This is a genomic window from Streptomyces sulfonofaciens (genome assembly GCF_014656295.1).
Lineage (GTDB): Bacteria > Actinomycetota > Actinomycetes > Streptomycetales > Streptomycetaceae > Streptomyces > Streptomyces sulfonofaciens.
Map to the genome: position 1 here is coordinate 115,343 of NZ_BNCD01000009.1, position 57,294 is coordinate 172,636.

48 protein-coding genes and 1 tRNA gene (2 of these 49 only partly in view) are annotated in these 57,294 nt (G+C 73.4%); 24 read left to right on the top strand and 25 right to left on the bottom strand.

Features of this window, described 5'->3' with window-relative positions; translation table 11 throughout:
* Positions 1 to 407, bottom strand: the beginning of a protein-coding gene (locus IE313_RS16595; RefSeq protein ID WP_189932848.1) for an SUKH-4 family immunity protein. Its footprint begins 2,563 nt before the window's first position; the window shows 407 of its 2,970 coding nt (coding positions 1–407); it begins with the start codon at positions 405 to 407; its stop codon lies beyond the left edge, outside the window.
* Positions 408 to 414: 7 nt separating this feature from the next.
* Positions 415 to 1,419, bottom strand: coding sequence for an SMI1/KNR4 family protein (locus IE313_RS16600; protein ID WP_189932850.1), 1,005 nt, complete (start codon positions 1,417 to 1,419; stop codon positions 415 to 417).
* Positions 1,420 to 1,812: 393 nt separating this feature from the next.
* Here IE313_RS16600 and IE313_RS16605 point away from each other — a divergent pair, with 393 nt between their 5' ends.
* Together IE313_RS16605 and IE313_RS16610 are read left to right on the top strand one after the other, a co-directional pair.
* Positions 1,813 to 2,409, top strand: a complete 597-nt coding sequence (locus tag IE313_RS16605; protein ID WP_189932852.1) for a YwqJ-related putative deaminase — start codon at positions 1,813 to 1,815, stop codon at positions 2,407 to 2,409.
* 178 nt (positions 2,410 to 2,587) lie between these two features.
* The gene (locus IE313_RS16610) at positions 2,588 to 3,103 is read left to right on the top strand and encodes an SUKH-3 domain-containing protein (protein WP_189932854.1); all 516 of its coding nucleotides are present in this window, start codon (positions 2,588 to 2,590) and stop codon (positions 3,101 to 3,103) included.
* A gap of 328 nt (positions 3,104 to 3,431) precedes the next feature.
* Here the strand turns inward: IE313_RS16610 and IE313_RS16615 are convergent, their stop codons facing one another.
* On the bottom strand, positions 3,432 to 4,748 hold the full coding sequence (locus tag IE313_RS16615; protein WP_189932856.1) for a sensor histidine kinase: 1,317 nt from the start codon (positions 4,746 to 4,748) through the stop codon (positions 3,432 to 3,434).
* Between the two features lie 585 nt (positions 4,749 to 5,333).
* Here IE313_RS16615 and IE313_RS16620 point away from each other — a divergent pair.
* The 6 genes from IE313_RS16620 to IE313_RS16645 all read left to right on the top strand — a co-directional run bounded on the left by IE313_RS16620 (position 5,334) and on the right by IE313_RS16645 (position 10,556).
* Positions 5,334 to 5,408: transfer RNA gene (locus tag IE313_RS16620), tRNA-Gln, on the top strand.
* A 140-nt stretch (positions 5,409 to 5,548) separates the two neighbouring features.
* Complete coding sequence (glmU, locus tag IE313_RS16625; protein WP_308439184.1) at positions 5,549 to 7,168, top strand: bifunctional UDP-N-acetylglucosamine diphosphorylase/glucosamine-1-phosphate N-acetyltransferase GlmU; 1,620 nt, start codon at positions 5,549 to 5,551, stop codon at positions 7,166 to 7,168.
* A 271-nt stretch (positions 7,169 to 7,439) separates the two neighbouring features.
* Entirely contained in the window at positions 7,440 to 8,414 is a 975-nt protein-coding gene (locus IE313_RS16630; protein ID WP_189932859.1) for a ribose-phosphate diphosphokinase, read from the top strand.
* Positions 8,415 to 8,665: 251 nt separating this feature from the next.
* On the top strand, positions 8,666 to 9,250 hold the full coding sequence (locus tag IE313_RS16635; RefSeq protein ID WP_189932861.1) for a 50S ribosomal protein L25/general stress protein Ctc: 585 nt from the start codon (positions 8,666 to 8,668) through the stop codon (positions 9,248 to 9,250).
* 72 nt (positions 9,251 to 9,322) lie between these two features.
* Positions 9,323 to 9,916, top strand: coding sequence for an aminoacyl-tRNA hydrolase (gene pth, locus IE313_RS16640; protein WP_189932863.1), 594 nt, complete (start codon positions 9,323 to 9,325; stop codon positions 9,914 to 9,916).
* Positions 9,917 to 10,031: 115 nt separating this feature from the next.
* Positions 10,032 to 10,556 carry a hypothetical protein gene (locus IE313_RS16645; RefSeq protein WP_229924687.1) on the top strand — a complete coding sequence of 175 codons (525 nt, stop codon included), beginning with the start codon at positions 10,032 to 10,034 and terminating at the stop codon, positions 10,554 to 10,556.
* Between the two features lie 724 nt (positions 10,557 to 11,280).
* Here IE313_RS16645 and ppc read toward each other — a convergent pair.
* Positions 11,281 to 14,037: a phosphoenolpyruvate carboxylase gene (gene ppc / locus IE313_RS16650; RefSeq protein WP_373317005.1), complete on the bottom strand. Its 2,757-nt coding sequence runs from the start codon at positions 14,035 to 14,037 to the stop codon at positions 11,281 to 11,283.
* Between the two features lie 332 nt (positions 14,038 to 14,369).
* On the opposite strand from ppc, the gene IE313_RS16655 reads away from it, so the two are divergent.
* The 3 genes from IE313_RS16655 (at position 14,370) to IE313_RS16665 (ending at position 17,047) form a co-directional block, all read left to right on the top strand.
* Positions 14,370 to 15,374: an acyl-CoA desaturase gene (locus tag IE313_RS16655; protein ID WP_189932865.1), complete on the top strand. Its 1,005-nt coding sequence runs from the start codon at positions 14,370 to 14,372 to the stop codon at positions 15,372 to 15,374.
* Positions 15,371 to 16,045, top strand: coding sequence for a TetR/AcrR family transcriptional regulator (locus tag IE313_RS16660; protein WP_189932867.1), 675 nt, complete (start codon positions 15,371 to 15,373; stop codon positions 16,043 to 16,045). Before IE313_RS16655 ends, IE313_RS16660 begins: the two co-directional genes overlap by 4 nt.
* 399 nt (positions 16,046 to 16,444) lie before the next feature.
* Positions 16,445 to 17,047, top strand: coding sequence for a Uma2 family endonuclease (locus tag IE313_RS16665; protein WP_189933124.1), 603 nt, complete (start codon positions 16,445 to 16,447; stop codon positions 17,045 to 17,047).
* On the opposite strand, the gene IE313_RS16670 is transcribed toward IE313_RS16665, so the two are convergent.
* Together IE313_RS16670 and IE313_RS16675 are read right to left on the bottom strand one after the other, a co-directional pair.
* Positions 17,034 to 17,402: a VOC family protein gene (locus IE313_RS16670; protein WP_189932869.1), complete on the bottom strand. Its 369-nt coding sequence runs from the start codon at positions 17,400 to 17,402 to the stop codon at positions 17,034 to 17,036. The genes IE313_RS16665 and IE313_RS16670 overlap by 14 nt on opposite strands.
* Positions 17,402 to 18,310 (bottom strand): trans-aconitate 2-methyltransferase, encoded by a 909-nt coding sequence (locus IE313_RS16675; RefSeq protein ID WP_189932871.1) that lies wholly within the window; start codon positions 18,308 to 18,310, stop codon positions 17,402 to 17,404. The genes IE313_RS16670 and IE313_RS16675 overlap by 1 nt, the downstream gene beginning before the upstream one ends.
* A gap of 236 nt (positions 18,311 to 18,546) precedes the next feature.
* On the opposite strand from IE313_RS16675, the gene IE313_RS16680 reads away from it, so the two are divergent.
* Entirely contained in the window at positions 18,547 to 19,044 is a 498-nt protein-coding gene (locus tag IE313_RS16680) for a MarR family winged helix-turn-helix transcriptional regulator (protein ID WP_189932873.1), read from the top strand.
* A 308-nt stretch (positions 19,045 to 19,352) separates the two neighbouring features.
* On the opposite strand, the gene IE313_RS16685 is transcribed toward IE313_RS16680, so the two are convergent.
* Complete coding sequence (locus IE313_RS16685; protein ID WP_189932874.1) at positions 19,353 to 20,156, bottom strand: response regulator transcription factor; 804 nt, start codon at positions 20,154 to 20,156, stop codon at positions 19,353 to 19,355.
* A gap of 326 nt (positions 20,157 to 20,482) precedes the next feature.
* Here IE313_RS16685 and IE313_RS16690 point away from each other — a divergent pair, with 326 nt between their 5' ends.
* Entirely contained in the window at positions 20,483 to 20,944 is a 462-nt protein-coding gene (locus tag IE313_RS16690; protein ID WP_189932876.1) for a GNAT family N-acetyltransferase, read from the top strand.
* Between the two features lie 73 nt (positions 20,945 to 21,017).
* Here the strand turns inward: IE313_RS16690 and galK are convergent, their stop codons facing one another.
* The 3 genes from galK to galT form a co-directional block, all read right to left on the bottom strand.
* Complete coding sequence (gene galK, locus IE313_RS16695) at positions 21,018 to 22,208, bottom strand: galactokinase (protein WP_189932878.1); 1,191 nt, start codon at positions 22,206 to 22,208, stop codon at positions 21,018 to 21,020.
* A gap of 87 nt (positions 22,209 to 22,295) precedes the next feature.
* Complete coding sequence (gene galE, locus IE313_RS16700) at positions 22,296 to 23,294, bottom strand: UDP-glucose 4-epimerase GalE (RefSeq protein ID WP_189932880.1); 999 nt, start codon at positions 23,292 to 23,294, stop codon at positions 22,296 to 22,298.
* Positions 23,291 to 24,406, bottom strand: a complete 1,116-nt coding sequence (gene galT / locus IE313_RS16705) for a galactose-1-phosphate uridylyltransferase (protein ID WP_189932882.1) — start codon at positions 24,404 to 24,406, stop codon at positions 23,291 to 23,293. Before galT ends, galE begins: the two co-directional genes overlap by 4 nt.
* A 262-nt stretch (positions 24,407 to 24,668) precedes the next feature.
* Between galT and IE313_RS16710 the strand changes: the two genes are divergently transcribed.
* Both IE313_RS16710 and IE313_RS16715 read left to right on the top strand, forming a co-directional pair.
* A complete protein-coding gene (locus IE313_RS16710; protein WP_189932884.1) occupies positions 24,669 to 26,339 on the top strand; it encodes a sodium:solute symporter family protein in 1,671 nt (556 codons plus the stop codon).
* Between the two features lie 21 nt (positions 26,340 to 26,360).
* Positions 26,361 to 26,696, top strand: coding sequence for a hypothetical protein (locus tag IE313_RS16715; protein ID WP_189932886.1), 336 nt, complete (start codon positions 26,361 to 26,363; stop codon positions 26,694 to 26,696).
* Between the two features lie 152 nt (positions 26,697 to 26,848).
* On the opposite strand, the gene IE313_RS16720 is transcribed toward IE313_RS16715, so the two are convergent.
* The 10 genes from IE313_RS16720 to rsmI form a co-directional block, all read right to left on the bottom strand.
* Positions 26,849 to 27,532 carry a response regulator transcription factor gene (locus IE313_RS16720; RefSeq protein WP_189932888.1) on the bottom strand — a complete coding sequence of 228 codons (684 nt, stop codon included), beginning with the start codon at positions 27,530 to 27,532 and terminating at the stop codon, positions 26,849 to 26,851.
* Between the two features lie 355 nt (positions 27,533 to 27,887).
* The gene (locus IE313_RS16725) at positions 27,888 to 29,735 is read right to left on the bottom strand and encodes an outer membrane protein assembly factor BamB family protein (protein WP_189932890.1); all 1,848 of its coding nucleotides are present in this window, start codon (positions 29,733 to 29,735) and stop codon (positions 27,888 to 27,890) included.
* Between the two features lie 50 nt (positions 29,736 to 29,785).
* Positions 29,786 to 31,666, bottom strand: a complete 1,881-nt coding sequence (locus tag IE313_RS16730; protein WP_189932892.1) for an outer membrane protein assembly factor BamB family protein — start codon at positions 31,664 to 31,666, stop codon at positions 29,786 to 29,788.
* 249 nt (positions 31,667 to 31,915) lie between these two features.
* Entirely contained in the window at positions 31,916 to 33,727 is a 1,812-nt protein-coding gene (locus IE313_RS16735) for an ABC-F family ATP-binding cassette domain-containing protein (RefSeq protein ID WP_189932894.1), read from the bottom strand.
* An 80-nt stretch (positions 33,728 to 33,807) separates the two neighbouring features.
* The gene (locus IE313_RS16740; RefSeq protein WP_189932896.1) at positions 33,808 to 34,710 is read right to left on the bottom strand and encodes a 4-(cytidine 5'-diphospho)-2-C-methyl-D-erythritol kinase; all 903 of its coding nucleotides are present in this window, start codon (positions 34,708 to 34,710) and stop codon (positions 33,808 to 33,810) included.
* Complete coding sequence (gene rsmA / locus IE313_RS16745) at positions 34,707 to 35,624, bottom strand: 16S rRNA (adenine(1518)-N(6)/adenine(1519)-N(6))-dimethyltransferase RsmA (protein WP_229924688.1); 918 nt, start codon at positions 35,622 to 35,624, stop codon at positions 34,707 to 34,709. The genes IE313_RS16740 and rsmA overlap by 4 nt, the downstream gene beginning before the upstream one ends.
* Positions 35,625 to 36,021: 397 nt before the next feature.
* Positions 36,022 to 37,494 (bottom strand): resuscitation-promoting factor, encoded by a 1,473-nt coding sequence (locus IE313_RS16750; protein ID WP_189932900.1) that lies wholly within the window; start codon positions 37,492 to 37,494, stop codon positions 36,022 to 36,024.
* Positions 37,495 to 37,633: 139 nt separating this feature from the next.
* Entirely contained in the window at positions 37,634 to 38,581 is a 948-nt protein-coding gene (locus tag IE313_RS16755) for a TatD family hydrolase (protein ID WP_189932902.1), read from the bottom strand.
* 250 nt (positions 38,582 to 38,831) lie between these two features.
* The gene (locus tag IE313_RS16760) at positions 38,832 to 39,299 is read right to left on the bottom strand and encodes a hypothetical protein (RefSeq protein ID WP_189932904.1); all 468 of its coding nucleotides are present in this window, start codon (positions 39,297 to 39,299) and stop codon (positions 38,832 to 38,834) included.
* Positions 39,300 to 39,514: 215 nt separating this feature from the next.
* Complete coding sequence (rsmI, locus tag IE313_RS16765; RefSeq protein ID WP_189933127.1) at positions 39,515 to 40,387, bottom strand: 16S rRNA (cytidine(1402)-2'-O)-methyltransferase; 873 nt, start codon at positions 40,385 to 40,387, stop codon at positions 39,515 to 39,517.
* Between the two features lie 167 nt (positions 40,388 to 40,554).
* Here rsmI and IE313_RS16770 point away from each other — a divergent pair, with 167 nt between their 5' ends.
* The gene (locus tag IE313_RS16770) at positions 40,555 to 42,357 is read left to right on the top strand and encodes a dolichyl-phosphate-mannose--protein mannosyltransferase (protein WP_189932906.1); all 1,803 of its coding nucleotides are present in this window, start codon (positions 40,555 to 40,557) and stop codon (positions 42,355 to 42,357) included.
* Between the two features lie 57 nt (positions 42,358 to 42,414).
* Here the strand turns inward: IE313_RS16770 and IE313_RS16775 are convergent, their stop codons facing one another.
* A complete protein-coding gene (locus IE313_RS16775) occupies positions 42,415 to 43,035 on the bottom strand; it encodes a dihydrofolate reductase family protein (protein ID WP_189932908.1) in 621 nt (206 codons plus the stop codon).
* Between the two features lie 240 nt (positions 43,036 to 43,275).
* Here IE313_RS16775 and IE313_RS16780 point away from each other — a divergent pair, with 240 nt between their 5' ends.
* Positions 43,276 to 44,907 (top strand): penicillin-binding transpeptidase domain-containing protein, encoded by a 1,632-nt coding sequence (locus IE313_RS16780; protein WP_189932910.1) that lies wholly within the window; start codon positions 43,276 to 43,278, stop codon positions 44,905 to 44,907.
* A 346-nt stretch (positions 44,908 to 45,253) separates the two neighbouring features.
* Here the strand turns inward: IE313_RS16780 and IE313_RS16785 are convergent, their stop codons facing one another.
* Positions 45,254 to 45,904, bottom strand: a complete 651-nt coding sequence (locus tag IE313_RS16785) for a class I SAM-dependent methyltransferase (RefSeq protein ID WP_189932912.1) — start codon at positions 45,902 to 45,904, stop codon at positions 45,254 to 45,256.
* 238 nt (positions 45,905 to 46,142) lie between these two features.
* Between IE313_RS16785 and IE313_RS16790 the strand changes: the two genes are divergently transcribed.
* The 7 genes from IE313_RS16790 (at position 46,143) to IE313_RS16820 (ending at position 54,418) form a co-directional block, all read left to right on the top strand.
* A complete protein-coding gene (locus tag IE313_RS16790) occupies positions 46,143 to 47,069 on the top strand; it encodes an SDR family oxidoreductase (RefSeq protein ID WP_189932914.1) in 927 nt (308 codons plus the stop codon).
* A 780-nt stretch (positions 47,070 to 47,849) separates the two neighbouring features.
* On the top strand, positions 47,850 to 48,482 hold the full coding sequence (locus IE313_RS16795) for a TetR/AcrR family transcriptional regulator (RefSeq protein ID WP_229924690.1): 633 nt from the start codon (positions 47,850 to 47,852) through the stop codon (positions 48,480 to 48,482).
* Between the two features lie 198 nt (positions 48,483 to 48,680).
* Complete coding sequence (locus IE313_RS16800) at positions 48,681 to 48,938, top strand: hypothetical protein (protein ID WP_189932917.1); 258 nt, start codon at positions 48,681 to 48,683, stop codon at positions 48,936 to 48,938.
* Positions 48,935 to 49,786: an EamA family transporter gene (locus IE313_RS16805; protein ID WP_189932919.1), complete on the top strand. Its 852-nt coding sequence runs from the start codon at positions 48,935 to 48,937 to the stop codon at positions 49,784 to 49,786. Before IE313_RS16800 ends, IE313_RS16805 begins: the two co-directional genes overlap by 4 nt.
* A 283-nt stretch (positions 49,787 to 50,069) precedes the next feature.
* Positions 50,070 to 50,435 carry an SsgA family sporulation/cell division regulator gene (locus tag IE313_RS16810; protein ID WP_189932921.1) on the top strand — a complete coding sequence of 122 codons (366 nt, stop codon included), beginning with the start codon at positions 50,070 to 50,072 and terminating at the stop codon, positions 50,433 to 50,435.
* A 226-nt stretch (positions 50,436 to 50,661) separates the two neighbouring features.
* The gene (locus tag IE313_RS16815) at positions 50,662 to 54,129 is read left to right on the top strand and encodes a S41 family peptidase (protein ID WP_189933131.1); all 3,468 of its coding nucleotides are present in this window, start codon (positions 50,662 to 50,664) and stop codon (positions 54,127 to 54,129) included.
* Positions 54,130 to 54,151: 22 nt separating this feature from the next.
* Positions 54,152 to 54,418 (top strand): hypothetical protein, encoded by a 267-nt coding sequence (locus IE313_RS16820; RefSeq protein ID WP_189932923.1) that lies wholly within the window; start codon positions 54,152 to 54,154, stop codon positions 54,416 to 54,418.
* 367 nt (positions 54,419 to 54,785) lie between these two features.
* Here the strand turns inward: IE313_RS16820 and IE313_RS16825 are convergent, their stop codons facing one another.
* The 3 genes in view from IE313_RS16825 to IE313_RS16835 are tightly spaced (at most 47 nt apart) and all read right to left on the bottom strand, a layout consistent with a single transcriptional unit that may run on beyond the window.
* Positions 54,786 to 55,712, bottom strand: coding sequence for an SDR family oxidoreductase (locus IE313_RS16825; RefSeq protein WP_189932925.1), 927 nt, complete (start codon positions 55,710 to 55,712; stop codon positions 54,786 to 54,788).
* A complete protein-coding gene (locus IE313_RS16830) occupies positions 55,709 to 56,623 on the bottom strand; it encodes an alpha/beta fold hydrolase (RefSeq protein WP_189932927.1) in 915 nt (304 codons plus the stop codon). The genes IE313_RS16825 and IE313_RS16830 overlap by 4 nt, the downstream gene beginning before the upstream one ends.
* 47 nt (positions 56,624 to 56,670) lie before the next feature.
* Positions 56,671 to 57,294, bottom strand: partial view of a flavin-containing monooxygenase gene (locus IE313_RS16835; RefSeq protein ID WP_189932929.1) — the end only. 897 nt of this gene lie beyond the right edge of the window; only the last 624 of its 1,521 coding nucleotides appear in the window; its start codon lies off the right edge, out of view — the gene reads right to left on this strand; its stop codon occupies positions 56,671 to 56,673.

Consider the following 57,294-nt stretch of genomic DNA (forward strand, 5'->3'; position numbering starts at 1 on the left):
GAGCGGGACGCGCCCGAGCGCCGGTCCGGGACGCCCAGCCTGTCCGCCGCCTCCTGGAGCCACTCCGGCGGACTCAGCAGGAACGACGTCTGATTGAGGTCGACACGCTCCGCGGCGGCAGCGGGGGCGGGCCGCGCCGGATCGTCCGGGGCCCCGTACTCCTCCTCGTACCGCCGGATCACCTCGCCGACCGGCAGTCCCGGCCACAGCGTCGCCGCCCCGCCGTTCCGCGGGATCACCAGCCGCTGCGCGCCGCCCTCCGAGCGGGGCCGGTCGGCACGGTCCTCGGCCCAGACGACGAAGCCCAGCTCGAACTCCCGCACCCGCACCTCGCGGTGCTCGTACGCGGGCACTCCGGCGTTGATCCACTCCTCGGCACGGTCCTGCGCCTGAGCGAACGTCACCATCGGCTCCTCACTCCCCCACCGGAACGGCGCGCGCGAAGCCGCCGTCCACCATCAGGTCGGCCACGGTCCGAAGCTCCGGCGGGTTCCCCGCGAGACGGGCCAGAAAGGTGTCGAAGTCGTCGCCGCACGGCAGCAGCAGCCGGGCCACCCGGTCGGCCACCGCCCAGCCGTCCTGGTCGCGCGCGTCGTCGTACGCGCAGAACCACACCGAGCCCCGCCCCTCGCCCTTGACCTTCAGCGCGAGCAGACCGCCCTGCACGAAGGCGACACCGAGGTAGTCCTTGGTCAGGTGGTCGCGCAGGCACTTGTTCACGTACACCAGGTCGTCGACCGCCGCCTCGCCGCGCACCGTGAAGAACGGCTGGTCCACCAGCAGCCCCAGTTGGGCGTCGAGCGCCGCGCCCATCGGCGCGCAGCCCCCCGCGGCCTTCAGGAACGAGCGGTACGCCCCGGGCAGCCGGTACCCCAGGTCCTCCTCGATGCCCTGCACCTGCCGCTCCGGGACCGCGGTCCCGCGCTCCGGCAGCCCGAAGTGCGCGGGGCGGGAGTCCTGGAGCGGACGCGTGCCGCGCTTGTTCTGATCCACCGCGGCCGTCGCGAGGCCGCCGTGGTGCCGCAGCAGGGCCTTCACCTCGACGGGCACCAGCTCGAGGCGGCGCGAGGACGGCACGTGGTGCCAGGTCCAGCCGTGCGGGGTCGCCACCGGGGACCTGCCGGTCCACAGGTCATGGCCGCGCGCCGCGAGCGCGGCGTTCGCCGACACGTAGTCCGTCAGCCGCAGCTCGTCCACGCCGAAGCCCTCGGGGGGCTCCGCTATCTCGGCCGCGGCGCACGCGTAGGGCGAGAAGTCGGGATAACCCCGCTCGTCCACCCGAACACCCCTGGGGTGCCGGGCGGCCCGCACCGGATCCGGGAAGTGCACAACCTGCCCGGCGTACGCCGCATTAGGCGGTGCGGCGTGTCCCCCGGCCCGGGCGCCAGGCGCCCCAAGACCGAGCCGACCTGTCGTCATGGCGGTAGCCCCCTGCTGCGTCCTGCTGTGTCAGTGCCTGCTGCTGTGTCAGTGCCTGCTGCGCCCAGCGCGTGCCAGGTCCCTGGTCTGCCGTCCACGCCGACCTCGCGTCCGCGCGGACCCTCCTCGTGTCCGCGCCCGCCGGTTACGCGGCCTCCCACGGATGACGACAGCCTAAGCCGTAGGGCCGCACCGGTCACCGGCCCTCCGTTTCGGTGACCTCCAGTCACCCGATGATGACGGTGGGCCCCCTCATCAGCGTGTCGCAGGGGCTCAGCTTCCACACCGGCCGTCCCATTTGGCAGGCTGTCCCCGCAACTCGGGGGCGTGACACCTGCGGCGACTGCCGGAGTCACGGGGTCCACTGCCGGGGGCCGGGAGGGAAGCACCACCATGCACACCGCACAAACGAATACGGGAACGGACCGGGGATCGGGACTCAGCCGCCCCCGCGCCCACGTCCACCTGCCCGGCCAGGCCGCCGCAGGCTCCCGGCCCGGCGCTCCGGGCACCCCGGCAGCCCCCCAGGCCGGCCGGCGCGGCACCGCTTTCCACGCGCCCGTGCTCCGCCACCGCCGTGACGGCATCCTGCCCACGGTGGCCGCGGCGCTGTCCGTACGCGGCACCACGCTCACCGGCACGGCCGCCCGCGGCGACCAGTCGCCCGTCCTGCACCCGCTCGTCCAGTCGTTCCTGGACGCCCTGCCGAGCGACCAGCGGGACCGTTTCACCGGGCGCTGCGCCGAGACGCTGCTCATCTCCCGCCGGCTCGGCACCGCGGACGCCGAGCGCAGCAAGCGCGCCCGCCGCAAGCCGATGTCCCCCTCCGAGGCACGCAAGGCGCTCAAGAACGCCAAGCTCACGGCCCGGCACATCCGCGAGGACGGCGACCCGCTGCACGGCAGCTTCGCCCACCCCTGCCGTGCCTGCACCGCACTCGCCGAGCACCTGGGGATCCGCGTCGTCGACCCCGCCGCACCGGAGGGCTGACGCCACCGCCCCCCGAACCCACGCCCGAGTGCGCCCGCCACGGGCGGCCGCCGCACGGCCGACCACAGCCCGCGCGCGCCGCGCGGCCAGTCCCGCCCGAGGGCCGGGGCCGCGGCCCGACCGCCGCAGCAGCCCCGCAGGCCCCACCGCCACGACGTCCGGAACGAAACAGCAACCGATGCACCCCGATCGCTCCTCCACCACCCGCTTTCCCGTGCCCGTCGACGCCGCCCTGCGCGCAGCCGGCTGGCAGCCCGGGCGCTGGGACATCAAGCAGGCCGAGTACTGGGCCGACACCCTGCGCGCGCACAGCTCGCCCGCGGGCCACCAGCACGCGATCTTCCCGGCCGCGGTCGAGGCCTGGGCCGAGTTCGGCGGCCTCCACATCAGCCCGACGGGCCCCGGCAGCCGGGTCGCCCCCGCCGTGCTGCACCTGGACCCCCTGCACGGCCTCCACATGGCCCGCACCCTCGGCGACCTCGGGCGCGCGCTGGACACGGAGGTCTGCCCGCTCGGCCAGGAGGTCTCGGGCGCCGAGGACACCGGCGAGCCACAGGCCCTGCTGGCCATCGACAGCACGGGGCGCGTCTACAGCCTCGACCACAGTGGCGACTGGTACCTCGGCCCGGACCTCGACCACGCGCTCGCCACCCTCATCTCGGGCACCGAGCCCCAGCGGCTCACCACCGGGTGAGCCACGGGCCGGGCCCACCGGGTGCACCGGGCGAGCTGCGGTCCAGGCGCGACGAGACGTACGGCGCCGCCGGCCGCGTGGGGCGTACGGCATCCCGTCGGCCTCTTGACGGGCACTGGCGCGACCGCATCCTGACGGGGCCCGGCGCAAACCGCTGCCCCGGGGGGCCCGGTGCGCCCCGCCTCCTCCGAGGCCGGTACACCCCGCCTCCCCCGGAACCGGCACGGGTCGCGCCCCGCGGGAGCGGTACCCGGACCAAGCCCCCAGTCCTCATAGCCCCAGTCCCCAGCCCCCAGCTCAGCTCCCAGCCCCCAAGCCTGCCAGCCCCCTACGAGGCCGGTATCACCGCGGACACCCGGAACCCGCCCGCGTCCGTCGGCCCGGACACGAAGACGCCGCCCAGGGCCGACACCCGCTCCTTCATGCCCACCAGGCCGTTGCCCCCGCTCGGCAGCCGCGCGCTCTCGCCCTCGCCGTCCGGGACCGACTCGTTCTCCACCTGCATCGCGATCTCCGACCTGCGGCGCGCCAGCCGCACGTAGGTCTTCGCGCCCGCCGCGTGCTTGTGGACGTTCGTCAGCGCCTCCTGCACGACCCGGTACGCCGTCTGCTCCACCGCCGCCGGGTACCCGCGCTCCACGCCCTCCACCGACAGCTCCACCACCATGCCCGCGACCCGGGACTGGTCCACCAGTTCGTCCAGCTCGGCGAGTGTCGGCCCGTCCTGCGCGGCGTCCGCCGACCGGTCGCCCACCGCACGGGAGGCCGCGGCTGCCGCCGCCGCGCCCACCGCGGCCAGCGGGACCGGCTCGTGGTGCGCGAGGCTCTCCCCCGCGCGCAGCACGCCCAGCATCGACCGCAGCTCCGTCAGCGCCTGGCGGCCCATGTCCCCGACGATCGCGGCGTTCTTCACCGCCTTCTCGGGGTCCTTGCGCGCCACCGCCTGCAACGCCGCGGCGTGCACCACCATCAGGCTCACCCGGTGCGCCACGACGTCGTGCATCTCACGGGCGATCCGGGTCCGCTCCTCGCCCCGCGCCCACTCCGCGCGCTCCTCCGCACGCTCCGCGAGCAACTGGAGCTCCCGCTCCAGCGAGTCCGCGCGCTCCCGCAGGCTCTCCATCAGCCGCCTGCGCGCCCCCACATACAGGCCGAGCAGCACCGGAGGCGCGGTGACCCCGAGCGATGTGGTGATGGCGAGGAAGGGGACGAACCAGTCGCCGATGGTCAGATGCCCGTGCCCCACGTCCTGCCGGGCCCGCACAAAGGTCACGATCATGGTGCCCGCGAGCGACATGCCCGCCAGCGCACCGATGATGCGCCGCGGCAGTTCGCAGGCCGCGAGCGTGTAGAGCCCCACGAGGCCCATCACGAAGCCCATCTGGGCCGGCGTCACCGCGATCGACACCAGCACGACCGCGATCGGCCAGCGCCGCCGCACCACGAGTACCGAGCCCGCGAGGAGGCCGAAAACCACCCCTACAGGAACCGGTAGTCCCGCATCCCCCGAGAAGTCGATCCCCTCGGCCCCGCACTCCAGGGCCGACACCAGCCCCAGCCCCACGTCCAGTACCGCACTGCGCCGACGCGCCCACCACCACGGCCCTCCCCGGGCCGTGGCGCGGTTTTCCCCCGTCGTGGTCATGCCCCCAGCGTACGGGCGCGGGGGGCTGCTTCTTCGAGGGGTTTTCCCCGGCGTGGCGGTGTGCGCCCGGACACGGACGCACACACGAGGCATGCGATCTCGCCACGGCGAGGACGCGTTCGACGAGTCCGGGCCCGCGCCCAACCGCCCCGCCCCCACCACCAGGCACCCCCACCACCAGGCACCCCCGCGCCCGGCACCCGGCACCCGGCACCCGGCAACACCCCCGCAGCGCCCGGCCCCGCAAACCGACGGCACCCGCCCAGCGGCGCACGCCACCCAGCCGCATGCCGCCTCCCGCACGACACGGACACACCCCGCACCGCACCGCGACACGGACGCACCACGCACCGCACCACGACACGGACACACCCCGACCGCCCCATCCACCCGGCCACCCCGGCCGCCCCACCCACCCCATGACCACGCACACCGCGCCCCGCAACCGCCCGCACCACCACACGGCGGCCCCCACCCCCACACAAGGAGGCCACGTGCACCGTCGCACGGAGGGCATCCGGTACGGCATAGTGGTGGAAGCTCGACTCGACAACCCGGCCCAATGTCCGGTTTAGTGGAGTCTGATCCCCTGTGGTGTAATTGGCAGCACTGCGGTTTTTGGTGCCGTATGTCCAGGTTCAAGTCCTGGCGGGGGAGCCATGCGGTCCGGGTCCCGGCCTTCCAGGTCGGGACCCGCTTCCGTTTCCGGCCCCCTTCGCCCCGGTATCCTGCGGATGTCCCCAGCCGAAACACCTGGACGTCCCCCGCACCCCCAGTCGAAGGGCAGTCTTGTGAGCGCCATCGATCCCCGAGTTCCTGGCTCCGCTCGAACAGGGGAGACCCCGCCGGCAGCCGTCGTCGTCCTCGCCGCCGGCGAGGGCACCCGCATGAGGTCGGCGACTCCGAAGGTCCTGCACGACATCTGCGGCCGCTCGCTGGTCGGGCACGTGCTCGCGGCGGCGCGGGAGTTGGAGCCCGAGCAGGTGGTCGTCGTGGTCGGCCACGGCCGCGAGCAGGTGGCGGCGCACTGCGCCGCGGTGGACCCGGCGGCCAGGACGGCGGTGCAGCACGAGCAGCGGGGCACGGGCCACGCGGTGCGGGTCGGCCTGGAGGAGCTGCACGGCACGCGGGCCGATGCGGCGGGCGCGGCGGCGAACGGGTCGGGCGCCGTGCCCGCCGTCGCGGGCACGGTGGTCGTCGTGTGCGGCGACACCCCGCTGCTCACCGGGGAAACGCTTCAGCGGCTGGCCTGGGCGCACACCGCCGACGGCAACGCGGTGACGGTGCTCACGGCCCGGGTGCCGGACGCCACCGGCTACGGCCGGATCGTGCGGGACGAGGCGTCCGGCGCGGTGCTGGCGATCGTGGAGCACAAGGATGCGACCGAGGAGCAGCGGGAGATCCAGGAGATCAACTCCGGGGTGTTCGCGTTCGACGGCCGGCTGCTCGCGGAGGCACTGGGGCGGGTGCGCGCGGACAACAGCCAGGGTGAGGAGTACCTGACCGACGTGCTGGGGATCCTGCGGGCGCAGGGGCACCGGGTGGGCGCCGCGGTGGCCGACGACCACCGGGAGATCGTGGGGATCAACAACCGCGTGCAGCTCGCCGAGGCCCGGCGGATCCTGAACGACCGCCTGCTGGAACGGGCGATGCTCGCGGGCGTGACGGTCGTGGACCCGGCGTCGACCTGGGTGGACGCCACCGTCACCTTCGGCCAGGACGTGATCGTGCACCCCGGCACGCAGCTCATCGGCGCCACGCATCTCGCGGAGGGCTGCGAGGTGGGCCCGCACTCGCGCCTCACCGACACGCTGGTGGGCGCGGGGGCCCGGGTGCACACGGCGGTCACGGACGCCGCGGAGGTCGGCGCGGGAGCGTCGGTGGGCCCGTACGCGTACCTGCGTCCCGGCACGCGGATGGGGCCGAAGGCGAAGGCCGGCACGTACGTGGAGATGAAGAACGCCTCGATCGGCGAGGGCACGAAGGTGCCGCACCTGTCGTACGTGGGCGACGCGACGATCGGCGCGTTCACCAACATCGGCGCGGCGAGCGTCTTCGTGAACTACGACGGTCAGGAGAAGCATCACACGACCGTGGGGTCGCATTGTCGTACCGGTTCGGACAATATGTTTGTGGCCCCGGTGACGGTTGGTGACGGTGCATACACGGCCGCGGGGTCGGTGATCACGAAGAACGTGCCGCCGGGCGCACTGGCGGTGGCACGCGGCCAGCAGCGGAACATCGACGGCTGGGTGGAGCGCAAGCGCCCGGGCAGCGCGGCGGCGAAGGCCGCCGAGGCGGCCCAGGACGCGGCGCCGGGTGAGCAGGCACCGGAGTCCGCGCGGTCCGCGGGCGCCGGCGGAGCGGAGGCGGCCCGGGCGGCGGGCGGCACCGGAGGCGGCTCGGACAACGGCGTCTGAGAGCCGGCTCCCGAGAGCCCGGGTCGGTGTCGGAGTGGAAGGTGCGGCGGCGGCCCCGAACCCTGTGGGTCGCCTGGAATCGGTCGAACGCTGCCGGAAGCTGATGGGAACTGTCCGAAAATTGGTGCGTCAAAGGCGGCGTACCGTGTTACGTGCACAAACGCGGGGGCTTGGGGGTGTCCCCTGAGCACACCGCGGCTGGCTCGTCGCTGAGGGACGCGATCGGGTGCAGCAGTCTGACAACCCAGAGAGACGCCGAGGAGACGGTGCTGTGACCGGGATCAAGACGACGGGCGAGAAGAAGCTGATGTTCTTCTCCGGCCGCGCCCACCCTGAGTTGGCCCAGGAGGTGGCCCATCAGCTCGGTGTCGGGATGGTGCCGACGAAGGCCTTCGACTTCGCCAACGGCGAGATCTACGTCCGCTACCAGGAGTCGGCTCGTGGCGCCGACTGCTTTCTGATCCAGAGCCACACGGCGCCGATCAACAAGTGGATCATGGAGCAGTTGATCATGATCGATGCTCTGAAGCGGGCCTCCGCGCGGAGCATCACGGTGATCGTGCCCTTCTACGGATACGCGCGGCAGGACAAGAAGCACCGCGGGCGCGAGCCGATCTCGGCCCGGCTGGTGGCCGACCTGATGAAGACGGCGGGCGCGGACCGGATCCTCACGGTCGACCTGCACACCGACCAGATCCAGGGGTTCTTCGACGGCCCCGTCGACCACCTCTTCGCACTGCCGATCCTGGCCGACTACGTGGGGGCCAAGGTCGACCGGGACAAGCTGACGGTGGTCTCGCCGGACGCGGGCCGGGTACGGGTCGCCGACCGCTGGTGCGACCGCCTCGGAGCGCCCCTGGCGATCGTGCACAAGCGCCGGGACAAGGACGTGGCGAACCAGGTCACGGTGCACGAGGTGGTCGGCGACGTCGCGGACCGGGTGTGCGTCCTGGTCGACGACATGATCGACACCGGAGGCACGATCTGCGCCGCGGCCGACGCGCTCTTCGCGCACGGCGCGGCGGACGTGATCGTGACGGCCACGCACGGTGTGCTGTCCGGACCGGCGGCCGACCGGCTGAAGAACTCGAAGGTCAGCGAGTTCGTCTTCACCGACACGCTGCCGACCCCGAGCGAGCTGGAACTGGACAAGATCACGGTCCTGTCGATCGCGCCGACCATCGCCACGGCGTGCCGCGAGGTCTTCGAGGACGGCTCCGTGACCAGTCTCTTCGAGGAGCAGTGAGACCCCGGCGGCGGCCCGGCGCCGCCGCCGGCCGGATGTGATCCTTTTGGGCGCGGCCTCCCGCTCCGGGTAACCTGTCAGCGTTGCTCGGCGAGGGAGGCCGCGCCCATGTGGTGCGGCGGTCCGTTATCGACGCGCTCTTCGTGGCAGGCCAGTCGTGTGGCCGGGTGACTTCTCAGGTCCGTGAGGGCAGGGGACCCCGTTCCGTCACTGGATGACGTGCAAGACGTCAAGAGTTGCGAGGAGTGCAGATGTCCGAGGTCAAGCTGGCCGCCGAGCCCCGTACCGAGTTCGGCAAGGGCGCGGCGCGCCGCATCCGCCGCGCGGACAAGGTGCCGGGCGTGGTCTACGGCCACGGCGCCGCCCCGGTCCACATCACGCTGCCCGGCCATGACCTGCTCATGGCCCTGCGTACCCCGAACGTGCTGCTCGCCCTCGACATCGAGGGCAAGAGCCAGCTCGCGATCCCGAAGGCGATCCAGCGCGACCCTCTGAAGGGCTTCCTGGAGCACGTCGACCTGCTGCTGGTCAACCGCGGCGAGAAGGTCAGCGTCGAGATCCCGGTGCACACCGAGGGCGAGCTGGCGCCCGGCGGCAACCTCCTGGAGCACGTGCTCAACGCGCTGCCGGTCGAGGCCGAGGCCACCCACATCCCCGAGTCCGTGACGGTCTCCGTCGAGGGCCTGGAGTCCGGCGCCGCCGTCCTGGCGAAGGACATCAAGCTGCCGGCGGGCGTCTCGCTCGGCGTGGAGGAGGACACGGTCGTCCTCCAGGTGCTGTCCGCCCAGGCCGAGGAGGCGCCGGCCGAGGGCGCCGCGGAGGGCGAAGAGGCCTAGGATCGGCCGGACGAGTTGTCAGCAGCCGCCCTCCCCAGGGCGGCTGCTGTCGTGTGGTGAGGAGGTACGGGGATGGCGGACAGCGGCGGGGCCTGGCTCGTGGTGGGCCTCGGCAACCCGGGCCCGGAGTATGCCGGCAACCGGCACAACGTCGGGTTCATGGCGGCCGATCTGCTGGCCGGCCGGATGGGCGGCGCGTTCAAGCGGGCGGCCAGGGCGCAGGCCCAGGTGCTGGAGGGGCGGATCGGCCCGCCGGGGCCCGGCAGCCGACGGGTGGTGCTCGTGAAGCCGGCGTCGTACATGAACCTGTCCGGCGGGCCCGTGACGGCCCTGCGGGACTTCTACAAGGTGCCGACGGACCACATCGTGGCGATCCACGACGAACTGGATATCGACTACGGCACCCTGCGGCTGAAGCTGGGCGGCGGCGACAACGGCCACAACGGCCTGAAGTCCATGACGAAGGCGATGGGCCCGGACTACCACCGGGTGCGGTTCGGCATCGGGCGGCCGCCGGGGCGGATGCAGGTGGCCGACTTCGTGCTGAAGGACTTCTCGTCGACCGAGCGCAAGGAACTCGACTACTTCGTCGACCGGGCGGCGGACGCGGTGGAGTGCCTGGTCACGGAGGGCCTGGAACGTGCACAGAGCACATACAACTCCTGACCGGTACCCATACAACTCCTGACGACTCCGGTCACTTGTGATCTGTCACCGCACTTGCCGCATCCCTCACCGACGCGGTTGACCGAGCGCTGTCCCATGGCCAAGGATCGCCGCCATGCCTGGCATGACCTCGGCGCGGCGCATCGGCAGGGCCGTCAAGCGGAGCCGGATGCGCAGGGCCGGCGAGAGCGCGTACGGACTCCTCCTGCTGCTCCGGCAACTGGTGCTGGCCGGGGTGGTGGCACTGCTGGTGGCCGCGGGCCTCTGGGCGTCCTGGCACCCGGCCCAGCAGGCGATGGCCACCGGTGGGCGCGGCACCCTGACCGTCGCGGACTGCTCGCGCGAGCGCTGCACGGGCTCCTACGCCCCCTCGGCCCCCGGCGCGGCGCCCAGCGACCACGTGATCCTCGAACAGGCACTGGGCGCGCACCAGGGCACGAAGGTGCCGGTGGCCCGGGGAGACGGCGACGAGGTGGTCAGGGCCGGCTGGGCGGGGCTGCTGCGGGCCTGCCTGCCGCTTGGCGGTGCGCTGCTGCTGGCCGCGGTGGTGGTCGCGGGCGGCCTGCGACTGCGCAGGACCGCCCGGGTGACCGGCCTCCTCGGCCTCGCGCTGCTGGCGGCCGCCGCCCTCACCATGTGAGCCGGCCGGCCCACCACCCGCGGGGGCGCGCGCACGGACCGCACTCACCAGGAATGCCCGACATCCGGAACGGCAAGCCCGCGGGCGCGCGCACGGACCGCACACGACTCGGACGGGCGGGAGCGACGCGCGGGACCCCGAGGGAGGAGAGCGACGGGCGGGAGCCGGCACGCGAGAGCCGACGGACGGGAGCTACGCGCGGGAGCGGCGCGCGGGACCCGGCACGCGGGCCCGACGGCGAGAGCCGACACGCAGGAGCGACACGCGAGAGCCGACGGACGAGAACGACGCGCCAGAGCAGGCGCGCGCGACCCGACACGCGGGACCCGACACGCGGGAGCGACGGGCGGGCCGATGCGGCGCCTCGTCCGTCGCTCCCCTCCCACCTTCCGGCGCCCTCGTCACCACGGGTGCCGTCACCTGCCGCCTTCCCCACGGGCGCCGACCCCCATCGGCGCACTCGACCGGCAGACGACGGCGTGCACACGCCGGGACACCGGGTGTGGCAGCGGCCCGGTGGACGTGGGCCGCCGCGCCGGTGGCCGGCCCCGCGGGTCCGCCGCGGTCCCCCCGGCGTTCGGACGTCCCCCTCCGCGAGGTCCCCGCGGGGCCGGCCCCTGCTGTCTTCGAGGATGCCGGGACGGCGGCGGATTGTCCTTGACGCCGAGTGCACGGTTCGTTGTCGATCCGTGCACTCGGCGCCCCGGGCCGGTACGGGCGGCCGTCAGCCGGTGTTCCGCAGGCCCGCCGCGACGCCGTTGACGGTGAGCAGCAGGGCGCGGCCGAGCAGCGGGTCCGCCTCCTCGCCGCGGGCCGCCGCGGCACGCTGGCGGGCGAGCAGGGAGACCTGGAGGTAGGAGATGGGGTCCAGGTACGCGTCCCGGATGGCGAAGGTCTGCTGGAGGACCGGCTGGGTGTCCAGCAGCTTCTCCCCGCCGGTGATCTTCAGGACCTCGGCGACCGTCAGCTCGTGCTCCGCCTCGATGGTCTCGAAGACGTGCCGGAGGTCCTCGGGGACGAGGGTCTCGACGTAGTGCCTGGCGATGCGCAGGTCCGTCTTGGCGAGCGTCATCTCGACGTTGGAGACGAAGTTGCGGAAGAAGTGCCACTGCTCCTGCATCTCGTCGAGGACCGGGTCGAGCCCGGCCTCGCGGAGCGCCTTGAGGCCGGAGCCGACGCCGAACCAGCCGGGCACGATCTGCCGCGACTGGGTCCAGCCGAACACCCAGGGGATGGCGCGCAGCCCGTCCAGCCCGGCGCCGGAGTCCGGCCGCCGCGAAGGACGGGAGCCGAGGTGCAGGTCGGCGAGCTGGTCCACGGGCGTGGCGGCGAAGAAGTACGCCGGCAGGTCCGGGTCCTCGACGAGACGGCGGTAGGCGGCGTGGGCGGCGTCGGAGACCACGTCCATGGCGGCGTCCCAGCGGGACAGGGCCTCCACCGACTGGCGGGGGGCCGTGTGCAGGGCCGACGCCTGGAGCGTGGCGGCGACGGTCAGCTCCAGGTTCTCCCTGGCGAGCGAGGGCACGAGGTACTTGTCGGAGATCACCTCGCCCTGCTCGGTGACCTTGATCTCGCCTTCCAGCGTGCCCCAGGGCTGCGCGAGGATGGCGTCGTGGGACGGGCCGCCGCCCCGTCCGACCGTGCCGCCGCGGCCGTGGAAGAGCCTGAGCCGCACCCCGTAGCGGTGCGCGACGTCGCGCAGCCGGCGCTGGGCCCGGTGGATCTCCCACTGGCTGGTGGTGATGCCGCCGAACTTGGAGGAGTCCGAGTAGCCGAGCATGACCTCCTGGACGTCGCCGCGCAGCGCGACCAGGCGCCGGTAGGACGGGTCGGCCAGCATCTCGTCGAGGATGACGTCGGCGGCGCGCAGCTCGTCGGTGGTCTCCAGCAGCGGCACGATGCCGATCTTGGCCCAGCCCGCGTGCAGGTCGAGGAGGCCGGCCTCGCGCGCGAGCACGGCGGCGGCGAAGACGTCGTCGGCGCCCTGGCACATGGAGATGATGTAGGACTCGATCACCTCGGGCCCGAAGACGTCGAGGGCGCGCCTTACGGTGTGGAACACCCCGAGGGTCTTCTCACCCGCCGCGTCGAGCGGTGCGGGCGTCGGAGCCAGCGGGCGGCGGGAGCGCAGCTCCTTCGCGAGCAGCTTGCTGCGGTACTCGCGCGGCATGTCCGCGTACCGCCAGGACTCCTCGCCGAGCCGGTCGAAGAGCTGGCCGAGGGCGTGGTGGTGGGCGTCGGCGTGCTCGCGTACGTCCATGGTGGCGAGCTGGAGGCCGAACGCGGCGAGGGTGCGGATGATGCGGTTCATCCGGCCGTCGGCGAAGAGGCCGCCGCGGTGCTCGCGCAGGGAGGTCTGGATCAGCGTGAGGTCGTGCAGCAGCTCCGCGGTGCCGAGGTAGTCGCGGCCCGCCTGGTGCGGGGTGCCCTTGGCCAGGCGCTGCTTGGTGTTGACGAGCTTCTGCCGGATGCAGGTGGCCTTCAGGCGGTAGGGCTCCTCCGCGTTGAGGCGCTTGTAGCGGGGGCTGATCTCGGGGAGCAGGTCGAGGTCGGCGTGCAGGGAGGCGCGCAGCTCCTCGGTGGCCCCCGCGTAGCGGATGGAGTTGGACAGGAAGCCGCGGAGCTCGTCGACGAGTTCCAGCGCGTCGTTGATGCCGTGCTCGTGCTGGAGGATCAGCACGTCCCAGGTGACGTCGGGGGTGACGTTCGGGTTGCCGTCGCGGTCGCCGCCGATCCAGGTGCCGAAGGTGATCGGCCGGGTCTCGTCGGGGAGCTGGACGCCGACGCGCTCCAGCTCCGCGGTGAGGTCCTCCAGGACGTCCCCTACGGCGCCGGCGTGCAGCTCGTCCAGGTAGTAGATGGCGTTGCGGGCCTCGTCGGCGGGCTCGGGGCGCACCACGCGCAGCTCGTCGGTCTGCCAGATGAGGTCGATGTTCTCCGCGAGGCGGGTGTCGTTGCGCCGGCGGTCGGCCTCGATGACCGGCGTCTCCAGCAGCTCCGCGATACGGCGGAGCTTGTTGAGGACGGAGCGGCGTGCGGCCTCCGTGGGGTGGGCGGTGAAGACGGGGCGCACATTGAGGTTGGAGACCGTCTCGCGCAGGTGCAGGGCGTCGGCGTCCTTGAGCCGGTCGGCGGTGCGGGCCAACTGGCCGCCCTCCGCCGCACGGCGGGCGCGCAGTTCGCGGCCGCGGTGCACCTGCTCGGTGACGTTCGCAAGGTGGAAGTAGGTGGAGAAGGCGCGCACCAGCTTGGCCGCGGTCATCAGATCGGTCTCGCCGAGCAGCCGGGCGGCGGCCTCCCCGTCCTCGCGGGTGAGGCGGCGGACCCGCTCGACGAGTTCCAGGAGTTCTGGGCCCTCCTGCCGTACGAGGGTCTCGCCCAGCAGATCACCCAGGCGGCGGATGTCGGCGCGCAGTCCGGCACCGGTGGCGCCGGCGGCCTGCGTGGTGGCCCGGTGGCCGTGGTCGTCTGCACTGCTCACAGGTGCGGCTCCTTGCAGTGGTGAGGCACGTCTCACGTCTGGGAGGGTCCCGGTCCCTACTGGGTATGCACTCTTCCCTACCGGGTCTACCTTGCTGATTCCCGGCAGGCGTCCGGCTGATCCACGGCTTGTGCCCCGCGGGCCCGGGAAGAAACAGAGCGGACCACGCTGTCCGACCGAGTCCAGGATAGGCGGCTCGGGCCCGGCGCGGCCGTCCGGCCTCTTGCTGCCGGACAACGCGCTGACATACTTACGATGCCGTAGGTTACGGAACCGTAGTATTCCGGCCCGGGCAACACCTGCCATCACCCTCGACCCCCCAGGGAATGCCCATGAGCACAAGCCCCGATGTGATCGAAGAAGCCTCACCAGCGCCGTCCGCCACTCCCCTTGCTTCCGCCACACTGGGCGGTGAGCAGAAGCGTTCGATCGAACAGATCACGCTGCTGCTCTTCATCACCGTCCCCTTTCTCGCCCTGGTCGCGGCCGTGCCGCTGGTCTGGGGCTGGGGGGTGAGCTGGCTCGACCTGGGCCTGCTGATCTTCTTCTACTTCCTGGGCTGCCACGGGATCACGATCGGCTTCCACCGCTACTTCACGCACGGGTCGTTCAAGGCACGGCGTCCGCTGCGGATCGCGCTGGCCATCGCGGGTTCGATGGCCGTGGAGGGTCCGCTGGTCCGCTGGGTGGCGGACCACCGCAAGCACCACAGGTTCTCGGACGCGGAGGGCGACCCGCACTCGCCGTGGCGGTTCGGCGAGACGGTGCCCGCACTGATGAAGGGCCTGTGGTGGGCGCACATCGGCTGGATGTTCGACGAGGAGCAGACACCGCAGGACAAGTACGCGCCCGACCTGATCAGTGACCCGGCGATCCGCGCGGTCTCCCGGCAGTTCGTGCTCTGGACCGTGACGTCGCTGCTGCTTCCGCCGCTGGTGGGCGGCCTGGTGACGATGTCGTGGTGGGGAGCGTTCACGGCGTTCTTCTGGGGCTCGCTGGTGCGGGTGGCGCTGCTGCACCACGTCACCTGGTCGATCAACTCGATCTGCCACGCGGTGGGCAAGCGGCCCTTCAAGTCGCGCGACCGGTCCGGGAACGTCTGGTGGCTCGCGGTGCTGTCCTGCGGCGAGTCCTGGCACAACCTGCACCACGCCGACCCGACCTCGGCACGGCACGGTGTGATGCGCGGCCAGATCGACTCCTCGGCGCGCATCATCCGCTGGTTCGAGCAGTTGGGCTGGGCCCACGACGTCCGCTGGCCGTCGCAGTCGCGGATCGACTCCCGCCGCAAGGCGAGCGACTCCCGGGGCGCTGAGCGGGCCGCCGACGCGGCATGATGGAGGATGTGGCGACCGACCCCAGCACACCCGGCAGCGAGAAACCGCGGCGGGCCCGCCGCACCCGGATGACCGGCGCTGAGCGCCGTCAGCAGTTGCTGGTGATCGGTCGCACCCTTTTCGCGGCGCGGGGGTTCGAGGGCACATCGGTCGAGGAGATCGCGGCGAAGGCCGGGGTCTCCAAGCCGGTGGTCTACGAGCACTTCGGCGGCAAGGAGGGGCTGTACGCCGTCGTGGTGGACCGCGAGATGCGGCGGCTGCTGGACATGGTGACCAGCTCGCTGACCGCGGGCCACCCGCGCGAGCTCTGCGAGCAGGCGGCGTTCGCGCTGCTCGACTACATCGAGGAGCACACGGACGGGTTCCGCATCCTGGTGCGCGACTCCCCCATCCCGCAGTCCACGGGCAGCTTCGCCTCGCTGATCTCGGACATCGCCACCCAGGTCGAGGACATCCTCGGCCGGGAGTTCAAGAGCCGCGGCTTCGACCCCAAGCTGGCCCCGCTGTACGCACAGGCCCTGGTCGGCATGGTCGCGCTGACCGGCCAGTGGTGGCTGGACGTCCGCCGCCCCAGGAAGGCCGAGGTCGCCGCCCACCTGGTGAACCTGGCCTGGCACGGCCTGGACGGCATCGAACAGAAACCGCGGCTGATCGGCCACCGGAAGGCATAGCTTCCGGCGGCACGGCCCCGGGGCGGCACGGCCCCGGGGCGGCACGGTCCCAGGGCGGCCGGGTTCTCGTCGGCGGACTCCCGGCCCGGCATGCTCCCGGCCCGGCATGCTCCCGGCCCGGCATGCTCCCGGCCCGGCATGCTCCCGGCCCGGCATGCTCCCGGACCAGCGGGCTCTGGAACCAGCGGGCTCCTTGGGCACGGGTGGACGTATCGGCTCGCGGTGGCGCGGCCGGGCTCGCGGGGCAGCTTGTGCGCCGTGGTGTGCACCGCCCACCACGGACGGATCTCGAACACCGTCGCTCAACCCCGCCCTTGATCACCTTTTGCGGTGACAGTGGTGGATTCCGCCCGATACCGTGGAGGCCGCAGGCTCAGAATCCCGTCCATGGGAGGAACCATGACCGCCGAGCCGCTCACCGAGCACGGCTACCGCTTGCCGATGCCGCCCCTGGACGGATTCACCGTGGACGACCTGTTCGCGCTCCCCGGGCTCCCGCCGCACACCGAAATGATCGACGGGAGCTTCGTCCTCGTGAGCCCGCAGCGGTTCTTCCACAGCCTCATGATCGATCTTCTGGTGGCCGGACTGCGCCGCACGGTCCCCCGGCACCTCAGGGTCAGCCGCGAGATGACCGTCGTCCTGGACCGGCGCAACGCACCCGAACCGGATGTCAGCATCATCCGGGCAGAGGCCGGCGCCGGCCTGGACCGAACCCGTTTCGAGGCGTCCGATGTCGTGCTGGCCGCCGAGGTCGTCACACCCGACTCCGAGGCGCGTGACCGCGACACCAAGCCCCGCAAGTACGCTGCCGCGGGCATCCGGTACTTCTGGCTCGTCGAGATGACCGAGGGCAACGAACGGCCCGTGGTGCACACCTACGAGCTCGATCCGGTGACGAAGAGCTACACACCGACCGGAATCCACCGCGCCCAGCTCACGCTTGAAGCGCCCTTCGACATCGACATCGACATCTCCCTGGACGCGCTCAAGGCCCTGTGACCGGCTCCAGGAACTCCAGCCGGTTGCCCACCGGGTCCTGCGCGTAGAAGCGCCGGCAACCAGGCAGGTTCCCCTCCCGGACGGCCGGGGTCCCGTGGGCGGCGAGGCGGGCCGCGTAGGACGTGATGCCGTGCACCCGCAGTCCCGGGTGGGCCTTCCTCGCGGGGCGGAAGTCCGCCTCCACCCCCACGTGCAGGCGGACGTACCCCGCCTGGAACCAGCAGCCGCCGCGCGCCGCGAGCACCGGCGGCTTGGGCACCTCGGTCATCCCGAGGACCCGCACGTAGAAGGCGCGCAGCGCGTCCTCGGAACCGGGCGGCGCGGCGAGCTGGACGTGGTCGATGGCCACCAGCATCACCGACCGCCCTCCCCCGCCGCACCCGCCCCGCCGACCGCGTCCGCCCCACCGGCCGGCGCGCCGTCGCCCCGGGCCGCTCGACGCCCCGGCTTGACCGCCACCGCGAAGATCCGCCGGAACGGGAGGACCGTGCCGTACGGGGTCCGCGGGTAGGCGGTGCGCAGCAGGTCGCGGTACTCGGTGAGGAACGCCCCGGCCGCCTCGTCGTCGTCGGCGAGGGCGGCGAGGACGGGCCGCAGGCCGGTGCCCTTGACCCAGTCGAGCACCGGGTCCTGTCCGGGCAGGACGTGCAGGTAGGTCGTCTCCCAGACATCGGCGTCCGCGCCGAGCGCCAGGAGCCGGTCCAGATAGCCGGCGGGCTCCAGTACCGCGTCGGCGTGCCGCAGCACCCCGCCGAGCCGGTCCTCCCACCGCTTCGACTCCGCCAGCTCCCGCATCAGCACATGACTGGGCGCGTCGAAGTTGCCGGGCACCTGGAAGGCGAACACACCGCCGGGCGCAAGGCCGTCGAACCAGGCCCGGAAGGAGTCCGCGTGGCCCGGTACCCACTGGAGCGTGGCATTGCTGACGATCAGGCCGGGCGCGCCCTCGGGCACCCAGGTCCGGGCGTCCGCCTCGGCGAACTCGATCCGGCCGCCGCCGGGCGTGGCACCCGCGTGGTCGCGGCGTGCCTGCGCCAGCATCCGGGCGGAGTTGTCCAGGCCGGTGACGAGGGCGGTGGGCCAGCGCTCGGCGAGCAGCCGGGTGGCGTTGCCGGGCCCGCAGCCCAGGTCGACGATCACCGGCTGCCGACCGGTCGCGGGCGGTTCGGGGACACGGGCGAGCAGATCGGCGAAGGGGCGGGCACGGTGGCCCGCGTGGCGCAGGTACTGGCCGGGGTCCCAGGTGGGTGTGGCGCTGGGCATCGGGTGCTGCCTCCTTGCGGACGGACGCGGATCACGGACCCGGATGCCCGGGCGGGATGCACGGGCCCGGGCGAGGGGATGCACGGGCCCCGGTGCCGTGGATCGGTTGCCGTGGACCGGCCCGGGGCAACCCTGAGTTGCGGGCAACCGGTGTCCGGGTTCCCGCCGCCATCCTCACAGGCATATATCTTGACGTCAAGAGACTTCACATCGAGGGATCGATTAGACTGATCTCCATGGAGGACGAGGTCGATCGGCTGGTTGCTGCGTGGCGCCGGGAGCGCCCGGACCTCGATGTGGAGCCGCTCGAAGTGCTCAGCCGGGTGAGCAGGCTCGCCCGGCACCTCGACCGCGCCCGGCGGCTGGCCTTCTCGGAGCACGGCCTGGAGCCCTGGGAGTTCGACGTGCTCACGTCGCTGCGCCGGGCCGGCGCCCCCTACCAGCTCTCGCCGGGTCAGCTCCTCACCCAGACGCTGGTCACCTCGGGCACCATGACCAACCGTATCGACCGGCTCGCCAAGAAGGGCCTCGTCGAGCGGCTGCCGGACCCGAGCGACCGGCGCGGCGTGCTGGTCCGGCTGACCGGGGACGGCCGGGACCGCGCGGACGAGTCGCTGGCCGGGCTGCTGGAGCAGGAGCGCGCCCTGCTCGCCGAGCTGTCCCGTGCCCAGCGCAGCGAACTGGCCGCGCTGCTACGGCAGTTGACCGCTCCCTTCGACAACCTTCCCGGTTGAGGGCCGCCCCGTGCAGGGCGCGGGGGCCTGGACAGACGGCGAAGGGCGGACCGTCACGTCACCACCGGCATGCCGGCGGCGGTGCCGGCGACATGAAGACACTGCTTTGGCGGCCTTCGACCACCGGCGCGCAGGTGGTTGCCCGCACATCTGCCGCGCTCCCTTTCAGGACGCCCGCACCGAGGAAGCGGCCACCCGGGCAAGCCACCCACCGCGTAGGCCGTCCAGCCGGGGAACCCGCCCGCGGGGGAAGCCGCCCACCGCGTGAGCACGCCTGCCGGCGGAAGGCCCCACCGGGAGCCGTCCGCTCAGGACGCCTCCTCCAGGTCCGCCGGGCCGACGCCCGCGCGCCGGGCCAGGGCGACCGCGGCGAGGGTGGAGTGCACGCCCAGCTTGCCGAGGACGTTCTGCATATGGGTACGGACGGTGTGCGGGGAGAGGTAGAGCCGCTCGGCGACGGCCTTCCTGCCGAGTCCGGCGACCATGCAGCGCAGCACCTCGCGCTCCCTGGGGGTCAGCGACTCCACCAGGCGCTCGCTCTCCGTACGGTGCTTGCGGGCCGCGGTCAGCTCGCGCAGCACGCCGGTGAGCAGCGCGGGCGGCAGATGGGTCTCGTCGCGCAGCACGCCCCGCACGACCGTCAGCAGCCGCGAGAGCGAGCAGTCCTTGGCGACCCAGCCGCAGGCCCCGGCCGCCAGGGCGAGGGCCGCGCGGTGCGGGTCGTCCTTCTCCGCGAGCACCACGGTGCGCACCGAGGGCTGGGCCGAACGCACGCCCGCCACCAGAGATATGCCGTCCACAAGCTGGTCCGCACTGCCGTCCGGCACGGCCACAGCTCGGCGGGCGCCGCCCGGTACGGATCCGGCAGGACCGCCGGGGCCGCCCGGGGCCGCACCGGCCGCGGCGCCCAGCGCGGTGTGACCGAGATCGGCGTCGACGAGCAGGACGTCGAACGGGCGGCCCATGGCAGCGGCCCGCTCCAGGCAGCGCAGGGCCATCCGGCCGCTGCCGGCCGGTGTGACGTCGACGTCGGGCTCCGCGGCGAGGGCCGCTGCCAACGACTCGGCGAAGATACGGTGGTCGTCGACGACCAGGACTCGGATGCGAACCACGTCAAACCCCCACAGGTCGGGGGACGGTCGGTGCGGGCACGGCGCCCGGAGTGCTGTGTCCGGAACCCTCACGGGCCCGGGGCAGGGTCGCCGCAGCCGCACGACCGCCGCCGTGCTGGACTGCTACCCCCACTCCGGGCGTCGTACCCGACTTCTCTCGCCCCCTGATCAACACCGGCCCCCACCGGTGCTGTATCTCAGAGTAAGGCCGACCGGCCGTAGCGGAAGGTGATTTGCAGAACTCGTCGAACCAGTCGGCGCACCGGGGGGCGGTACGGTCCGCCGCGGATGCGGCGGTGTACTGCCGGGAGATTATCGTGAGTCATATGTTTCGAATGGAGACCGAGACCAGCAAGGTCGACCGACCGCGCCGCGATCTGCTGCGGGCCCGGCTGCGGGAGACCAACACAGCCGCGTCACCGGCCATCAGGGCGCTGCGCGGCACCGCGGAGGAGCGCGAAGTGCCGCTCCAGATCTGGATGTTCACCGGGGAGGGCGACGAGGAGAAACTGGTCGCGGGGCTCGACGCGCACACCTGGGCACGCTGGCTGCACATCAACCTGCTCTGGGTCGACGCCCCCCACCGCGCCGCCGGCCTCGGCTCCAGGCTGCTCCTGGAGGCCGAGCGCGCGGCCCGCGAGGACCGCGACTGCCTCGACTCCCGGGTGTGGACCTGGGATTTCCAGGCCCCGGGTTTCTATAAGAAATACGGATACGACGTGGTATGCGAAATTCCCGACTACCCACCGGGAATTACGGAGTACACCATGACGAAACGCCTCGCCTGAAGCCTTCCGGAGCCCGGGAAAAGCGCGGCGGGGCGGCCGAATGGGCCGAATCGGGCCCCTGGGCCGGGCGCTCTCAGACGATCCGGTGCGCCCCTTGCGACGGTATGGCGGAGAACACCCGCGGTGCGGTGAAGCCGGCCGCGGCGAAGGCGTCGAGGACCGCCGCGCGGACCGCCCCGGCGTCGGCGTCCCGCACCAGCACCACCGCGGAGCCGCCGAAGCCGCCGCCCGTCATCCGCGCGCCGAGCGCACCCGCCGCGTTAGCGCTCTCGACCACCAGGTCGAGTTCCTCGCAGGAGATCCGCAGAGCGTCGCGCAGCGAGGCGTGGCCCTCGGTGAGCAGCGGCCCGATGGCGGGCACCTCGCCCGCGTCGAGCAGCGCGATGACCTGCTCCACCCGGTGGTCGTCGGCGACCACGTGCCCGACGTAGCGGCGCACCCGGTCGTCCGGCGCCTCGCCCCGCCGCTCGCGCTCGGCCAGCCGTTCCAGCGCGTCGGGCAGCTCCGCGTAGCGGATGTCCCGCAGGTGCGAGACCCCGAGCGCCCGAGCGCCCTCCTCGCACCCCGCGCGCCGCTCCGCATACGCTCCGTCGCCCAGGACGTGTTTGACGCGGGTGTCCACGACCAGCAGGTCGAGGCCCTGCGCGGCCAGGTCGAACGGGACCTGGCGGGTCGACAGGTCCCGGCAGTCCAGGTGCAGGGCGTGGCCCGCGGTGCAGCAGGCCGACGCCATCTGGTCCATCACCCCGCACGGCACCCCGACGAAGTCGTTCTCGGCGCGCTGGGCGAGCCTGGCCAGCTCGGGGCCGGTCAGGCCGAGTCCGAACAGGTCGTTCAGGGCGAGGGCCGTGACCACTTCGAGCGCGGCCGACGAGGAGAGTCCGGCCCCGGTCGGCACCGTCGACGACAGGTGCAGATCGGCTCCGGTGACGGCGTGCCCGGCCGTGCGCAGCGCCCAGACGACACCCGCCGGATAGGTGGCCCAGCCGGTGTCGGCGCGCGGCGCGAGCGCGTCGACGCGCAGCTCGGTCACCGGTGTGCCGGTGTCCGCGGAGTGCACCCGCAGCACGCCGTCGGCGCGCGGCGAGACGGCCGCCACGGCGGTGTGCGGGAGCGCGAGCGGCAGCACGAAGCCCTCGTTGAAGTCCGTGTACTCGCCGATCAGGTTGACCCGGCCGGGTGCGGCCCAGACGCCGTCCGGCACGGCCCCGTACAGCTCCTGAAAACCCTTGGCCACGGTCTCGGCCGTCTCGGCGGTCGTCACGGCTGCTCCTTCGCTGCTGGCGGCTGGCTGGACACTGCGCGCGCCGCCCGGCGCGGGCCGGGCGGCGCGGGGGAGGGGGCGGAGCGGTTACGGGGCGGCGGGGCCGCCGGCCCCGGCGGCGGACTCCTCCGCCATCTGCTGCGCGAACGCCCAGGCGTCGGCCACGATCCCGGCGAGGTCCGGGCGCGAGGGGCGCCAGCCGAGCCGGGTGCGGGCGGCCTCGGCGGAGGCGACGAGCACCGCGGGGTCGCCGCCGCGGCGCGGCGCGGCCACCTCGGGGACGGGGTGTCCTGTGACCCGGCGGACTGTCTCGATGACCTCGCGGACGGAGAAGCCGTTGCCGTTGCCGAGGTTGCAGATCAGGTGCTCGCCCGGGGTGGCGGCGTCCAGGGCGAGCAGGTGGGCCTCGGCGAGGTCGGCGACGTGGATGTAGTCGCGGATGCAGGTGCCGTCCGGGGTCGGGTAGTCGTCGCCGTAGACGGAGACGGCCTCGCGGCGGCCCTGGGCGACCTGGAGGACCAGCGGGATGAGGTGCGACTCCGGGTCGTGCCGCTCGCCCTGGTCGCCGTACGCGCCCGCGACGTTGAAGTAGCGCAGCGAGACCGCACCGAGGCCGTGCGCCGCGGCCTCGCCGCTGATCATGTGGTCGACGGCGAGCTTGCTGGCACCGTACGGGCTGGTGGGCGCGGTGGGGTCGGACTCGGTGATGGGCGTGTGCACCGGTTCGCCGTAGGTGGCGGCGGTGGAGGAGAAGACGAGGGTGCGCACGCCGGCGTCGCGCATCGCGGCGAGCAGGGACATGGTGCCGCCGACGTTGTTCTCCCAGTACTTCTCGGGCTTCTGGACGGACTCGCCGACCTGTGAGAAGGCGGCGAAGTGGAGCACGGCGTCGTAGCCGGGGTCCACCCATGCGGCGGCGTCCTGGACACGGCCCTCGATGAAGTGCGCGCCCTTCGGCACCGCGCGGCGAAAGCCCGTGGAGAGGTCGTCGAGGACCGTCACCCGGTGTCCGGCCCGCAGCAGGTGCGCCGCGACGACGCTGCCCACGTAGCCCGCACCGCCGGTGACCAGATACGTCCCACTCATCTACTCGCTACCTCTCGCAGTCGCTCGGCCGCGGCCTCCGGCGGCACGTCGTTGATGAACACACTCATGCCGGACTCGGAACCCGCGAGGAACTTCAGCTTGCCGGAAGTGCGGCGGATGGTGAAAAGCTCTAGGTGGAGGGCGAAGTCGTGGCGTTCGACGCCATGTCCTTCGAGAGCGCCGAACGGGGCCTGGTGCCAGGCGGAGACGTAGGGGGTGGGCGGGGTGCGCCCCTCGGCCGCCTCCCCGGCGCCCCGGGACGGGCTCCCGCCCGGGGCGCCCTCCTGGTCGAATATCCGGTCGAAGCGCCTGAGCAGTTCCAGGTAGACGCCGGGGAACTCCGCGCGTGCCGCGTCGTCGAGCGCCGTCAGGTCGGGCACCCGCCGCTTGGGGTAGAGGTGCAGTTCGTAGGGCCAGTGGGCGGCGTGCGGGACGAACGCGGTCCACTGCGAGGTGTCCAGCACGATCCTGCGGCCGTCCGCGAGCTCGTCGGCCACCACGTCGTCGAAGAGGTTGCCGCCGGTGCGCTCGCGGTGGGCGGCGAGCGAGCGCAGCATCAGGGCGGTGCGCGGGGTGACGAAGGGATAGGCGTAGATCTGGCCGTGCGGATGGCCGAGGGTGACGCCGATCTCCTCCCCCCTGTTCTCGAAGCAGAACACCTGCCGCACGGCGGGCAGCCGGGCCAGCTCGGCGGTGCGGTCGCTCCACGCGGCAAGGACGAGGGCCGCCTGCTCCTCGGTGAGGCCGGCGAAGGACGTGTCGTGGTCCTGGGTGAAGCAGACCACCTCGCAGCGGCCCGAGTCGCCGGAGAGGGACGGGAAGCGGTTCTCGAAGACCGCGACGTCGTAGGAGGAGTCCGGGATCTCGCTCATCCGGCCCCCGCGGGACGGGCAGAGCGGGCACTCGTCGGCGGGCGGGTGGTAGGTGCGGCCCTGGCGGTGCGAGGCGATGGCGACCGAGTCGCCGAGCAGCCGGTCGTGGCGGATCTCGGAGTGCACCAGTCCTGCCGGGTCCAGCGGGCGCCGGTCCACCGCGTCGCGGACGGCGTCGTCGCGCAGGTCGTAGTAGATGAGCTCGCGACCGTCGGCAAGCCGGGTCGAGGTCTTCTTCACGCCGTGCTCCCGCTTTCCACGCCACCCAGCCAACACAAACAAACATAACAAACCACAAACCAACAGGCACGGTCAAGACGACACCCGGGGCGAACCTGGGTGGTTTCTGTGAGGTTCCCCTCGCTCGGCAGGCAGCATTTCAGGGCAAAACAACCAGCTCGATCACAATCAAACAAAGAACATCACAGCAACGGTTCAGTTGTTAAAGCGAAAAGCGTAGGTTCCGGTCCGTTCAGTTCACGCAACGAAGCGGGTACCCCCCATGGACAACCTTGCCGACGGGCTCCGGCTCCCCACGAACGGGCTCGACTACACGATCCTCGCGATCTACTTCGCGGTCGTGCTGGGCATCGGGTTCGCCGCACGGCGCTCGGTGAAGACCAGCCTCGACTTCTTCCTCTCGGGCCGCTCACTGCCCGCCTGGGTCACCGGGCTCGCGTTCGTCGCCGCCAACCTCGGTGCCACCGAGATCCTGGGCATGGCGGCCAACGGCGTGCAGTACGGCGCCTACACGGTGCACTGGTACTGGATCGGCGCCGTCCCCGCCATGGTCTTCCTCGGCCTGGTGATGATGCCGTTCTACTACGGCTCCAAGGTGCGCTCCGTCCCGGAGTTCCTGCTGCACCGCTTCGGACCCTCGTCCCACCTGCTGTCGTCGATCATCTTCGCCGTCTCCTCGGTGCTGATCGCGGGCGTCAACCTCTACGCCATGGCGATCGTGCTCCAGGCTCTGCTGGGCTGGCCGCAGTGGGTGGCGATCGTGGTCGCCGGGTTCTTCGTGCTCGCGTACATCACCATCGGCGGACTCTCCTCGGCGATCTACAACGAGGTGCTGCAGTTCTTCGTGATCCTCGCGGCGCTCATCCCGCTGACGGTCGTCGGCCTCAAGCGGGTCGGCGGCTGGGACGGCATGAGCGACAAGCTCAGCGCGTCGCACGGCGAGAACTTCATGACCGCGTGGGGCGGCACGGGCATCGGCTCCGCCAATCCGCTCGGCGCCAACTGGCTGACCATCGTGCTCGGCCTCGGCTTCGTGATGAGCTTCGGCTACTGGACCACCAACTTCGCCGAGGTGCAGCGCGCGCTGTCCGCCAAGAACCTCTCCGCCGCCAGGCGCACCCCGCTGATCGCAGCGTTCCCGAAGATCCTCATACCCATGGTCGTCGTGGTCCCCGGCCTGATCGCGCTGGTGATGGAGCCGAGCATCGGGCAGCAGGGCAGCGATCTGACCTACAACGACGCGATCCCGGTCCTCATGCGCGACCTGCTGCCCAACGGTGTGCTGGGCATCGCCGTGACCGGGCTGCTGGCCGCGTTCATGGCCGGTATGGCGGCCAACGTGTCCTCGTTCAACACCGTCTTCACCAACGACATATGGGCCGCGTACCTGAAGAAGGGGCAGAGCGACCGGCACTACCTGCTGACCGGGCGCGTGGTCACCGCGGCCGGCGTGCTGATCGGCATGGGCACGGCGTTCATCGCCTCCAGCTTCAGCAACATCATGAACTACCTTCAGACGCTGTTCTCGTTCTTCAACGTCCCGCTGTTCGTGGTGTTCATCATCGGCATGTTCTGGAAGCGGACCACGGCCGCGGCGGGCTTCTGGGGCCTGCTGTCCGGCACGGTCGCCGCGATGGTCAACTACTTCTGGTTCTACAAGCAGGGCGTCATCGGCATCCCCAGCGACCAGGGCGCCAACTTCGTCTCGTCGATCGTCGCCTTCGTGGTCGGTGCCCTCGTGATGGTCGTGGTCTCCTACGCGACGAAGCCCAAGTCGGCCGAGTCGCTGGCCGGCCTGGTGTACGGCACCCGGTCCCCCGGCATGGAGGAGCCGCCCGGCGAGGGCGACGAGGTCTGGTACCGCAGGCCGGCCCTGCTCGGCTGGGGCGCACTGGTCCTCGCAGCCGTCTGCTACCTCCCCTTCTCCCTCTGAGCACGCTAAGGACGACGCAGCATGTCTGACGAGAACCAGAACCGGGCCGGCGACGGGGCCGACGTGCCGGAGGCGGGCTACCAGCAGGAGGTGGCCGACCTGGAGCGGCGCTCCGCGACGGCCGCCCGGCTCTTCGACATCCGGCGGATCATCGGTGGTCTCTTCGTGGTGTACGGGGTGATCGTGACGATCGCCGGGTTCACCGCGTCCGACGCGGACATCAACAAGGCGCAGGACATCAACATCAACCTGTGGACGGGTCTCGGCATGCTCGTCCTCGGGCTGCTGTTCCTGCTCTGGCTGAAGCTGCGCCCCACGGCGCCGCCGCCCCCGCAGGCGTCCGACGGGGAACACTGAGGCCGAACGCCGTTCCCCGGGCCCCTGCGGGGGCGCGGGGAAGCCGGAGCGGCGCGGGGAAGCCGGAGCGGTGCGGGGAAGCCGGAGCGGCGCGGGGAAGCCGGAGCGGTGCGGGGAAGCCGGAGCGGTGCGGGGAAGCCGGAGCGGTGCGGCTACCGGGCACCTCCGGCGTGGTCCGCACGGTCCAGCAGACCCGTGCGGGCCGCGAGGGCGGCGGCCTCCAGACGAGAACCGACGCCCAGCTTCATCAGGACCCGCTGCACATGCGTCCGCGCGGTCGACGGTGCGATCCCCATGCCCGCCGCGATCAGCCGCGTCCCCTCGCCGTCGGCCACCCGCACCAGCACCTCCACCTCGCGCGGCGTCAGCATCCCCAGCAGCCGCTGCCCCTCGTCGTCCGGCTGCGCCACCGGGTTGAGCAGTTCCCCGAACGCTCCCTGGAGCAGTGCGGGCGCCACCGCCGACTCCCCCGCACGGGCCTTGATGATCGCCCGCTCCACCCCCTCGATCCGCTCGTCGTGGCGCACGTAACCGCTGGCCCCCGCGGCGAAGGCGGCGGCGATACCGCGCGGCGAAGGCACGGGGCCGAGCACCACGACCGCGATCTGCGGGCGGTCCTGTTTGATCTTCAGCACCGGGTCGAAGACCCCGGGCCGGTCGGGCGCGGCCGTGCCCAGCAGGCAGACCTCGGGCACCCGGGTGATCACCAGCTCCGCCACGCCCCCGGTGGGCGCCGCGGCAGCGAGCACCCGGTGCCCGCGCAACTTAAGAGCCGAGGCCAGCGCCTCCGCGTGCAGCCGGTGGTCGTCGGCCACCACGATCCGGACCGCCGCCATAGAGCAACCCCCCAGTCCCCCATACCGAAACCGATCCTTCCTGGACCCTCACCCAGTGCCGCAAGGACCTGGGAGGTTTCCCGACCCCCGCCGTTCGTCCCCCGGAAACTACACGCCTGTTCGACATTGCGCTTCCCTTACCGTCGAGATCCCCCGGTGCTCGCCGGAAATCGCCCTGTTCCATACGGCGCAGGTCCGGCCACCGCACGCCGCGCGCACGAACAACCGCACGGCACACGAACAACCACGCAGGAAACCGGCCACCCCTCCCGCCCCCGCGCACGCGAACGGCCCCGCCCGGAAGGGGCGGGGCCGTGTGCCGTGCGAAGAGCGGTCGTACCGCGGCGGGCCGCGGTCAGTCGCTGAAGCCGATCGCCAGGTAGCTCTTCTCGCCCTGGGTGATCGGAGCGCTGGCGAGCTGCCTGGCCAGGAACATCTTGCCGCCGGCGTACAGCAGTTCCGCCCTGTCGGGCACCATGCTGCTGATCGCGTCCAGCACGTTCCGCGACGCCGGGGTCTCCAGCAGCGTGGTCGCCTTCAGCGTCCCGCCGTCCAGCGAGACGATCTGCGCACCCTTGTCGTACGGACCGTCCTTGTAGGCGATGATGTTGGAGCCGTCCATCCGCAGCGGGAAGACCGTGTACCGCTCGCCGGCGTCCGCGCGGTCGCCCGTGGACTTGCCGGTGGCCAGGTCGAACGACACGATCTCGTTGGTGGTGCCGTACTCGCCGCTGCCGTCGTGCTCGTGCGTCGGCACGTACAGCTTGTCGTTGCCCACGACGATGCCGTGGCAGTCGTGGACCTTGTTGACGTCGCAGTCGTGGTCGTACTTGCCGTCCTCCAGCGTGATCTTCGAGCGCAGCTTGCCCGTGGCGTCGTCGAGCGCGAAGACGTCCGTGACGCCCGACGCGGTGATCTCGCCGGAGTCCACACCGAAGACCACGGGCTTGGTGGAGATCACCTTGGCGTTGTCGATGCCGTCGGGGAGCTTGTAGGACCACCTGGGCTTGCCGTCCGGCGCGAGCAGTTGGACGGAGATCTTCGGGTTGTCGTACTCGCCGCAGGTGCGGACCGCCACCAGTTGCTCGCCACCCCGGTAGCCGACGTCATGGCACTGGTCGCCGGCCTGCGGGATCCACTTCGCCTTGCCCGTCCTGAGGTCGAACGCGGCACCGCCGTCCGTGCTGCCGCCGACCGCGACGATGTCGCCGCTGATGCTGACCTCTTCGTAGTCGGGCTTCTGGTCGCCTAGCGTGATCTCCTTGCTCCACAGCTTCTTGCCCGAGGTCAGGTCGATGGCCGAGAGCTTGTTGCAGCGCTGGTAGTCGTCCTTGTTCTTGGGTTCGGCCGGCTGGTAGACCACCGCGGCGACACCGTCGTCGGTGACCTCGGGGGAGCCCGCGCAGGCCTGGCCGTCCAGCGGGATCGTCCAGGACTCCTTGCCGCTTGACGTGTCGTAGCCGACGATCTCGCTGTCGCCCGCCTTGGCGTAGACGCCGCCGTGCAGCCAGGAGCCCTCGACCTTCATCACGTCGTCCTTGGCGACCTCGGGCGAGGGCACCTGGAAGAGGACCCTGGCACGGGTGTTGGCGGGCACCTTCTCCTTGCCGCCGCCCTGCTGCCCGCCGGCCGCGTTCTTGCCGTCCCCGCCCGACGGACCGCCCCCCGACGAGTCGGCCTGGTCCTTCTTGCCGGAGTCGGACGAGGCATACCAGATGCCACCGCCGACGATCAGCGCGATGGCGACGACCGCCGCGATGACGATCGTCGTCCGGGCGTTGGGCTTTCTGCCGCCGGGGACCACGGGCTGGGGCACGGTGGCACCCGGGTACGCGCCGTAGGGCTGCTGGGCCGGGTAGCCGTACTGCTGTCCGCCCGGCGGCACCGCGGGCTGGGCCGCGACGGTGGGCTGCTGGGCGCCGCCGGGCCCCTGCGGATGGCCGTAGCCCGGCGGGACCGCGGGCTGCCCGGGCGGCGGGGGCGTCTGCGGGGGCGGGCCGGGTGGCGGCGGGGGCGGGGACGCCGGGTAGCCGTAGCCGGGGCCGGGCTCGGCGGGCCGACCGTAGGCCGGCGGGACCGGCGGAGTCGGCGGCGGGCCCTGGGGCGGGGCGGGCGGCGGGTTCTGCGGGGCGCCGAAGCCTCCCGGTTGTTCCTGCGGAGCACCGAACCCGCCCTGTGGCGGCTGGCTGGGCGGCTGGGTCATGGCGTGTCAACCTCTGGGAGCGAGCGGATGGTGGAAGGGCGGGGCCGGGTTCAGTTGCCGAAGGCCATCATGAGCTTCTCCTGGGTCTTGTCACTGCCCGTCAGCCGGGTGGTGGAGATGTAGAAGCGCCCGTCCACGTAGTCGATCGCCTTCGAGAAGAAGCCGTTCTCGATCTCCGCGGCGCCCTGCGGGTTCTGCAGCAGCGCCTTCGGCCTGTGGTCGCCGCCGGTCGGGATCGACAGCACGGTGCCGCCCTTGTCGTACGAGGGTTCCTGGTAGGCGATGACCGCGCCGCCCTGGACCTTCATCGGGAGCATGCTGGTGTCCCCGGGCGCCTTGACGCGCCACTTCTCCTTGCCGCTGGCCAGGTTGACGGCGACGATCTCGTTGGCACCGCTCTTCGCCTCGGTGGGGAGGTAGAGGGTGTCGGCGTCGGCCGCGGTGCCCGCGCAGCCCTGGAGGTCGCGGTCGAGGATGGCCCACCCGCACTCAGGCGCGAAGCTCTCGTCGATGTCGACCTGCGAGCGGGTCGCGCTGGAGCCCGCCTTGAGCGTGCTGATGTTCCACTGCTTCTTGTCCTCGTTGGTGAGGTAGAGGACGACGGGGCTGGTGGAGTAGACCCGCGAGAGCTCCCAGCCCTTGGGCAGCTCCTTGGTCCACTTCACCTTGCCGCTGGCCGGGTCGAGCTCCTCGACGCGCTCGTGCGCGCTCTCCTGGCCGGCCGCGCAGGACAGCGCCACGATGATCCGGTCCCCGCCGGTGAAGCCGCCGGGGAAGCAGACCCCGTCGTGCTCCTCCTTCTTGGTCCACAACGCCTTGCCGTCGCTGACCCTGAAGGCGGCGCCGGACTGTGAACGGCCCACGATCAGCGTGTCCTTGACGATGGACAGCTCGATGGTGATCGTGCTGTCGAAGAGCGCGCCCTCCTCGATCTTCTTCGTCCAGCCCTTCTTGCCGGTGTTCAGGTCGATCTCCACCAGTTGGTTGCACTTGGCCGAGTCCGTGGTGCCGCTCTTGTAGGCCACGACCACCTTGTCGCCGTCGCCGGCCTGCCGGGAGGCGGCGCAGATCGCCTGCGGCAGCGTGATGGGCGGGTAGGCCGGCGTTCCGTCGGCGACCTTGTACGCGAGGACCTGCTTGTACGCGGCCTTGACCGCGACCTTGTCGGTGATCCACATGCCGGGCGCGTCCGCCCCGGAGCCCGGCGCGTCCGGCGCCGACTTGTACCAGAGCACCTTGTCCTCGCCGGCCTGGCGGTCGCCGTTGAGGTTGTCCGGGTCGGAGCCGTCCTTGCCGCTGCCGTCGCCGCTGCCGTCGCCGGGGTTGACGGGGGCGGAGGCGCCGGGGTTCTCGGCCGCCCCGCCGCCACCGGCCTCCTTCTTCCCGCCGCCGTCACCGCCGCTGACGGCCCAGACCACGCCACCGGCGACCAGCAGGACGGCCACCGCGGCGCCGATGACGGCCGCGGGCTTGCCCCTGAAGGGCGACCGCCCGCCCCCGCCGCCCGGCGCGCCGGGCCCACCCGGGTACTGCGGCTGCTGCGGATAGCCGTAGCCCGGCCCCGGCTGCCCGTAAGGGCCCGGCTGCACCGGCTGCCCGTAGGGGCCCGTCGGTTGCGGCGGCCCGTAGGGGCCGGACTGCTGCGGGTAGGGTCCTGGCTGGGGCGGCTGTGCGTAGGGGTTGTTGGCCGTGGGCTGCTGGGGCGGCTGTGCGTAGGGGTTGTTGGCCGTGGGCTGCTGCGGGTAGCCGGGGGCCGGGGTCTGCTGCGGGTAGCCGTACCCGGGGCCGCCGGGCGGCGGCGGGGTGCCGGGAGCCGGCGGCGGAGGCATCTGCGGCGGCTGGTCCGGCGGCGGTGGGGGCGCGCCGTGCCCCTGCGGATCCTGTGGAGCTCCGAAACCGCCCTGCGGCGGCTGGTTGGGCGGCTGAGTCACAGCGCTCCCCCTCTTTCACTGATGTCTCGCCTAGCCGAGGCTCGCCGCTCCCCGTAAGGCCCACCCTTCCGGCCGGGGGTCCGGGGGCTCAGCCCCGGATGCGCACAACGCTGATTTTCGGCACGCCTGGTCGCACTCTGTTTGCGTTTCAGGCCGCCTTTCTATCACTACGGCGCGCTAGCACACCTGACCGATCCGTGTCCTGTTCCCAAGGGCGGACCCGGCCGTGATGGCTCTGTTACGCGGTTTTCACGCGTCCTCCGCGAGCAGGAGCCAGCGGTTCTCCAATTCCTCCCGGCGGCCCGCCAGTTCGCGCAGCTCCCCATCCCATTCGGCCACTTTCTCGAAATCGGTGGCGTTGTCGGCGATCATGGTGTGCAGGGCCGTTTCGTTTTCCGCGATCTTGTCCAACTGCCGTTCGATCCGCTGGAGTTCCTTCTTCGCGGCGCGTGCGTCCGCCGCCGAGACGGTGCGCTCCGCCTTCGCGGCGGGCTTCGGGCCGGGCGCGGGCACCACGGCGGTCTCCCGCATCCGCAGCCGCCGCTCCAGGTACTCCTCGATACCGCGCGGCAGCATCCGCAGGGTGCGATCGCCCAGCAGCGCGAACACCCGGTCCGTGGTGCGCTCGACGAAGAACCGGTCGTGGGAGATCACGACCAGGGTGCCCGGCCAGCCGTCGAGCAGGTCCTCAAGCTGGGTCAGGGTCTCGATGTCGAGGTCGTTGGTCGGCTCGTCGAGGAAGAGCACGTTCGGCTCGTCCATCAGCAGCCGCAGCAGTTGCAGCCGGCGCCGCTCGCCGCCGGAGAGGTCGCCTACGGGCGTCCACTGCTTCTCCTTGCCGAAGCCGAACGTCTCGCATAGCTGACCCGCCGTCAGCTCCCGCCCCTTGCCGAGGTCGACGCGCTCGCGCACCTGCTGCACGGCCTCCAGGACCCTGAGTCCCGGGGGCAGCTCCCGCACCTCCTGCGAGAGGAACGCGGCCCGCACGGTCCTGCCGACCACGATCCGCCCACCCGCCGGCTGGACGTCGCCGCCGCTCGCCGCGGCCTCGGTCATGGCCCGCACCAGGGAGGTCTTGCCCGCGCCGTTCACCCCGACCAGGGCGATCCGCTCGCCCGGGCCGAGCTGCCAGGTCAGGTGCTCGATCAGCACCTTGGGACCGGCCTGGACGGTCACGTCCTCCAGGTCGACGACGGTCTTGCCCAGCCGGGAGGAGGCGAACCGCATCAGCTCGCTGCTGTCCCGCGCCGGCGGCACGTCCTTGATCAGCTCGTTGGCGGCCTCGATGCGGAACCTGGGCTTGGACGTCCGCGCGGGCGCGCCGCGCCGCAGCCAGGCCAGCTCCTTGCGTACGAGGTTCTGCCGCTTGGCCTCCTCGCTGGCGGCGATGCGCTCACGCTCGGCCCGCGCGAAGACGTAGTCCGAGTAGCCGCCCTCGTACTCGTGCACGGCGCCGCGCTGCACGTCCCACATCCGGGTGCAGACCTGGTCGAGGAACCACCGGTCGTGGGTGACGCAGACCAGGGCGGAGCGGCGGGCCCGGAGGTGGCCGGCGAGCCAGGCGATGCCCTCCACGTCCAGATGGTTGGTGGGCTCGTCCAGGACGATCAGGTCCTGCTCCGCGATGAGCAGCTTCGCCAGCGCGATCCGGCGCCGCTCGCCGCCGGAGAGCGGGCCGATGACGGTGTCCAGGCCCTGCGGGAAGCCGGGCATCTCCAGGCCGCCGAACAGGCCGGTCAGGACGTCGCGGATCTTGGCGTCGCCGGCCCACTCGTGGTCGGCGAGGTCGCCGATCACCTCGTGGCGCACCGTGGCGGCCGGGTCGAGCGAGTCGTGCTGGGTGAGCACGCCCAGGCGCAGGCCGCCACTGTGCGTGACCCGGCCCGAGTCGGCCTCCTCCAGCCTGGCGAGCATCCGGACGAGGGTGGTCTTGCCGTCGCCGTTGCGCCCGACGACGCCGATCCTGTCCCCCTCCAGGACTCCGAGGGAGACCGAGTCGAGCAGGGCGCGGGTGCCGTAGACCTTGCTCACTGCCTCGACATTGACCAGATTGACGGCCACCGACACTCCTGACGCGACGCTTAGGGATCGATCGATCAGCCTCCCAGCGTACTTGTCACCGCGGGGCCCGGATGCCGGCGCTACCCGAGCACGGTCGCGCCCGGCGCCGGCGCCTGCGCCACGCGGGCCGCGCGGCAGGTGCCGGAGTCCAGCAGGGCGTCCGCGACGGTGCGGGCCGCGGTGGCGTCGGCGGTGAGGAAGGCCGTGGTCGGGCCGGAGCCGGAGACCAGGGCGGCGAGCGCACCGGCCTTGGTGCCGGTGGCCAGGGTGTCGGCGAGCGAGGGGTACAGCGAGAGCGCGGCGGGCTGGAGGTCGTTGCCGAGCGTGGCCGCGAGCGCCGTCGGGTCGCCGTCGCGCAGCGCCGTGAGCAGCGCCCCGGACGCCACCGGCGGCGGCACCGGCTCGTCGCGCCCGGCCGCCAGCCGGTCGAACTCCCGGTACACGGCGGGGGTGGAGAGTCCGCCGTCCGCCAGCGCGAACACCCAGTGGAAGGCGCCGCCCACCGGCAGCTCCCGCAGCCGCTCGCCCCGCCCGGTGCCCAGCGCGGCCCCGCCGACCAGGCTGAACGGCACGTCGCTGCCCAGCGCGGCGGCGAGTTCGAGGAGTTCGGCGCGGGTGGCCCCGGTTCCCCACAGGGCGTCGCACGCGAGGAGCGCCCCGGCCCCGTCCGCGCTGCCGCCCGCCATGCCGCCGGCCACCGGGATGTCCTTGGCGATGTGCAGGTGGACGTGCGGGACCCGCCCGGTCCGGTTCGCGAGGGCCAGCGCGGCGCGCGCCGCGAGGTTGCTGCGGTCCAGCGGCACCTGGTCGGCGCCGGGGCCCGAGCACGTCACCCGCAGCTCGTCGGCCGGCGCGACGGTGACCTCGTCGTACAGCCCGACCGCCAGGAACACGTTGGCCAGGTCGTGGAAGCCGTCGGGGCGCACGGCACCCACCGCGAGCTGGACGTTCACCTTGGCCGGAACCCTTACGGTCACTGTCACTGCGCACTCCGCCTCTTCGCGGGCCGGGCCGGGTCCCCGGCGGCCCTGTCCTTCCCGCCGCCCGCCGGCGGCCGGTGCTCCGCGATCCGCGCGAACTCCGCCACGGTCAGCGCCTCGCCGCGCGCCCGCACCGGCACCCCGGCCGCGACCAGTGCGCTCTCCGCGGCGGCCGGGGAACCGGCCCAGCCCGCGAGGGCGGCCCTGAGCGTCTTCCTGCGCTGCGCGAAGGCCGCGTCCACCACCGCGAAGACCTCGCGCTTCGAGGCCGTGGTGGCGATCGGCTCGGTCCTGCGCACCAGCGACACCAGGCCGCTGTCCACGTTGGGCGCGGGCCAGAAGACGTTCCTGCCGACCGCGCCGGCCCGCCTGACGTCCGCGTACCAGTTCGCCTTGACCGAGGGCACCCCGTAGACCTTCGAGCCCGGCGCGGCGGCGAGCCGGTCGGCGACCTCGGACTGCACCATCACCAGGGCGCGTTCGAGGCTCGGGAAGGTGTCGAGCATATGGAGCAGGACGGGTACGGCGACGTTGTACGGGAGGTTGGCGACCAGGGCGGTCGGCGGCGGTCCGGGCAGGTCGCCCACGTGCAGGGCGTCGGCGTGCACCAGCGCGAAGCGCGCCGCGCGCTCCGGCAGCCGGTCGGCGACGGTGCCGGGCAGGGCTGCGGCGAGGGTGTCGTCGATCTCGACGGCGGTGACGTGGGCGCCGGTTTCCAGCAGGGCGAGGGTGAGGGAGCCCAGGCCCGGGCCGACCTCCACGGCCACGTCGTCGGGGCGCACGTCCGCGGTGCGGACGATACGGCGGACGGTGTTCGCGTCGATCACGAAGTTCTGGCCGCGCTGTTTGGTGGGGCGTATGCCGTGCGCGGCGGCGAGCTCCCGGATCTCGGCGGGACCAAGTAGGGCGTCGTACACAACGCCCACCCTATGGTCTTCGCGCACCCGTCTCGTCCCCGCACGCCCCGCTCCCGTCCCGCGGCCCCGTGCCGGGAGGCGCGCGCCGGAGCCTCGGGGCATCCGGAGCACCCCGGGGACCCGTCCCCGGGCACGCCGCCCGCGGCCCGCACGATCGCGCGCACACGGCAGCCGGCACACGGCACACGCCGCGCCCCGCACACGGCTTACGCCGCGCCCCGCACACGGCTTACGCCGCGCCCCGCGGACCTCGCCACGCTGCACACCGACACCCGCGGCACCGCGCACCGCAGCACCATGCACCGCGCACCGTGCACCGCGCACCGTGCACCGTGCACCGCGCACCGCCCACCGCGCACCGCACCGCTGGAGCGGGCCGGAGCGTGCGCCCGTGCCGTCACCCCTTGAGACGGCCCCCGCACACCGGCCAGGGGCTGGCGCCCCGCCGGGTGTAGAGCAGCTTGGCCATGCGCGTCTGCTCCGCCCTGCTCGCGTTCTGCGGCAGCCCGCGCCCGCCCAGGCTCCGCCAGGTGGCCGCGTCGAACTGGTACAGCCCCCCGTAGGTCCCGGACGGATCCACCGCGTCGGCCCGTCCCCCGGACTCGCACCGCGCCAGCGCGTCCCAGTCGAGCCCGTGCACGCCCGACCCGCCGCCCGTGCCACCCCCGTGACCGCCCCCGCCGAGCCCCGCGCCGGGCGCGGCCGCGCCCGGACCCCGATCCCGGGCCCCCACCCGCACCCACGCGTCCCGCGGCCGGAGCACCACTTCCTCGCCGACCCGCCGCGGCCGCTGGGCCACCCCGTCCACGGTCCGCGTCGCGTACGTCACCCGCCGCTCGCCGTCCCGCCCCGCCCGCTGCACCACCTGCGTGCCGAGCGGCAGCGAGGCGTCCACGACCCGCCGCACCCCGTGCGGAATGGATTCCGCCCGCACCTGGCGCCCCACCTCGATCCGTGTGACGGTCACCGTCTGACCGTCCCGCGGAAAGCTCGCGACCGCGGCGGACAGCCGGTCGCGCCCGTGCAGCCGCACCCCTGCCTCCCGCAGCGCGGCCCCCACGGTCGCCGCGTTGGTGCGCAGCGCCCGCGTCCGCCCGTCCGCCGCGACCCGCAGCGTGCGCTGGGTGCGGACGTCGAACGCCAGCCCGGCCCGGCCGATCCGCCGCGACCGGGAGACGGACACGTACGCGCCCTCGGGGCGTACCCCGAGGGCGCGCAGTGCACCGTCGACCGTGGGCTCGGTCGTCCACACCCGGCGGCTCGCGCCGTCCACGGTGAGCCGCAGGGGGCGCCCGTGCCGGACGGCCACCTCGTCGCCGCCGGCCAGCGCGGTGTGCGGGGAGGGCGCGACGATGTCGTGGGCGCCGACGGCGATCTCCTGCTCGGCCAGGAGCCCGGCCACGTCGTCGGCGAACGTATGCAGTATGCGCGGCGCCCCGTCGACGCTGAGCCTGATCTCCTTGTCGTCGGCGACGAACGCGGACGTGCCGCCCGCGAGACAGGCGACGACCAGGGCCTGCGGCAGCAGCCGCCGCAGCGGCTCGCGCCGCCGCCCGCCGTGCCTGCGGACGGCGCCCGTACCCGTGTCGACCGGGCCGAAGCCGTCCGCCGCGCCGTGTGCGCCCGTGGGCGTACCGCGCCGCCTGGCGCGCGCCGGGGCCCCGCAGGCCGCCCGCGCCGCGCTCAGGGCCCCACGCGCCCCGCGCACCTCGCGGACAGCGCGCACGGCGTACAGCGGCTGCCCGTGGGCGTCGCGGGGCCGCCCCCGCAGCCGCAGGGACGAGGCGTCGTCCCGGGGGCCGCCCGGGACGTGGTGCGAAGGACCGGCGTTGCTGCCGGCCGGTCCGTTGTGACGGCTGTCTGTGCTCATGCCAACGCTCCAGGGAGAGTCCGGTCAGGGCGGGACCGAACCTAATGAGCGTTGGCCGCTCTCCCAAGCAAGCCGATCACTCCGTGTCGCGGTGGACTCCACCGATCGGCCGTCACGGAAAGTTTCGTACCGTAATCATTCAGTAACCGAAAACGCGGGCCGTATTGGCGAAGACCGCCGCCGCCAAGGTCTCCTCGGTGACGCCCTTGACCGCGGCCATGGCCCGTACCGTGACCGGAATGAGATATGGAGCGTTGGGCCGTCCGCGGTACGGCACCGGGGTCAGGAACGGCGCGTCGGTCTCGACGAGGACCAGTTCGAGGGGGGCGACGGCGAGCGCGTCGCGCAGCGGCCCGGCGTTCTTGAAGGTGACGTTCCCGGCGAACGACATGTAGTAGCCGTGTGCGGCGCAGACCTCGGCCATGGCGGCGTCGCCGGAGTAGCAGTGGAAGACGGTGCGCTCGGGCGCGCCCTCCTCCGCCAGGATGCGCAGGACGTCGGCGTGCGCGTCGCGGTCGTGGATGACGAGGGCCTTGCCGTGCCGTTTGGCCATCTCGATGTGGGCGCGGAAGGACCGCTCCTGTGCGGCCCGGCCCTCCTCGCCGGTGCGGAAGTGGTCGAGTCCGGTCTCGCCGACCGCCTTGACCTGGTCGAGGCCGGCGAGCCGGTCGATCTCGGCCAGCGCCTCGTCGAGCGCCGCCGGGCCACCCGCCGCCCGGCGCCTTTGCGGCGACCGGTCGCCGGGGTCTCCGTGCACGATCCGGGGGGCCTCGTTCGGATGGAGGGCGACGGCTGCGTGCACGCTCTCGTGGCCGGCCGCGATCTCGGCCGCCCAGCGTGAGCCCGGCACGTCGCAGCCGACCTGGACCACGGTCGTCACCCCGACCGAGGCCGCCTTCGCCAGTGCCTCCTCGACGGTGCCCGACTGCATGTCGAGGTGGGTGTGCGAGTCGGCGGCCGGGACCGGCAGGGGCTCGGGCAGCGGGGGCGCCGGGTCGGCCGCCCGCCCGGCCGCGGGCGGTGCCGCTGCTGCGGGTCGTGCTGCGGGCTCGTCCTGGGGTGTCGCGGCGGCTTCGTTCGCGGGCATGCTCCCGATCCTACGAAGCGGCCGGCGACGGCCGTCCGCCGCGTCCCGGTGCACACCCGTCCGGCCGGTGCCCCGGGCGTCGGCCCGCTCTCGGCGCGCCGGTGGCGCCCCGAGTACGTCCGGTGCTGCCCTCGCATCCGGTCCTGCCCTCGCATCCGGTCCTGCCCTCGCGTCCGGTCCTGCCGGCAGTGCCCGCGGTGGCGCCCCCAGTGTGTTCGGTGGCGCCCTCGGCTCGTCCCCGGTCGCGCCCTCAGTGCGTCCGGCGCTGGACGTGCAGCAGCCTCAGCAGGTGGGACATGTGCCACGGCTGGCGGCCCGCCCGCTCCACCGGTGCGGCCCGGGTACCGGTGGAAAGGGCCGCCGCGTCCGTCGAGCCGGTCCGCCACGGTCCGCTCCGGCGCGCGCCGGTGCCGCTCGCGCCCTGGGCCGGCACCCGCTCGTACCGCATCGAGTCCAGCACCGCGGACACCCGTCCGGGGCGCATGATCCTGACCACGTGGCCGTCGCAGTGGTCACAGGTCGGCTGGCTGAGCGGCGAGGGCACCCTGCGCCCCTCCGCCGTGTAGACGACGAACTCCTTGCCCTGGGCATCCACGTGGTGCTCTATCTCGTACGACTGCTCCCAGCCGTGCCCGCAGCGCAGGCAGGCGAACGAGTACGACTCGTGCACGACGGGAGTGCCGGTGGTGCGGTGGCCGGTCCCTGCGGTCTCACTCATGCCAGCTCCTCGATGTCCGCTGGACGAGCACTTCCGGGGTGCCGGAGGGTCCGCACTCTGCCGGCCCGCGGAAGTGGGGGACGGAAACGTCCTCCACTCCAGTGGACGCTCCTTGCGGCGTGGGCGCACCAGGCATGTCGACTATTGAAAGGGATTTGGCAATTCCGCTAAGAATCCCCCCGAATATGCCTGATACACGACGAATGCTTTGCTTTTCACGATAGTCCTTTACCGTGCGCCGGGGTGTTCCGGGCGGCGTTCTTCGCGGCCACCACGGCGTCGAACACCTCGCGCTTGGGCAGGCCCGCATCGGCCGCCACCGCGGCGATGGCCTCCTTGCGCCGCTCGCCCGCCTCCTCGCGCACCCGCACCCTGCGCACCAGCTCGGCGGCGTCGGGTGCGGCCCCCTCCCCGGCACCGGCCGCGCCCGCCACGACCACCGTGATCTCGCCCCGCACGCCTTCGGCCGCCCAGTCCGCGAGCTCGGCCAGCGTGCCCCGCCTGACCTCCTCGTAGGTCTTGGTCAGCTCCCGGCACACCGCCGCGCGACGCCCGCCGCCGAACGCCTCGGCCATCGCGGCGAGCGTGGCATCGAGCCGGCGCGGTGACTCGAAGTAGACCTGGGTGCGCTTCTCCCGTGCCGCCTCGGCGAGCCGGGAGCGGCGCTCGCCGGGCTTGCGGGGCAGGAAGCCCTCGAAGCAGAAACGGTCGACGGGCAGCCCGGAGAGCGCGAGCGCGGTGAGCACGGCCGACGGGCCGGGCACCGCGGTGACCCGGATGCCGCGCTCCACGGCGGCCGCCACCAGGCGGTAGCCCGGGTCGGAGACCGACGGCATGCCCGCGTCGGTGACCAGCAGCACCCGCGCACCGTCCGCGAGCGCGGCCACCAGCTCAGGGGTGCGCGCCGCCTCGTTGCCCTCGAAGTACGACACGACACGCCCGGCGGGCCGGACCTCCAGCGCCTGGCAGAGCCTGCGCAGCCTGCGGGTGTCCTCGGCGGCGACCACGTCGGCGCCGGCCAGCTCGGCGGCGAGCCGCGGCGGCGCGTCGGCGACCTCGCCGATCGGGGTGCCGGCCAGCACCAGCAGCCCGCCCGGCGCCCGGTCGTCCGCGCCGTCCGCGCCGTCCTGTCCGGGCTCCGGGGCCCGGTGGTGCTCCGCCTGCGCCGTGCCGGACGCGGTTCCATTCGTCACGGATCCATCCTCGCAGGGGCGGGCAGCGGGATTCGCACAGGCGGGTTCCCTACGATGGCGCGGTGACCAGTACGGCATCTTCCCCGGGTCCTGCGGGTCCTGCGGGTCCTTCGGGTCCCACGGACTCCCCGAACGCCCCGGGCCCCACGGACGACCGGCAGGACACGGCTCCCGGCCGGCGGCCCCCGCCCTGGCAGCAGCACCTGCGCGGGTACGGGTACGTGGCGCGCCCGGCGACGGGGGTCGGGGAGCGGCTGGTGCCGCCCTACACGGAGCCGGGACCGCGGCTGCGGTCGGTGCTGGGCGCGGCCGGGGGCGGGGTGGGCCTGCCGGGGCGCTGGGCGGGCTGGCTGGGGCCGCTGCTGGTGACACTCGTCGCGGGCGTGATGCGCTTCTGGGACCTGGGCAGCCCCAGGGCGGTGATATTCGACGAGACGTACTACGCCAAGGACGCCTGGGCCCTGGTCCACCGCGGCTACGAGGTCAACTGGCCCAAGGACGCCAACGACCTGGTCCTCCAGCACGGCGGCCACGTCCTGCTGCCCACCGACGCCGCGTACGTGGTGCACCCGCCCGTCGGCAAGTACGTGATCGGCATCGGCGAGCTGCTGTTCGGCTTCGACCCGTTCGGCTGGCGCTTCATGACGGCACTGCTCGGCACGCTCTCGGTGCTGCTGCTCTGCCGCATCGGGCGCCGGCTCTTCCGTTCCACGTTCCTAGGCTGCGTGGCGGGCGCGCTGCTCACCGTGGACGGGCTGCACTTCGTGATGAGCCGCACCGCGCTGCTCGACGAGGTGCTGATGTTCTTCGTGCTGGCCGCCTTCGGCTGCCTGCTCATCGACCGGGACCGGTCGCGCGCCCGGCTGGCCGCGGCGCTGCCCACCGGCCGGGACGGCACGCCGCGCCCCGACCCCGCGGTCGCCGGTGCGCTGCGGCTGGGCCTGCGGCCGTGGCGCCTCGCGGCCGGCGTCTGCCTCGGGCTGGCCTTCGGCACCAAGTGGAACGGCCTGTACATCCTGGCCGCCTTCGCGCTGATGTCGGTCCTGTGGGACGTGGGCGCCCGGCGGGTGGCGGGTGCCGAGCGGCCGTACGCGGCGGCGCTCAGGTACGACGCCGTGTGGGCCTTCCTGTCGACGGTGCCGGTGGCGGTGGGCGTGTACCTGCTGTCCTGGCTGGGCTGGATCCTCTCGCCCGCGGACGGCACCGGCGGTTACTTCCGCAGTTGGGCGGCGACGGACGGCAGGGGCGGCGACTGGACGTTCCTGCCGGACTGGCTGCGCAGCCTGTGGCACTACGAGTACCAGGTGTACCTGTTCCACGTCGGCCTCGACTCCCCGCACACCTACCAGTCGAACCCGTGGAGCTGGCTGGTACTCGGCCGCCCGGTCTCCTACTTCTACGAGTCACCCGCTCCCGGCACCGGCGGCTGCCCGGTCGACGCGGGCGGCAAGTGCGCACGGGAGGTGCTGGCGCTCGGCACCCCGCTGCTGTGGTGGGCGGCGTGCCTGGCGCTGCTGTACGTGCTGTGGCGCTGGCTGCTGCGCCGCGACTGGCGGGCGGGCGCCATCCTGTGCGGCGTCGCCGCGGGCTACCTGCCGTGGTTCATGTACCAGCAGCGGACGATCTTCTTCTTCTACGCGGTCGTCTTCGTGCCGTTCCTGTGCCTGGCGGTGACCATGATGATCGGCGCACTGCTCGGCCCACCCGGCGCCGGCGACCGGCGCCGGGTGGTGGGCGCGGCGGGCGCGGGCGTCCTGGTGCTGCTGATCTTCTGGAACTTCATCTACTTCTGGCCGATCTACACCGGCCAGGCGATCTCGCTGGACGCGTGGCGGGCTCGGATGTGGCTGGATACGTGGATCTAGTGGATCCGGTGTATCTAGTGGATCCGGTGGGGCGGGCGGGGCGGGCGGGGACAGCCCTCAGCGCCGGGCCGGGCCGAAGGAGCCGTGGCTCGGGGTGCCGGCCGGCCGGTAGGTGGCGACGACGGTGCCCGAGCCGGTGACCGTGGTGCCGGTCAGCCGCAGCGCGGCCGGCGCGGCCCCGTCGAACAGCCGCAGACCCGTGCCCAGGACGACCGGGTAGGTCAGCAGGCGCACCTCGTCGACGAGGCCGTGGGCCAGCAGCGTGCGCGCGAGGCGACCGCTGCCGTGCACCTGGAGCTCGTCGCCCGGCTCCGCCTTCAGCCGGGCGACCTCCTCCGGGACGTCTGACCCGATCAGCGTCGAGTTCTGCCAGGAGAGCGTGTCGCGCGTCGTGGACACGACGTACTTCGGCAGCGTGTTGAGCCGGTGGGCGATCGGGTCAGCGTCCCGGTCGGGGACGTGCGGCCAGTACGCGGCGAAGATGTCGTACGTCCTGCGCCCGAGCAGGAAGGCGTCGGCGTGCGCGAACCACTCGCGGATCAGCTCGAAGGTGTCCTCGTCGACGTGCGGGACCTGCCAGCCGCCGTGCTCGAACCCGCCGCGCCGGTCCTCGTCGGGCATCCCGGGGGCCTGCATGACCCCGTCGAGCGTCAGGAACGTGGTGAGGGTGAGGCGCATGGCGTGCTCCTTGCCGTGATCATGGCCGGCGGGCGCGGCCGGCCGTCCTCACCGGTGGACCGGCGCGAGCCCGAGAACTCATCGCCGGCCGGGTGGCCGAGGCGTACGGGTGTGCCCGTCGATCTCCTTTTGGCCACCATCCGGGGGACAGGGGCCGTTTGTCACAGGCTGCGCTTACAGTGCTGTCGGTCACGTCCCCGGGCCGTTCGGGGGCGGTGGGACGGGGATGGGGGGCGCGGGATGCGCAGGGGGGTCCTGGCCAGTGTGTTCGTGGCGTTCGCGCTCGTGGCCGGCGGTGTCGGATACGCGGGGTACAACATGTGGAGCGGTCTGAGCGGCGGTGACACGGTCACCACCGCGAGCGGCCGGTCCGCACCGGCGCGGACCGGGCCGCCGGACGCCCGCGAGGTCCGCGACACGACGCGCGGGTTCTTCGCCGCCTGGGAGAAGGGCGACGCCCCGGGTGCCGCGTCCTACACGAACAACGCCGCGGCCGCCGAGCAGGCGCTGACCGGCTACCGCGACGACGCGCACATCACACGGGTCAGCGTCACCCCGGCGCCGCCCACCGGCGCCACCGTCCCGTACTCGGTCAGGGCCACCGTCTCCTACCGCGGCAGGAGCAAGCCGCTGGCCTACGACACCGAGCTGACCGTCGTGCGCGGCGCCACCACCGGGCGCGCCCTCGTCGACTGGACGCCCGCCGTACTGCACCCGGAGCTGAAGGACGGCGACACCCTGGTCACCGGCGAGTCCGGGACACCGCCCATCGAGGCCGTGGACCGCACCGGCGCCGTGCTGACCGGCAAGGAGTACCCGTCACTCGGGCCGATCCTGGACGAGCTGCGGCAGAAGTACGGCAAGCAGGCCGGCGGGAAGCCCGGCATCGAACTGGCCGTACGGCACCAGGGCGGGTCGGCGCCGGACACCGTGCTCGCGACGCTCGCCAAGGGCCGGGCAGGGCGGTTGCAGACCACGCTGAGCGCCACCGCGCAGGCCGCCGCGGAGCGGGCCGTCGCGCAGTACCGGGAATCGTCGGTGGTGGCCGTCGCGCCGAGCACCGGCGAAGTGCTCGCCGTCGCCAACCACCGGGACGACTCGTTCAACGCGGCGTTCCAGGGCGAGCTGGCGCCCGGCTCCACCATGAAGATCATCACCGCGGCGACGCTCATCGACAACGGCATCACCACGGCCGCCGGGCCCGCCCCGTGCCCCGACACCGCGACCTGGCAGAGCCAGACCTTCCACAACCTCACGGGCCTGACGCCCGACGAGGGCGCCACCCTCGCGTCGAGCTTCGCGCGCTCGTGCAACACGGCCTTCATCAAGTACGCCGACGAGGTGCAGGTCGACTCGCTCACCAAGGAGGCGCAGGACCGCTTCGGCCTCGGGCGGGACAACTGGAAGACGGGCATCGCCTCCTTCGACGGCAGCGTGCCCGCGTCCGGCGGGCCGGACACCGCGGCGAACATGATCGGCCAGGGGCAGGTGCAGATGGATCCGCTGAACATGGCCTCGGTCACCGCGACCGCGATGACCGGCGTCTTCCGGCAGCCGGTGATCGTGCCCCAGCGGCTGGACGGGCGGGCGCTCGCCACCGCCCGGGGGCTGCCCGCGGGCACCGTGTCCCAGCTCCGCCAGATGATGCACCGCACGGCCGTGAGCGGCACCGCGGCCGCGGTGATGGCGGGTCTCGGCGGCGACATCGGTGCGAAGACCGGTTCCGCCGAGGTCGATGCGCAGGCGAAGTCCAACAGTTGGTTCACCGGCTACCGCAATGACGTCGCGGTGGCGGCGATGACGCAGGAGGGCGGGCACGGCGGCGACGCGGCGGGTCCGATCGTGGCGGCGGTACTGCGCGCCGCGGGCTGAGGCCGCGGCTCTCCGGCCCCGCGCGGATCCGAGCCCGGCCCCGGCTGCGGGGCCGGATCCGACCTCGGCTGCGGGGCCGGATCCGGCCTCGGCCCCGGCTGAGGCCGCGGCTGCGCGGGGCGCCGGATCCACGAGGTCGCGAGGCCGCAGGTGCGGCTTCGCGGGCCCGCGCGGCCTCTGATCCGCGTTCCGCATCGAGTGGCGAACCGTGGGGAGCGGGGCCGCGGGCGGGCCCTGCCCACGCCACCGGGCCCTCGGCGCACCCCCGCACCCCCGCACCCCGCCCGTTCCTTGGTCCGCGGCCGCACACCGGTGTGACTGCCGGCTCCAGCGCACCGTCCCGGCGTCAGGCGTTCAGGCGGCGGAGTACGTCGAAGCCGATGAACGAGAACATGCGCGCCCCCTCCTCCAGCGGGGCCGGGACCCCCGTGAAGCGGTGGACGCCCACGCCGAAGCCCGCATCCGGTTCGGACACGAACTCCGGTTCGTGTCCGTGCGCACGGAACCACGCGCAGATCCGCGGCACCAGGTCGGGCGCCCGCCGGTGCCGGGTCCAGATGGTCCGGCCGCCGGGTGCGCACAGTTGGGTCGTGTACCCGATCGTCCGCTCGACGTCGGCGTCGCTGATGTTGCCGAACAGCCCGCACAGCAGCACGAGATCCGCGGGCACCAGACCGCGGTAGTGGTCCGTGCGGGCGGCATCGCCCGTGACCACCTCCACACGGTCGAGCCCCGCCGCCCGGGCCGACTCCGCCGCCACGGCGGCGTTGCGGGCGTCCAGCTCCACCAGCCGCGCCGTAACGTCCGGGCCCCGCGGATGCTCCGCGAGCACCCCGACGAGGTCCCGCCCCTGCCCCGCACAGATGCTGACCGCCCGCAGCGGACCCTTTGGAGCGGCGTCGAGGGCCAGCCTGATCCGCTCCTGGACCACGCGAAGCCTGCGGGTCATCGGCGAGGCCGGGTCGTCGTACTTGCCGTGCCAGCTCTCCCAGTCCATGACCCGGCACGCTATGGCCCCCGCACACAGCGCGGCCAGCACTTTTCCGCCGAATCGGGGGCCTGCCCGCCGCCCCCCTCCAGGGCCACCACCGACCGGTTTGCGACACCGCCCCCGGCCGCCCCCCGGGGCCACCACCGACCGGCCTCCGCCGCGGGTGTGGACGCCACCCCTACCCCGTGATTATATGTACGTGCCGTTCATTTCTTTTCGCCCGCCACGGGAAAGGACCCCTCCCATGCCCACTTCCGCCGCCCATTCCACGGCCGCCCCCACCCCCGCCGTCGTCGTGATCACGGGTGCCTCCAGTGGCTTCGGAGCGCTCACCGCCCGCGCCCTCGCCGACGCGGGTCACACCGTCTACGCCGGTATGCGCGAGAGCACGGGCCGCAACGCGCCCCGGGTGCGGGAAGCGGCCGACTACGCGCAGGAGCACGGCGTCGACCTGCGCTCGATCGAACTCGACGTGAATGCGCAGGACTCCGTCGACGCCGCGGTGGCACGGATACAGGCCGAGCACGGCCGTATCGACGTGCTGATCCACAACGCCGGCCACATGGTGGTCGGCCCGGCCGAGGCATTCACCCCGGAGCAGCTCGCCGAGCTGTACGACGTCAACGTCCTGTCCACGCAGCGCGTCAACCGCGCCGTACTGCCCGGCATGCGCCACCGCGGCCGGGGGCTGGTCGTCTGGGTCTCCAGTTCGAGCGTCAAGGGCGGCACCCCGCCCTACCTCGCCCCGTACTTCGCCGCCAAGGCCGGCATGGACTCGCTCGCGGTGAGCTACGCCGGCGAGCTGGCCCGCTGGGGCGTGGAGACCTCGATCGTGGTCCCCGGCTCCTTCACCAGCGGCACGAACCACTTCACCCACGCCGGCCACCCCGCCGACAGCGCCGTCGAGGCCGAGTACGAGACCCGTTACGCCGGCCTCATGGACCAGGTGGGAGAGAAACTCGCGGCCCTCGCCCCCGCGGACGCCCATGCCTCCCAGGTCTCCGACGAGATCGCCCGCATCGTCGGCCTGCCTGCCGGGGAACGCCCCTACCGGGTCCACATCGACCCGGCCGACGATGGATCGGAGGAGGTCAGCGAGGTGGCCGACCGCATCCGCCGGGAGTTCCTCACCCGTGTCGACCTCCCCGACCTCCTCACCGTCCGGAAGTAGCCGTCCCGCGGGGAGAGGGTCCCGGTCCTCGTCCCGCCTCCCTTCCCACCGGCCCGTCGACGAGGCGATCACCATGCCCCCGCACTCCTCGCACCGGGCACGACGGCCGGGCGCGCCCTGCCGCACCGCGCGCCCTGCCCGCACCGGGCGCGCTCGTCGCGTTCGGCACCGACCGCCATGCGCCGCCCGCCGCGCTGCGCGCCGGGGTGGCGGCCTTCCTCGCGCCGGCCGGCACGGCCTGTCCGCGCACGCGGCCTTCGGCGCCTTCGCGGCACCGTACGGACGCGGGCTGCGCAGTGGCGACCGGCCGGATGCCGTACGAGGCCGGCGCCACCCTGGCCCTCCCTCCTGGCCATCACCCCGTGGTCACCGCCACCCTGGTAATCGCCACCCTGGCCGGCGGGCTCGTGGCGCCCTCCCCCGCCCGCGGCTGGGTCGAGGTGCCGGTCACGGCGGCCTGGTCCTGTGCCGTGCCCGCCTGCTCCAGGCCGGCGCCGAGCTGTTCGTCACCCGCACCTACGGTGCCGCCGTCGTCTTCGTGACGCCGCTCGCCGTGGCCATGACGTGGCCGCCGGCCGGACCCGACGCATCCGCGGCGGCCGACCGCCTCGTCGGAACCGGTGTCGACCTCGCCACCGCCGCGCTCCTCATCGTGCCGCTCGTGCTGCCCACCCGCCGGCCGACGCCCGCACCGCCCCGTGACGGCGTCGTCCGCCGGCGTCCGGGGCCCGACCGTGCCCGGCATAGACTGAGCGGATCACCAGCGACCCCGGAGGGAACGTGGCGAAGGAGTCGGAAGGCGCCGCCGTCAGGGAACGCAGTGGCCGCGGGCGCGGGCGCCGGCCCATGGACGAGGTCCGCGCGGACGTCCTGCGCACCGTGGGGGAACTGCTCCTCGCCGAGGGCACCGCCGACCTGACCTTCGAGCGGGTGGCAAGGCTGTCGGGCGTCAGCAAGACCACGCTGTACAAGTGGTGGCCGTCCAAGGGCGCGCTGGCCCTGGACGGCCACTTCCACGCCGTCCAGGAGACGCTCGCCTTTCCCGACACCGGCGACATCCGCGCGGACCTGCTGGAGCAACTGCGCGCCTTCGCCCACGTGATGACGCGGACGCCGGGCGGCAGGGTGCTTGCCGAGCTGATCGGCCAGGCTCAGACCGACGCGGAGCTGGCCAGCGCCTACCGGGAGCTGTACTCCTCACAGCGGCGCCGGCTGGCGGTGGAACGGCTCGGCAGGGCCCGGGAGTCGGGACAGATCCGGGCCGACGTGAACCTCCAGGTCCTCGTCGACCAGCTATGGGGCGCCGTGTACCACCGGCTGCTCATTCCGGACGAGCCCGTCACCGACGACTTCCTCGTGGCACTGGTCGACAACCTGCTGATCGGGATCGGCCCCCACTCCGGGCACGACTGACCGCCGCACGGCGAGGCCCCCGCTCGCACGGAGGCGGCGGACACAGCCGGGGCGCACGCAGGCAGCGGACATCGCCGAGGCGCACGAGGGCGGCGGACATCACCGGTGCGCACGCAGGCGGCGGACGTCATCCGGCCGCACGGGGCGGCGGGAAACGCCCCGTCGCACGGGAGTACGGACGGCGCTAGCGTGCCGGGCATGACGAGTCCAGCCGCGTCGCCGTCGGCCGACGGCACGGAGCCCCCCGCCCCCCGTCCCCGCTTCCTCGGCGCCCTCGCCACCCCAGGCACCCCTGTCACCCACGCCGCCTCCGGGGCCCTCGGCGCCCTCTCCGCCCTCTCCGCCCTCTCCGCCCTCGGCAAGCCGCGCCTCGCCGGACCACGCCTCACCCGACCACGCCTCACCCGACCGGCGACGCCCGGTCCGGGCCTCGGCGACGTCCCGCCGTCCGCGTGACGCCGCTGGTCGCGGCCGCGGTCCTGTGCGCGGCCGTCACCCACGCCGGCTGGAACGCCATCGCCCACGCGATCAGGGACCAGCTCGTCGCGTTCACGCTGATCGGCGGCGGTGCGGCCGTGCTCGGCGCGCTGGTGGCCTGCTTCGCGCCGCTGCCCGCCTCCGCCGCCTGGCCGTACCTGGTGGTGTCCGCGCTGCTGCACACCGGCTACCAGACGCTGCTGATGCGGTCGTTCACGCTCGGCGACTTCGGGCAGATGTACCCGATCGCGCGCGGCACCGCGCCGCTGGTGGTGACGGTGCTCGCGGCCGGCCTCGTGGGCGAGACGCTGGACGGGACGCAGACGGCAGGGGTCCTGGTGTGCTCCGCCGGACTCGTCGGTGTGGCCCTGTGGGGCTTCAGGGGCGCGGGCGGTGCACCGCGCGGGCCCGCGCTGACCGCGGCGTTGGCCACCGGTCTGGCCATCGCCGGGTACACCGTCGTGGACGGCGTGGGCGTGCGCGCCTCGGGCACCCCGCTCGGCTACATCGCCTGGTTGATGATCCTGGAGGGCCTCCCGATCCCGGCGTACGCGGTGTGGGCGCGGGGCGGCCGGCTGTTCGCGGCGCTGCGCCCCTACGCGGCGCGCGGGCTGCTCGGCGCGGCCATGTCCATGACGGCGTACGGCCTGGTGCTGTGGGCCCAGACGCGTGCGGCCCTGGCACCGGTCGCCGCGCTGCGCGAGTCCTCGATCATCGTCGGCGCGGCCATCGGCACGGTCTTCTTCAAGGAGCGTTTCGGGCTGCCCAGGATCGCCGCGGCGGGGCTGATGGTGGCCGGGATCGGACTGATGCTGCACACGGGCTGACCCGGCCGCCCCGGCCGCCCGGCCTGGAGACCCCGCCCGCGACACCGCGCCCTCGGCACCCATCCGCTGCAACCGTCCACGGTCCCGGCCCCACGGCACCCGTCCGCGGCCCCGGCCCGCGCCCCAGAGCCTGGCTCCCGACGGGAGCCAGGCGCCCGGGACGGGCCTGACCCGCCGCCGGCGTGGCACACCTCACCATTCCCGGCGGATTTCCGTGATTCGCGAACCAAAATATATGGAACATTAACGGACAAGAGCCCCCCATGAGCGTGAGGAGCGGTCGATGTCCGTCGCCGTCGAACAGCACGCAGAGGTCCGCGTCGTCACGGACAGCGCGGAGGAGGAACGCTGGGCAGTGCCCGTGGACCTGCGCTACGACCCCGACGCCGCCCCGCGCAGCGTGCGCATCAGCCTGCCGGAGTCCCCCGGTGCCCCGCCGCAGCACTGGACCATCACCCGTGAGCTCCTGGAGCGCGGCCTGCGCGGGCCGGTGAGCAGCGGCGACGTCCGGGTCTGGCCGAGCGGGCGGGTCCGCGCGGTGGTGGAGCTGCACTCGGCCCAGCACGTGGCGGTGGTGCAGTTCGACTCCGCGGCGCTCACCCGTTTCCTGCGCCGTACGTACGCGGCCACCTCGCCCGTCCCCCACTGAGCGGTCGCCCACCGCGGCCGGCCGCGCGCCGCCGCCACGAGTTGCCGCCTCCCGCGCGCCGGAAAAGCATGGTGGGGTGAGTGACGCGCGCGAGAGAGCACCGGCCGGTGAGCGTGAGCCCGGCTCCGCCCACCCGCACCAGGACGCCCCCGGGCCCCGGCGGGCCGGTACACCCGGGCCCGCGGCCGCCCCCGGCCCGAAACCGGACTCCGCGACCGCCCCCGGCCTGGGACCGGACTCCGCGGCGGAGCCGGACGCCCCCGGCTACCTCCGCTTCCCCCACCTGCACGGCGACCGCCTCTGCTTCACCACCGAGGACGACCTCTGGCTGGCGCCGCTCACGGACGAGGGCACCGCGACGGGCCGTGCCTGGCGGCTCACCGTGGACCGGACCAGAATCGGCCACCCGCGCTTCTCGCCCGACGGACGCCGGATCGCGTTCACGAGCTGGCGCAGCATCGACCCGGAGATCCACCTGGTGCCGGTCGACGGCGGGCCCGCGCGGCGGCTGACGTACTGGGGCAGCACCGACACCAGGGTCTGCGGCTGGACCCCGCCCGGCCCCGACGGTGCGCCCTGCATCCTCGCCGTCGCCTCGCACGGCCAGCCCTTCTCCCACTTCACCTGGGCCTACAAGGTGCCCATGACCGGTGCGCCCGGCGGCCGGCTGCCGTGGGGCCCGGTGGCCGACATCGCGGTGGCCGACGTCGCGGGCGAGCACCTCACCCTGCTGCTCACCGGCAGGGCGCCGCACGAGCCGGCGGCGTGGAAGCGCTACCGCGGCGGCGGCATGGGCCGCCTGTGGCTGGGCGGCGGGCGGCTGCTGGAGGACCTGGAGGGGCACCTTGACTGCCCGATGTTCGTGGCCGGGCGCATCGCCTTCCTCTCCGACCACGAGGGCATCGGCAACCTCTACTCCTGCCTGCCGGACGGTTCCGACCTGCGCCGCCACACCGACCACGACGACTTCTACGCCCGGCACGCGTCGAGCGACGGCAGGCGGGTCGTCTACCAGTGCGGGGGCGAGCTGTGGATGGTCGCGGACCTCGCCCCCGACGCAGTGCCGCGCCGGCTGGACGTGCGCCTCGGCGGCGCGCGCGCCGGCCGCCGCCCCTACCAGATCCCGACCGCCCAGCACCTGAACGGACTTGCCGTGGACTTCAGCGGCCGGGCCAGTGCCGTCGTGGTGCGCGGCAGCCTGCACTGGCTGACGCACCGCGACGGCCCGGCCAGGGCCGTCGCGGACACCCCGGGCGTGCGGGTGCGGCTGCCGGCGATGCTGGGCGCCGGCGGGCGGGTCGCCTACGTGACGGACGCGGCCGGCGAGGACTCCGTCGAGATCGGGTACCTGCCGCGCGCCACCGGCACCCCGCCGCCGCACCGGTTCGCGACCGGGCGGCTCGGGCGGGTGCTGGAGATGGTTCCCGACCCGGAGGGCAGGCGCCTCGCCGTCGCCTCCCACGACGGGCGGCTGCTGATCGTGGACGTACCCGAGGACCCGGACGCCGCGGCGCCCGGGGGGAGCACGTCCGGCACGGGACCGCTGGGCGGTGGTGCGGGGGCCGGGCGGGGCACCCCCGGTCCCGCGGCGCCGGGCGACACCGTCGTGAGCGAGCTGGTGCGGTCCCGCAACGGCCCGGTGCGCGACCTCGCGTTCTCCCCCGACGGCGCATGGCTGACCTGGTCGCACCCCGGCATCGGCCGCTCGCTGCGGCAGATCAAGCTGGCCCGCATCGAGGACACCGTGGCGGGCGAACCGGGCGAGGGGCACACCGCCAGGACCGTGGTGGACGTCACCGACGGCCGCTTCGAGGACGAGAGCCCGGTCTTCACCCGCGACGGCCGCTACCTGGCGTTCCTGTCCTGGCGCGGCTTCGACCCCGTCTACGACGTGCACACCGGTGACCTGTCCTTCCCGATCGGCTGCCGCCCGTACCTCGTACCGCTCTCCTCGGCCATCCCCTCGCCCTTCGCACTGCTGCCCGACGGCCGGCCCGCAGCCGGCCCCCACGACCCGCTGGGCGTCGACCCGGCCGACGCCCGGTCGAGGGCCGCCGCGGCCGGCGGGGCCGCCATGGTCGAGGTGGAGGGCCTGGAGAGCCGGGTGACGCCGTTCCCCGTGGCGGCCTCCAAGTACTCGGCGCTCAGGCCCGTGGCGGGCGGCGGCCTGGTGTGGCTGCGCTGGCCGATCTCCGGCGCGCTCGGCGAGACGTTCGTCAACCCGGCCGACACCTCGGGCCGGCCCACGCTGGAGTACTTCGACATCGCACGCTGCCGCAGGGCGGAGCTCGTGCTGCACCTGGACTCGTTCGGCGTCAGCGGCGACGGTTCGCGTCTTGTGGTGGCCGACCAGGGCGAACTGCGCGCCATGCCGTCGACGGGGCCCGGCGACATGGACACCACCGTCTGGATCGACCTGCGCCGCGTCCTCCAGGAGGTGGACCCGGCCGCCGAGTGGCGCGGCGCCTTCGAGGAGGCGGGCCGCCTCATCCGGGACTACTTCTGGGAACCGCACATGGCCGGCATCGACTGGCCGGGCACCCTCGCCCAGTACCGGCCGCTGGTCGACCGGGTCGCCTCCCCCGACGAGTTCACCGACCTGCTCCGCGAGGTGCTGGGCGAGCTGGGCACCTCGCACGCGTACGTCCTGCCGGCCCGCCGCAACGAGGGCCCCGCGCACTACCAGCGGCTGATCGGCCTGCTCGGCGCCAACCTGGTGCCCCGCGAGGACGGCTGGACGGTCAAGCGCATCCTGCCGGGCGACTCCTCGGACTCCAAGGCCCGCTCACCGCTTGCCGGTACGGGCATCCGCGAAGGCGCCGTGCTCACGCACGTCGACGGCCGCCCGGTCGACCCGGTCGCCGGGCCGTACCCGCTGCTGGCGGCCGCCGGCGGCACCACCGTCGAGCTGACCTTCACGCCCGCGGAGGGCGCGGCGGGCGGCCGGGGCCCGCGCCGGGTCGCGGTGGTGCCGCTCATCGACGAGCGTCCGCTGCGCTACCAGGACTGGGTGGCCAGGCGCCGTGCGGTGGTGCGGGAACTCAGCGGCGGCAAGTGCGGCTACCTGCACATCCCGGACATGGGCGGCTCGGGCTGGGCGCAGTTCAACCGCGACCTGCGCCGGGAGGTGTCGCGGCCCGCGCTGATCGTGGACGTACGGGGCAACGCAGGCGGCAACATCAGCGAGCTCGTCGTCGAGAAGCTCACCCGCAGCATCCTCGGTTGGGACCTCACCCGGGGCGCCCAGCCCGTCTCCTACGCCAAGGACGCCCCGCGCGGCCCGATCGTGGCGCTCGCCGACGAGTCCACCGCCTCCGACGGCGACATGATCATCGCGGCCATCAAGCTGCTGGGGCTCGGCCCGGTGGTGGGCCGGCGCACCTGGGGCGGGGTGGTCGGGATCACCGGCCGGCACCGGCTCGGCGACGGCACGGTGATCACGGTGCCGATGAACGCGGCGTGGTTCGACGCCTACGGGTGGTCCGTCGAGAACCGCGGCGTCCCGCCCGACATCCCGGCCCTGCGCACCCCGCTGGACTGGGCCGAGGGCCGCTACGTCCAGCTCGCCGACGCGGTGCGCGTCGCCCTCGGCCTGCTCGCCGAGCACCCGCCGTCCGCACCGCCCGACCACACCCACGTGCCGGCCAGAATCCGCCCGAAACTGCCCCGCAGGCAGCGGCCGGAAGCCGTCTGACCTTCCCACCCCCGGAGGACCCATGGCCACCGACGAGCCCAGGAACAAGGGCAAGGGCAAGTCCGAAGAGTCCCAGCAGTCCCAGCAGTCCCAGCAGCCCGAGCAGTCCGAGCAGCCCGAGCAGTCCGAGCGGGACGAGGAGGAGCGGCGCAGGCGCGCCGAGGATGCCGCCGCGGACGAGGTGGAGCGCCGCGCCAGGGAGCGCGACCGCCGGATGCACATCTCGGAGGACGAGCCCCGCTCGGCCCAGGAGGAAGCGGACCGTTACGAGCAGGACTACGACATCTAGCGGTCCGCGGCGCGCGGGGCAGGGCCCAGCACGGGGCGCGATGCGCAGCCCAGGACGGCCCACGGCACACGGCACACGGCACACGGCACACGGCACACGGCACACGGCACAAAGCTCACAGGGGATCCGAGCCGCATGGGGCGCGGGGAAGTGCGCGAGGAAGTGCGCGAGCGGCCGCGCCGAGGCGCGGGTTCCGCCACCGGCCCGCGGGGGCCGGCTCCGTCGCCCTGCCCTCCTCCTGCCGGGCCGGATGCCCGCGCACGCGCCGCTCCCGCGGCCCCCTCCGGACGCTGCCCGCTCCCGCGGTCCCCGCCGGGCATCTCCCGCCGGCACCCGCTGAAACACGCCGGCACCCGCTGGACGCGCCCTACGCCGGGTCCTCCCCGGCCGCAAGGCCGGCCCGACGCTCGTCGGCCGCGCCCCCCGCCCCCACCAGCCCCCGCCGGGCGCCCGAGAGCCGGGGCCCGAAGCGCCGCATCTCGCGCTGCCCGACGGCCCCGATGAGCGGTGGCAGCAGACCCCGCACCGGCTGCATCCCGCGCAGCCACCACTGCCCGTAGACATGTGCTGCCCGGCGCTCGATCCCGGCCACCAGCCGGTCGACCGCGGGTCCCGCCGGATAGGTCTTGTTCGACGGCCACGGCAGCCGCCGCCGCAACTCCCGCATCACCTCGTCCTCGTCGGCGCCGCGGACCATGTCGGTGTCCGTCCAGGACAGATAGCCGATGCCGACCTTCACACCCCGGTGCCCCAGCTCCGCGCGCAGGCTGTGCGCATACGCCTCGACGCCGGACTTGGACGCGCAGTACGCGCTCATCAGCGGTGCCGGGGCGATCGCGGCGAGCGAGGCGATCTGCAGCAGGTAGCCCCGGCTCTCCAACAGCAGCGGCAGGAACGCCCGCGCGGTCACCGCCGACCCGATCAGATTGACCTCGACGACCCGCCGCCACGCGTCGGGATCGGCCGTCGCGAACGGGCCTCCCGTAGCCACGCCCGCATTCGCCACCACGATGTCGGTCCTGCCGAACCGCGCCCCCACCTCCTCGGCGACCTGCTCCATGGCCAACCGGTCGGTGACATCGGCCTCCCAGTGGCCGCTCTCGCCGTGCAGCCGCGCCGAGACGCCCTTCAGCTCCTCGGGTTCGAGCCCGACGAGCGCCACCGCGACACCTCGCGCCGACAGCTTGCGGGCCAGCATCGCGCCGACGCCGCGCGCGGCTCCGGTGACGACGGCGACCCGCCCCTCAAGGACGTTCCGCCTCCCGCTCCCGCCCGTGTCCCCGCTCCTGCTCATGCGGATGCCGCTCCCTTCGCGGTGAGGTGGGTGGCGACCAGCTCGCGGATCCGCCGGTTCACCTCGTCCGGCGCCTCCACCGGCACCATGTGGCCGAGTCCGGGCAGCTCGGTGACGTCCACGCAGTGCGGCAGCGCGGCGGCCAGGGCCCGCGCCTGGGCGGGGGGCGTGAAGCGGTCGGCGGTGCCGACCAGGATCGCGGTGGGCACGGAGAGCCGCGGCACCTCCACGTCCAGATCGAGCCGGCCGAGCACCTGCGACCAGTGGTGGCGGGACTCGCGCGGGCATGCCTGCACGATCCGGGCGCAGACCTCGACCATCTCGGGCGTCGCGGCGCGGCCCATCGTGGCGTACTTGAGGATCCGCTTGCTGACCGGTGTGACCGGGCCGAGCGGTGCCCGCGAGTTGAGGAGCAGCCCGGTGAGGCGGGTGCGCAGCCGCCCGGCGCGCATCGGCAGCACCAGCGAGCCGTCGACCAGCCGGGAGCTGCCGGTGCTGCACAGCAGCACCGCCGCCGCGTGCTCCCGCAGGGCGTCGCTGCGGGCCGCGGCCATCAGCGTCATACCGCCCATGGAGTGGCCGGCGAGGACGGCGCGCCGGTCCGGTTCCAGCGCAGCGCGCAGCACCGCCTCCAGGTCGTCGGCGAGTTGCCGGGTGCCGTATCCGTTGGGCCCCCGGGGCGCCTGGCTGCGACCGTGGCCGCGCAGGTCGTAGGCGATGACGCGGTGGTCGGCGGCGAGGTCGCGGATCTGCGCCGCCCAGAACGCGGTGGAGCAGGTCCAGCCGTGCACCAGCAGCACGGCGGGCGCGTCCTCGGGGCCGTGCAGTTGTACGTTCAGCGCCGTGCCGTCGTCGGAGCGGGCGGTCAGTTCGCGTACGGGCGGCGGCGGGGTGTAGCGCCCGGACGTCACGGGCCCGGAACCAGTCCTCGGGGTTCGTTCCGTGCTGCTCACTCGGCTCACGCTCCGGCCTCCGCCTTCTTCTGTGCGCTGCTGCGGGCCCCGGCGGCCCTGATCACGTCGTACTCGGCGAGGTCCACGCGGCGGGTGGCGGCGCGGAACTCGGTGGTGGTGCCGGGCCAGACGGTGGTGTTGCGGCCCTGGGCGTCCAGGTACCAGCTAGTGCAGCCGCCGGTGTTCCACACGGTGCGCTTCATGCGCTCCTGCACCGCGCGGTTCCAGGCGGCGACCGCACTCGTGCGGGCGTCGAGCGCGACCCGTCCGCCCGGCGCGCCGAGTGCGTCGAGCCGCCGCAGATAGTCCGCGAGGTAGTTCAACTGGGACTCGATCATGAGGATCATCGAGGAGTTGCCCAGCCCGGTGTTGGGCCCGATGACCGTCATGAAGTTGGGGAAGCCGGCCGCGGTGGCGCCGCGCAGCGCCGCCATGCCGTCCGACCAGCTCTCCGCGAGCGTGTGACCGCCGGCGCCCACCACCCGCTCGGCGACGGGCATGTCCGTGACGTGGAAGCCGGTGCCGAAGACGATCGCGTCGACCTCGGCCGTGCTGCCGTCCGCGCCCACCACGGTGGACCCGCGCACCTCGGCGAGCCCCGCGGCGACCACGTCGACGTTGGGCCGGGC

What these genes read in the sequence shown, in the direction of transcription:
- IE313_RS16720 (WP_189932888.1), bottom strand. Translation starts at nt 27,532, where the DNA reads ATGGCGGCGGTCCGGATCGTGGTGGCCGACGACCACCGGCTGCACGCG.
- IE313_RS16710 (WP_189932884.1), top strand. Translation starts at nt 24,669, where the DNA reads ATGGACAACCTTGCCGACGGGCTCCGGCTCCCCACGAACGGGCTCGAC.
- IE313_RS16690 (WP_189932876.1), top strand. Translation starts at nt 20,483, where the DNA reads ATGTTTCGAATGGAGACCGAGACCAGCAAGGTCGACCGACCGCGCCGC.
- IE313_RS16635 (WP_189932861.1), top strand. Translation starts at nt 8,666, where the DNA reads ATGTCCGAGGTCAAGCTGGCCGCCGAGCCCCGTACCGAGTTCGGCAAG.
- IE313_RS16655 (WP_189932865.1), top strand. Translation starts at nt 14,370, where the DNA reads ATGAGCACAAGCCCCGATGTGATCGAAGAAGCCTCACCAGCGCCGTCC.
- IE313_RS16610 (WP_189932854.1), top strand. Translation starts at nt 2,588, where the DNA reads ATGCACCCCGATCGCTCCTCCACCACCCGCTTTCCCGTGCCCGTCGAC.
- IE313_RS16775 (WP_189932908.1), bottom strand. Translation starts at nt 43,035, where the DNA reads ATGCGCCTCACCCTCACCACGTTCCTGACGCTCGACGGGGTCATGCAG.
- IE313_RS16665 (WP_189933124.1), top strand. Translation starts at nt 16,445, where the DNA reads ATGACCGCCGAGCCGCTCACCGAGCACGGCTACCGCTTGCCGATGCCG.
- IE313_RS16750 (WP_189932900.1), bottom strand. Translation starts at nt 37,494, where the DNA reads ATGAGCACAGACAGCCGTCACAACGGACCGGCCGGCAGCAACGCCGGT.
- IE313_RS16810 (WP_189932921.1), top strand. Translation starts at nt 50,070, where the DNA reads ATGTCCGTCGCCGTCGAACAGCACGCAGAGGTCCGCGTCGTCACGGAC.
- IE313_RS16605 (WP_189932852.1), top strand. Translation starts at nt 1,813, where the DNA reads ATGCACACCGCACAAACGAATACGGGAACGGACCGGGGATCGGGACTC.
- IE313_RS16790 (WP_189932914.1), top strand. Translation starts at nt 46,143, where the DNA reads ATGCCCACTTCCGCCGCCCATTCCACGGCCGCCCCCACCCCCGCCGTC.
- IE313_RS16670 (WP_189932869.1), bottom strand. Translation starts at nt 17,402, where the DNA reads ATGCTGGTGGCCATCGACCACGTCCAGCTCGCCGCGCCGCCCGGTTCC.
- IE313_RS16780 (WP_189932910.1), top strand. Translation starts at nt 43,276, where the DNA reads ATGCGCAGGGGGGTCCTGGCCAGTGTGTTCGTGGCGTTCGCGCTCGTG.
- IE313_RS16680 (WP_189932873.1), top strand. Translation starts at nt 18,547, where the DNA reads ATGGAGGACGAGGTCGATCGGCTGGTTGCTGCGTGGCGCCGGGAGCGC.
- IE313_RS16800 (WP_189932917.1), top strand. Translation starts at nt 48,681, where the DNA reads ATGACGAGTCCAGCCGCGTCGCCGTCGGCCGACGGCACGGAGCCCCCC.
- IE313_RS16715 (WP_189932886.1), top strand. Translation starts at nt 26,361, where the DNA reads ATGTCTGACGAGAACCAGAACCGGGCCGGCGACGGGGCCGACGTGCCG.
- IE313_RS16785 (WP_189932912.1), bottom strand. Translation starts at nt 45,904, where the DNA reads ATGGACTGGGAGAGCTGGCACGGCAAGTACGACGACCCGGCCTCGCCG.
- IE313_RS16645 (WP_229924687.1), top strand. Translation starts at nt 10,032, where the DNA reads ATGCCTGGCATGACCTCGGCGCGGCGCATCGGCAGGGCCGTCAAGCGG.
- IE313_RS16725 (WP_189932890.1), bottom strand. Translation starts at nt 29,735, where the DNA reads ATGACCCAGCCGCCCAGCCAGCCGCCACAGGGCGGGTTCGGTGCTCCG.
- IE313_RS16820 (WP_189932923.1), top strand. Translation starts at nt 54,152, where the DNA reads ATGGCCACCGACGAGCCCAGGAACAAGGGCAAGGGCAAGTCCGAAGAG.
- IE313_RS16615 (WP_189932856.1), bottom strand. Translation starts at nt 4,748, where the DNA reads ATGACCACGACGGGGGAAAACCGCGCCACGGCCCGGGGAGGGCCGTGG.
- IE313_RS16755 (WP_189932902.1), bottom strand. Translation starts at nt 38,581, where the DNA reads ATGCCCGCGAACGAAGCCGCCGCGACACCCCAGGACGAGCCCGCAGCA.
- IE313_RS16660 (WP_189932867.1), top strand. Translation starts at nt 15,371, where the DNA reads ATGATGGAGGATGTGGCGACCGACCCCAGCACACCCGGCAGCGAGAAA.
- pth (WP_189932863.1), top strand. Translation starts at nt 9,323, where the DNA reads ATGGCGGACAGCGGCGGGGCCTGGCTCGTGGTGGGCCTCGGCAACCCG.
- IE313_RS16600 (WP_189932850.1), bottom strand. Translation starts at nt 1,419, where the DNA reads ATGACGACAGGTCGGCTCGGTCTTGGGGCGCCTGGCGCCCGGGCCGGG.
- IE313_RS16760 (WP_189932904.1), bottom strand. Translation starts at nt 39,299, where the DNA reads ATGAGTGAGACCGCAGGGACCGGCCACCGCACCACCGGCACTCCCGTC.
- IE313_RS16825 (WP_189932925.1), bottom strand. Translation starts at nt 55,712, where the DNA reads ATGAGCAGGAGCGGGGACACGGGCGGGAGCGGGAGGCGGAACGTCCTT.
- IE313_RS16675 (WP_189932871.1), bottom strand. Translation starts at nt 18,310, where the DNA reads ATGCCCAGCGCCACACCCACCTGGGACCCCGGCCAGTACCTGCGCCAC.
- galE (WP_189932880.1), bottom strand. Translation starts at nt 23,294, where the DNA reads ATGAGTGGGACGTATCTGGTCACCGGCGGTGCGGGCTACGTGGGCAGC.